Raw genomic sequence first — 55,807 nt, 5'->3', positions numbered from 1 at the left:
TCGGCGAGCGACGTACGCGGCCGGCGCGTCGGCGGGGACGCGGCGGAGGCGGCCGACAGGGATGGACTCCAGCTCTCCGGAGCGGATGAGCTGGTAACACGTGGTCCGCCCGATGCGGAGGCGGCGGGCGGCTTCTTCGACCGTGAGGAGAACCAGCGTCGGGTCGTCATCGGTGGGCGCCGCGAGGGTGCCGTACTCGCTCAAGGCTCACTCCTTCTTGTGCTGCGTTCGTGGGGGGATGCCGCCGCACAAACCGCGTTATCCGCAGAAAGCCCAGTGACTGCGGCTGAGCTGCGGTGATGCGGCGTGTGGGCGGCCAGGGGGCAGGGCTCGCAGAAACCCACGAAACTCCGCGAAAAAGTAGTGGGGCCGGTGGTCATCAGCCACCGGCCCCACCGGGTACGGCTACTCGCCCCGCTGCTCCTGTTCGGCTCGGGCCTTCGCCGTGCGACGCGCGCAGTCGTCGCAGCGCTTGGGCCATCCCTCCGCCGACACGACAACCGCGTGCGCGCCGGGGTGGTGGCACGCTCCGCACTCCACCATGAAAATCACCTCTTTTCCGTCACCTCTTAGCTCGCTCTGGCGGTGGAAAGGACAAGACCGGTCGGGCGGGAACCTCTAAGGACGCGGTCGTGTCGTGTTGGGCGTGATCCATGTAGACAGCGAAGTACTCGACAAGGTGGTCACGGCCGCCGGTGCCGTCGCCTTGGTGTTTATCGGCGGCTGGGAGAACGGCCGTCGCACCCGGAAGGCGGAGGAGCGCAAGGACGCCGCAGCCGACCGCGCCGCCCTCGAGGCACAGGCCAATGAGCTGGTGAAGGCAGTGCTCGAGCTCAAGGTCGCAGGGAACATGCACGATCAGCTCTTCGCGGGCCAGGGCGCCAAGGCCCGCCTCTTCGTGAGTGCGCTGAGCAGGGGAGCGTCAGCCGCCCTCGGCGGGCGTGGCGGGGCGACTTCGGGCCTTCCCGCCCTTTTCAGGGAAATGTGGCGGGCCGTGGACCGTTGGGAGCAGGACACCGCGGCATCAGCGGCACGACTGGAAACCCCCCTGAGCCGGCTCGGGACAGCTGCCGCACCCCTCATGAGGCACAGGGAGCCGGGGCTTGCCGCAGGGGCCGACGCGGTGTTCAAAGCAGCCACAGAGGAGCCCGGAAACGATGACCGGATGGCCCAGGCCCTGGAGAGCTTTCACGCGGCTCTGAGCCCTGTTCTGAACCCCCCCGCCCCCTCAGTCCCCCGGTGGGTCCTGTGGCGTCGTAGGCGAGCGGAGTAGCGTCTCGGTAGTCAGGCGTGAGGGGCCCGCCGCCCCGGGCGCGGGTTTGTGCGGAATAACGCGGGATAGTGCGACGGGGCCTCGTCGGACTGCACCGTGAGGTCCCGCCGCTGGTCAGCAGCTCTAGTGGGGCTTATTGCGATTTCGCGGTTTGTGCGAGCGGGACGCAGACGGGGACCGGCTCACCGGCCGCCGTGCCGCAGGGTTGGGTGTACCTGCAGCCGCGGCGCTGGCGGCCTGCCGCGCTTGCCCGTGCGGTCCGGCTGATAGGTCCGCAGGTATCCGTGGTCTTCCAGCAGGGCGAGGGCCGGTTCGAGGTCCGCGATGGTGGGGACCTCGGCGCGCGAGAGGACCGTGAACAGGTCGCGTCGGCTCACGTCGTCCCATCCGTTGTCCCTGAGCGCTTCCAGGACGCTACGGGCACGGGACAGGACGGGATCAGCGCCCATGACATCGAACACGGCGAGGGCATGGGCGGTGTAGTACTCCCCCAGCTCGATAGCCGCGCGCATGGTGGCCTCAGAGACCGGGTGGGCGTAGCCGTTGCCCAGATGCTCCGCGAGGTGCAGGAGCGCGGCCATGCGGGCGGTCGCTCCGGCGAGCTTTCCGGCCCAGTTCGAGATGTGACCAAGCTTGCCGCCCCGCGCTTTGAGCTGAGGCTCGACGTGCTCTTGGTATGCGATGAGTGCCGCGTCCGCCTCGGGGCTGAGCTGGATGACGGCCGGGTCGGTCCACTCCGCGAACGCCAGGGTAAGGCTGAGGACATTCGCGGTGTAGGTAGCGGCCGTCTGCTCCGGGACCGGGTCGGTGATGACCTTCCGCTCACCGACCGTGGAGGCGGGCAGGGAGTACAGGAAGCGGGCCAGCAGTCCGCGCCCGTCGAATCCCTTCACCTTGCCGATGTCCCGCAACACGTCCGGCTGGACGGCGAGGCCGATAGTCAGGGCCGGAGTGTCGATGTACTCGCGGCGGGTCTGTCGGTTGACCCTCAGCCGGTCTCCGGCGTGCCCCTTGAGGAACACATCCATGTTCGGGGCGCCGGAGTAGCGGCCGGCGATGATGTCGAAGATGCCTCCCTCGGCGCTCATCACCGACAGTCGGCCGCCCTGTTCCGCCATGAGTGAGGTGACCGTCTCCGGCGTGGAGTCGTCCGCCAACAGGACCGGTTCGGCCGGGACGGTGAGCGTGTCGGCGGTCTGCGCGAGACCGACGGCGGTGGCCACCATCTCGTCACGTTTGGACCCGTCGGCGGACGCGGCCTTGGCGGCGGCTTTGTCGGCCGCTTCCTTCGCGAGACGAGCGGTCAGCTCAGCCTCGACGATGACCGGCTTCATCGCGGCCTTGAGCTGCTTTTCCGCTTCGTACAGCGGGTCCGTCAGCAGGGCGAAGACAGCGGACTTGCGATTGGCCGGCGGGAGCGCCACCACGGTGTACAGGTTGGTGGGCTCACGCCAGTTGCCGCGCACATGGACGACGGACCGGCCGCCCGCGGCCGTGGCGAGCACGGCGAGGGCGATTGATCCGGCGAGGTCCACCGGGGTCTGCGTTTCCTCGGCGACGGCCGCCACGAAGTCATGCAGCCAAGCGGGAAGGACGCGGACGGGGAACGGCGGACGCTCGCGCCGACCGGTGAGGGGGATGGGGTCTTCCCACACGTCCGGCACCGTCTCACCCCCGACGGGCGGGGCTTCTAGGGTCGGCAGCCCAGCCCACAGATCGGGGCTGTCCACAGGCTGTGTGGTCATCCGACTGCCCTCCCTTCGACTGCTGATCGCTCCAAGGCGACGTCAAGGCCATTGGCGACCGCGCGGCGCGCGTACGCCTCGGGGACTCCGACGGAGACGGCGGCGGCCACGATCTCTTCCCCGAGGGCTTCCAGTCCGCACGGCCCGGGGCAGTTCACGTGCTGAGCCGCGGCGAACCGGGCAACCCCGAACGCCTGTGATCCGGCGCCCGATTCGAGTCGGGAGCGCACCTTGCCGAGGCCGCGATCCAGGCCGGTGCGGACGTAGCGCTCGGTGTGGCGGCATCCGGTGGCAACCGTCCGGTCCCAGGTGGCGCGCGCGGAGAGGGAAGAGACCACTTCCCCGGGGGCGGGGGTGGTCTCTTCCTTCGTGAACAGGGCGACGACGGACGTCGACATCCGGGCCATGATTCCCGTCCCCGGCCCCAGCCAACGGGCGTAGGCCATGCGCGACTTGATGTCTACGCCGGGCCGAACGGCGTTGTGCGAGTCCATGACGCCCCGGTAGATCCGGTGTTCGCCCCGGGTCGTCGGCACTGTCCGGGTGGCAGGCAGCGTCTCACGCGCCCAGTTCACGGCCGCCGCGTTGTCGAGGTCCACCACGGTCACCCCTGCGCCGCCGGGGTGGTAGCCGACGCAGACGGCCACACGCCATGCCGACGCCCATGCGGGGGAGCTGATCACCTTCGCGTCGGTCGTGGCGGCGGCCCAGGCGTGGCAGGGCGCTGGACACTGGCACGGACCGGCACTCTTCATGTTCGGCCGTCCGCCACAGGTGCCGCCCGCACATGCATGGCAGTTCCCGAACGGCACCTTGCCCTCGCGCAGGGGCAGCACGGGCACGCCTGCCGCTGCGAGGTCTAGCGCAGTTCGTAGGGCGTTCCCGTAGTCCAGGTGATTCCCGCCGCCGGGACGCCGGGTCTTACTTGCAGGTGTCATGCTGTAGGTCTCCTGTTCTGCTTCGTCGGGATTGGGAGACCGGGGGCGGCGGGCTGTCCTTGTCCGGGAGTGCCGCCGCCCTCGGGCGTAGCTAGCGGTTGTTGACCCAGCGGGCGTACTGCTGACGGACGTAGGCGCGCGGGTTACAGCCCTCGTCAGTCCCGTCCAGTGCCATCAGGTGGCAGGCCAGGTCGAACGCGTCGCCGGTGCTGGCCGTCCGGCCGGGGACGAGCCCGGCGGCCATGCGGTCGGCGAGGGCGGCCCGGCGCAGCCACCACTCACGCCCTCGCTCCTCGGCGGCGTCCAGCCAGTCCAGCTCGCGGCCCGCGTGGGGCGCGGTGGCGTACGCCTGGCTGGCGTTGGGCCAGTCCATGACGCTCCGCTCGGGAGTGCGCTTGTGCTCGGCGCGCAGGTACAGGCGCGTCCTGCTGCCGTCTCGGGCGGGGTAAACGTTCACGGGCCCGGCGTTGAACGCGCCGCTCAGGGCGGTGACGATGTGGTCGGTGTCGGCGGGGTCGCAGATGACCCGGATGTCGAACACTTAGGGCTCCTGTCAGCCGTGGAAGTGGTTGCGCTTGATGACGGCCTTGCGGATGTTCACCGTGATCCCGTCCCTCCGGCCGCTGCCGGTGAAGACCTGGACCGCGACGAGCCCGCCGAAGATGACGGCGGCGAGGATGACGAGCTGGGTGACCAGCGCGGTCAGCGCCGTGATGAACGTGGTGAGCAGCAGCAGCCCACCGGATACGGCGAGGAACCCGACACCCCCGAGGGCGACGTTGACCGCCGCGCGGGAGACGGGCGGCTTGGCCGCGACCGGCGCCGGATGGAGGGGGTTCACGGCGTAGCCGGTGACGACACGACCGTCTGGAAGGACGACGCTCGCCATGGACGGGACGCCACCGGACTGTACGGGCGCGAGCGGCGCCGTGTGCGAGGGCGTGAGCGGGACGGGGCGGTGCACTTCCAGGGTCGTCGTGTCGTACGCGGCCGGGTAGCGGGTGGGCTCGTTCACGTCGTCGTCTCCCGTCAGTTGCCGAGTGCGGACAGGGCCTCGGCGCCTGCCTGCACGAGGTTGTGGATGGGCTCGTAGGCGCCGGTCCCGGCGGTGAAGAAGCCGAATAGGAACAGCACGACGGCGGCGCCGCCGCCAGCCGAGCGGGTCCTGACGGCGAGGGCAGACGCAGCGCCGAAGAGCAGCACGGCGGAGATGTTGAGGATCACGGCAGAGAACTCGCTTTCGGGCGGGATGGGAGATGGATACGCTCAGCGGGCCCCTGGTGCTGGCAAAGCTTGGGGCGCATCGACCGGCGACCGCGCCCACCTAGCTCCTGCACGGAGCGGGGTCCGTCTCATGACGGGCGGTCGCCGGTCGCTTGTCTCGTCAGGCGCCGGCGCGGTAGGTGCGCGCCCAGCGGTTGTAGAGCCATCGGCCGACGCGGATGCGCTTGCCGGTCGCGCGGCAGCGGCGGCAATCCTTGCCGCGCTTCATGCGGCCCTTGCGGTCGGTCTTCATCTCGAAGCCCCAGCCATGGCACTTGCGGCAGTTACCGAACGGCGAGGCAGCGCACACCGCGACGTAACACAGAGTGGCATTGAACAGCAGGGCGATAGCGAGCAGGATGGGGGTCATGAGGGGCCCTCCGGGGCGGTTTCCAGGGGTATCCGCAGGTGGGCCGCTATCCGCTAGCGGCCTGATCAGGTGAGGTTTGGGGCGCTAGCGGGGCCGCTAACGTTAGCGGGGCTTGCCGCTATCGTTAGCGGCCCCAGAGCCTCAGCCCGCATCCCGGTTTCCGTCACGCTCCGCGATCGCAGTCGTGATGTGGGCGCGGGTGATGCCGCGCCGGTTGACGACCTTGCCGTCCACCCGACGGCCCACCTGCACCGTGCTGATCCCGTGCGGCTTCAGCGCGGCGGCCACCGCGTCGGGGTCCCATCCGCCGTAGACCTCGGGGCGCAGCTCGGCGAGCCGGGCGACGACGGTTTCCGACCACACCTTGGCCTCGGCGGACGGCACCACTGCGAGGATGTCGGCCAGCAGGTCATACGACGGGCCGGTGACGTCCTCCGGGGCCTCACCGAGCGCGTAGCCGGACAGGAGTCCGGCCTTCTCGCGGGCCTTGCGGGCGCGCGCAGCGATCGCCTCGGCGCCGGGGGCGTCGACGTAGACGGAGGAGACGATCCGGGCGTCGGCGCCCTCGCCGACGAAGTAGTGAATGCCCTTGTCACCCCAGGCGAACATGGTGGCGCGCACCCCGCGCTTGTACTGCGAGGTGCCCAGCACCATGTCGTTCTCGGTCTGGCCCATGACCTTGAGGCACCACCGGGCGGAAGCGTTCGCGCTGATGCCGGTGGGCAGCGACTTGGCGTCCGGGCGCTGGGTGGCCAGCAGGACCACGATGCCGGTCGCCGGTCCGCGCTTGACCAGGTCGGTGGCGATCTCCTCGAACTCCTTGCCGTGGTCGGGGTGCTCGAACAGCACCTGGCACTCGTCGACCCCGACCACGATCGGGTGCAGCCCCAGCGACCGCTTGTCCGCGAGGGCGCTGGTCACCTTGGACTCGGGGCAGATGTCCCGGGGCAGGGAGCGGATCACCTTCGTGCGGCGGCGCAGTTCCTCGCGCAGGGCGCGGAAGTCGGCGAGCGCGTAGGCGATCGACTCGTCGTCGTCGCCGGCGGCGTGCCGGTGGGAGACGGCGTTGCCGACCGGGTCCAGGTCGCCGGTGCCCTTCATGTCGTAGGTGTGCAGCTCCGCGCGCGGGTCGAGTGCGGCGATGAGCAGCAGCAGACGCAGGAGGAACGTCTTGCCCATGCGCGGGATGGCGCCGATGACGCCCGCGATGTACATGAGCGTGACCTCGACCCAGCGTCCGCGCTGGTCGGTGCCGTAGGCGACGGGCTTGAACAGGTCCACCGTCCCGGACTTGGCCAGCGGCCACACGGGCTTCTTGGCCTTGTTCATGTCCTGATCGCCCACCCACAGCACCAGGTGCCCGGTGTGCTCGTCTGGCACCGCTTCGGGCCACACGCAGCCCAGCGGGCGGCGCAGACCCGAGGCGAGCCGTTCGCGGCGCTCGATGATGTCCGTCACCGTCACGCCGTACGGCAGGTTGCCCTCGGCCCGCCAGCCGGGGCCGTCCCGGGTGATCGGGGCGGTGAACTCGAAGCCGTCCCGTCCCTTGGCCTGCGCCTGGCTGATGGCGGAGATACCGAGCGCACCGAGCGCGCGCAGGACGATGTCCGAGGTGAGCTTGGTCGCCTTGGGCAGTTCCACCGCCCGGTGGATGACCGGGGCGTCGGCCTTGCGGCCGGCGGCCCCGAGGGCGAGCACGACCGCGCTCACCGAGACCGCCTGCAGCCAGGCGGGGGCGAGCACGTAGATGGCGAGCGCCGTGGCGAGGCCGACGAACAGCGCGAGCACGGTCACGAGGGTGCGCAGCCGTACCCGGCCGTCACGCTGCCGGGAGAGCTTGAGGTATTCGGCAGCGTCTTCGCGACGCACGGCGGCGAGGCGGACCGGTTCGCCCTCGCGGTCGGCCACCCACCGCATCGTGCCCCCGACGAACCGGGCCGCGCCGGTCGGGGCCTGCAAGGTGAGCCGGGCGGCATACACCGGGGCGCGCAGGGCGTGGTAGCCGATCGTGTGGGCGTAGTGGCGGGCCACCCACGCCGACGCGGTCCGCAGCTCAGCCACAGACCGCAGCCAGATCGGGACGACCGGGCGGCGCCGGGCGGCGGCGAGCCGACCCAGGTAGCCGGGACCGGTCGCGGTCGGGGTCGGCTGGTCCACCATGACGGGGGCGGTCGGGTCGTCCACCTCCGGGCCGGTCGGGGTCGACTCACGGGCGGCGCGGGCCTTGTCCAGGTCGACCACATCGGCGCCGCCCTCGGCGGCCATCTCGGCTTCCAGCCTGTTGAACAGTTCGTCGTCGTCGGGATGCTTCACTGAGGGTCCCTTCCAGTGGGAGGAAAGGCGGGGTCCGGCCGACGCTGTGGAAGGTGAGCGGTCGGGCCTCGCCGGGTTCAACGGGGAGCGCGCCGGGAGAGCGGCGAGGCTCAAGCGGCGCGCTGTTCGAGGTAGGCGCAGGTCACGCACATGCCGAGCGAGGTGGGGACGACGTAACCGGCGTCCTGGCCGCACTCGGGACAGCGGCGGCGGGCGCGCATCATCGCTGCGTGCGCACGCCACCTGCCCGGCGTCATCGGTCGCACGGGAAGCGCCCGGTCGATCCGGTAGAGGTAGGCGGTCAGCGGCTCGCGCCGGCGACGCGGCCGGAGGATCTGTGCCGCCACGTCCTCACCGCCCGGCCGTAGCCCCTGACGGCGCAGTTGGCGGCGGGTGGCCAAGCCCTCGGGAGCGCAGCGCCACTGATAGGTGGGGATGCCGAACCGCTCGCCGTCCGGGTCGAAGCAGTCGGCGAGGGTCAGCCGCGTCACGCGGCCACCGCTCCGGCGCCACCGTCGGCACGCTCGGCAAGGAGCGTGTCCCGCAGCATCCGGGCGTTCGCCGGCGAGGTGCGCACCGTTCGGCGGATGCCCTCGGCAGTGATCTGCGCGTCCGGCCAATCCGCGGTTGCGGCGCGCGCCTCATCGAGCAACTGCGCCGCCGTGCGCTTCGGTCGGGGCGACCGGGCCACCTCGGGAACCCGGCCGGTCGCCCGACGGGGGCGAGGGGAGTCGGCCGACACCGCCCGAGGCGTGCTCGACCCGACCGGCGCCCGATCGACCTTCACCGGGTCGGCCGGAGCGGCGATGGCCGGGGCGGGCTTGAGCGGGAGAGTCGACTTGGCGAAGTCGACCGGCACCGGATCGGGGATCGGCAGTCGAGTCAGCACTACCGAGGGTGCCGGGGTCGATTCCGGCAGGTCAGCCGTAGACCGATTCCTCATGGTCTCGGTGGATTCCTCCGCATTCGCGATCCCGCCGAACATGGCGGACAGGGCGGCGTTCGCGCCGTCCGTGACCCGATCGCGCTGCACGTCCAGCAGCCTCGATCCAAGCGCCACGTCACCGACGCCGACCCTCCGCGCGAGCCGCCACGACTTGCGGTCCGACCGCTTCCGTACCCGCGTGTCGGGGTGGTTGGCGGCGCGGGCGCGGTGGTAGGCGAGGGCCTGGACGACGGCGGCGGCCTTGCGTTCGGCCTCGGCGTCGCGGCCATCGGTGTGGACGACGATGCGCCGCGCAAGGAACGCCATGCCCTCGGCGGACACGCACATGCCCATGGGGGTCACGGCGTAGATGACGGTACGGCCGGCGTCGGGGCCCGCCATCGCGGCCATGACCGAGGCGGCGGCCGGCAGTGCCCACAGCCCGACCCGGATCGGCCACGGGGAGGATTGCCCGAGCATCGTCAGTCCCAGCAGGACCAGACCGAGCACGGCGGTCGCGCCCTCACCGGCCGCCACCGCGCCCAGCGCGGTGCCCTTGCCGTAGGCGTGGCCGATGTTGCTGAACGTGCCGACACCGCCAGCCACACCGGTCAGCAGCATGGGCACGAACGCGGCCGTCAGTACCGTTTTCTGCGTCTTGGTCAACGGCTTGCGTCCGGTCATCACGCGGCCTCCCTTCCAGCCGTTCCGGGGCGCCCGGTGCGGCGGCCCGCCGTGGTGGTGTGGGTCAGCGCGGGGCCGTCGGCGATGCGCCATCCGCCGCCGCTGCGCTTGGCCTCGTACATGGCCTCATCCGCTCGCCGCAGCGCCAGCGACAGCGAGGGCGCCGGCAGGTCAGTGGTCATGCACGCGCCGATCGAGGCACCGACGGCGAGCGTCATCCCCTGGTAGGCGAACGGGGCAGTCACCTCGCCGTGCAGACCACCCAGCAGCCACGGCAGCGGCGCGGGGTCCGGAAGCGGCACGACGGCGGTGAACTCATCCCCGCCAAGCCGAGCGGCCACGCTGCCGCGCCGGTCGCTGAGCGCGTCGGTCAGGCTCGCGGCCGTGGCGCGGATGGCCGCATCTCCAGCCGCGTGCCCGAACACGTCGTTGAGGTGCTTGAACCCGTCCAGGTCCATCACGATCACGACGTGCGGGCCACGGGCCAGCGCGCGTTCCGCCCGCCGCTCGAACGCGGCCCGCGTCGGCAGACCCGACAGCGGGTCCCTGCGTGCGGCGGCCAGCCGGCGCCGCATCGCCACACCGTGCCAGGCCCACCCCGAGGCGAGCGGCGCCGCTGCGGCGAGCGCGGTCATGAAGTCGTTCATGCCGCTTCCCCCGTTCCCGGCCGGTGGCCGCTGGCGGCGCGCAGGAACGGCACCGTGTGGGTCAGCGCGTCGGCGTACAGGGCGTCCCAAGCGGCGATCTCGTCACCGGCCTCGCCCTGCTCCCGCAGGTCGGCGAGCACGTCACGGGCCGCGTCCTCACGGGCGGCGCGCTCGGAGTCCGTCTCCGGCTCCAGCGGCCCGCGGAACAGGTCGACGTCGAGGCCGAGCGCCAATTCCGCGAACTCGGTTTCGCTCACGGCCTCTTGGCCAGCGACAAAGGTGCGCATGCGCATGGTGGATCTCTCCTCTTCTGGAGCGTCGGGAAGGGCGCGGGGCGGTCGGCTGTCCTTGTCCGGGAGTGCGACCGCCCCGCGATGAACGGAGAGGAAGACCGGAAGCGGCGGGCTGTCCTTGTCCGGGAGTGCCGCAGCACCGGTGTTGGTGGCCGCCGCGAGTAGCGGCAAGCCAAGTGCCCCGGGCCGGATTCGATCCGGCGCCCTCGCGGCGTGATGCCGGGGCGAGGTGCCTCCTTCGGGAGCGTGCTCCCGTTTCAGGCGTATGGAGACGTGACCTTTCGGTCTAAGCCCTCCCGAGTGCAAAGGGTCGGGTGCGCCCTCGGCCCGCTCTGTCCCGGGCCCCTTGAGACCGCGTCCGGTGGGCGCGGCCCCCATTGGTCGTGCTTCGGCGCCACACACCTACTGCGTGGTGTGTATTACCTACCACTCACATTGGCAGAAGGATTCCGCGCCGTCAACCCGTCGCTTTCGGCTCGGAACCGCCGACCTGTCCCGTGCGGTGGTGATTCAACTGTCGCCATCCGGCGCCCGGTTCGGGAGCGAGTACTTGGGGGTGCACTCGTGCACTCCTAGGTGCGAACCCTCTGCACCCCGGGCCTGACCTGCGTAGAGTGACGATGAGTCAAGCTGGTACTACGGCCGCACTCTGGGGGTCCCATGGCAGATCGGAACGCCAGACTGGCCGCGCTCATGCAGGAAGGCGACTTCTCGCACAAGTCCCTTGCTCGCGTGGTGGTCGCCGCTGCCGCTCGGTCAGGCGAAGACATCACCTGCGATCACACGTACGTCTCGCGGTGGCTCAAGGGGGCGATCCCGCGCGGCAACATGCCGCAGTTCATCGCGGATGCCATCGGGCAGAAGGTGGGGCGCCGGCTCACCCTGGACGACATCGGCATGGGTGATGCGGCCGTGTCCTCCGTACAGCCTGACCTCGGGCTTGAGTTCGCGGACAGGCCCGAGGTGACGGCCAATACCGTCGCGGACCTCTGGCGTGCCGACCTTGCTGAGGCTGAGGTACTGGTCAGGGCGCAGCCGGATTCAGCCGCCTGGAACACGGCTTCACTGCGCTGGATCGTCGCCCCGCCGGACGGGGAGCTGACGCGCGCGGGCAACCGTGCGATCGGCACGGTGGACGTGGAGATGATTCGTTCCACCGCTGACGCGTTCAGCATGCTCGATGGCAAGTTCGGCGGTGGCCACGCCCGACGCGCGCTAATCCAGTACCTGCACACGGACGTCCGGCCGATGCTGGACGGGAAGTACTCCGACGCCGTGGGCAAACAGCTCTACTCGGCCGTGGCGGAAGCGCTCTTGCTCGCCGGGTGGATGTCGTACGACAGCGGCCTTCACGGCATCGCTCAGCGGTACTTCATCCAGGCACTGCGCATGACGCAAGCGGCAGGGGACCGGCTTCTTGGCGGCAGCATCCTTTCCGCGATGAGCCACCAGGCCACGTTCCTCGGGCGCTATCAGGACGCGGCCACCCTTGCTCGGGCGGCCTACACAGGACCGGCCGGCGTGCTGGGTCCCACGATGTCTGCACAGTTCCGCGCCATGGAGGCGCGGGCCTTGGCCCGTCTCGGTGACGAACGAGGATGCGACCTCGCCTTGGTAGAGGCAGAGCGCAAGCTCAGTCAGCGGACCCCGGACAGCGATCCGCCGTACATCGCGTATTTCGATGAAGTGGAACTTGCAGCCGAGATCGGCCATTGCTTCCGCGATTTGGGCCGGTCCGCAGAAGCGGCAGAACGGGGCGCGGGTTCAATCTTCGGCGACGGCCTGAACAACCGAAGTGACTTCTTTGCCACGATGGTGCAGGCTGAAGCCTATATCAACCAAGGTGAGATCGGGCGCGGCTGCGAAATCGCCAAGACTGCGCTACAACTCGGCGAGGGGTTGAAGTCGGCGCGCTGCGTTCAGTACGTTCGGGAATTCCGCGAACGCGTTTCACTCACGATGCGAGGTGCTGTGGAATTCCGTACCTTCGTGGAAGAAGCACGCACCTTCCGCCTGTGGCAGCAATGTGGGTTGACGCCCTAGAAGGGCGCCCAGTCTCGGCGTGATCCTCCTGACCGGAGAGTCGCCACCCGCTTCTCAACCTCGTCAGCGGCCCGAGGGTTCGCGCCCGCGTTCTGCGAGAGCCATGTGACCATCAGAAGCTCTCGCACACTCCGCAGTACGGCGTATCCGGCCCACTCACGCACGTCGAAACCGTAGCCGGCCACGAAATCCGCATACTCCGCTTCCGTATGCCAACCAAAGCTGTCGTAGTACATAGCTGTTTGCGTCAGGTCCCACTCGCGGGGGCCCGTGGCGAATCCATCCAGGTCAATCACATGCGGATAACCTGCCGCGTCACGCAGGACGTTACCCACGTTGAAGTCACCGTGCAGATGCCCCGACGGAAGCGAGAATTTGAGGCGTCCATACTCTGCCTCCAAATCCCTTGCCATCGAACGGAGGAATGCGCGGGTACTCTCCGGAATCGCGGCACGCTCCAAGCGACTTGCGACCTTTTCGAACGGCTGGAGTCGCGGCAGCGAAAAAGGCGGCGACTCCAGTTCGTGGAGTCGCCGCAGTAGCACGCCCATTTCCGCCGTACTCGCGTACGTGTCGCCGTCGGCGAGCCCTTCCCAGAAGGTGACGGGGTGATCTTCGATCACGATCGGCTGTTCGGCGTCCGTGACGAGACGAGCGGCCGGATACTCCTTGTCCGCGAGCCACCGGGCCACGGCCACTTCTCGCCGCACCGAGGCAAGGCGGTCGGCACCCCGCCCCACCCGTGAGATGACCCGGCCGCCATCGATACGGAACACGGCATGGTCCCCCAGCCGCAGGGTCTCGATGCCGTCCGGGTCGACGCCGGCGGCCGCGCACGCCCGTCGCAGGATGGCTTCTGCCGCGTCCGCGTCGAACTCGGTGCATTCCGTCGTCGTCATGCCCTCTGCGTCTCCCGTCCGACCGGCAGGGTGAGGACTTCCCGGCCTCGCCCTGCCCCCTTGCCAATCAGCCCTTGCCCTTCCATCTGCGCAATGGCGGAACGCACGGCGGTCCGAGACGCGCCGAACCGCTCGCACAGCTCTTTCTCGGTGGGGAAGCGGTCGCCGACCTTCACGCCCTCGCCGCGCAACAGATCGGTCACCCGCTCGACCAACGGCCGGCGGTCACCGGTCCCCGCCACGAACCACCCGGCACCCTGCACCGATTCGATCACGCCCTCAGCCTTGAGTGCGGCGAGCGCCCGCTCGATGGTGCTGCGGCTGACGCCGTACGCGCGCATCAGCGCCGCCTGCGAGGGCAGACCCTCTGCAATCTCACGTGCCTCAATCTTCTGGCGCAGTGCTTCAGCGACCTGCAAGTACGTACCTCGCGGACTGGCCTGCGGCACGTCCGTCCTCCCCTTCAATCGCTGACTTTCCTTACACCAGCTTCCCATGCTCAGGGATGTGAGGGACATAGCTCGGCGATCAACCCCCCATGTCACTATCCGGGCTATTCACGTTTCGCAGCGTTTGCATCATGTGTTCGACTTCCCGTGCTGCTGCCCAAGTCGGCCTATTCTCCTGTTCCGATCGCCCACCACTGAAAACCGACAGGTGCTCCCAGTCGATTCCGTATACGGCCTCCTCCGCCGTCTCGAAACCGTCAAAATGAGGAGCATCCGGGATGGCGCGGTAGTAGTCGATAATTTCTTTCATTTCCGCCGCAGAAGAAACCGGCCCCTCGTGCGGCTGCGACCAGTCATCAATGGCATCTTTGGCGTATTCATAGCGCACTGACTCAAGTGTCCCTAGGGCCTCTTCGACTTCCACCCCGGGAGCATAGTGCTCCACATTACGCAACACACGCTCAGCCTCATTGATCAGCGCCCAATCGCTGACGTCCGCCAAAGCCCACTCAATAGCAGAGGTAACGGCTTCAGCGAAGGCATGTCGACCTTCCGGCGTTTCATCCTCGGCGAGAATCTGCAGCAACGCGTTGTAATCCACTTCCCCGTTCGCTGCGTTCATTCTCTCCTTATTCTCGGCAACCGCTTCAAGTCCCATGCCGCGGATTACGGCAGAGCCAACATCTTGCCCCATCTCCAGATACACCCAAGCTCGTCGGGCAAAGTCGATTACTGGCGCACCTCGACGGCTACGAGCATCAAACGGTATGGCACGAAAGGCAGTAGTCGCAGCCGCCTCCAACTCGCGCTTGAGCTCTTTATACGTCAACAGCATGGGGCCATTACCGCGGGCTGGAAATTGCAACCACAGAGTCTCGAATTGCTCGTAATATCTGACGAGACCCATTAGTGAGATCAACTCTGCTATGTCGGATTGAATGAGGTTGACGAAGTAGTCGCGCACAGACGGATTATGGAAACCCACATAGATTTCCCCACGCTGCTGCGATGTTTTCAACATGGTGCCGTCTAGAATACTCAGCGTCTTCTTAAGGTCCCGCAGAGACTCCCCGTACATCCTCCAGATATCCTGCAAGTCCGTGAGTCGAATATTGGATAGGAATGAAAATATAACCTTCAACAATTTTACGTCGGTGTCGCTGAGCTGGTGCGTGACAATATGGTCCCAGAGTCGGTGGGGATCTTCCAGATTCGCAAGGATATCGCTGGGCGCTAGGTCGGGCTGGTCAGAAAGCAGCTCCGCCTCCGCAAGTGTTGCCGCCACGATTCGAGGATTGAAGTTGCGATGCTCGATGATGGGTCGGTAAACGTCCGGAGATGCAAACGAGGCCTTGACGCTCGCGGGCAACGGGGAATTGTAGACGTGATTGTAGAGAATGGATGCACGGCACTGAAAAGTGTAGTCCTCTAGATCAAGAATACACATTTGCGTGTCAAACGAATGCCTGTCAAGCCTCTCGTATCGCTGTTTTGCCTGAGCCAGAATGTATTCACGCGTGGTCAGAATGAACCTCTTGCTAGGATCGCGCGCCACCCTCTTCATGAGTGACAGCAGGCGGCCGTCCTCATTCTTTCCGAGCTTTTCATCAAGCGTTGTCTGACCCAGAAAATCATCATAGTAATAGACTTGCTTCACCTCATCGTCCCAAATCTGATTCGCTTCCTCTGCGTCTTCCGATATCTCAACCAGCTCATAGCCATCACTGAGGTACTGTGCGCACAAGATGTGGGCGAGGGTTGTCTTGCCGATCCCTGGTATGCCCGCAATCACGCAGACGCGCTTTGCCTCCAGAATCTCTAGCGCCCGCACGTAGCTTGGATTAACGGCGTAGGTGAGGAGCGTCTGTTCTAGCTCTCGAACCAGCGCTTGAGACCGAGTAACGATATTTTTGACGAGCAGCGAGTTCAGCACGGATGCACTCGTTAGCCATAGACGCAGATGCCTACGCACAACAAGTTCATGCTTGCGCAGCAAAGCATCTATCTCGTCCTTTCCGTAAATGTCGTCGGGAGATTTCACATAGGGCTGCAGGGCAGTGAAAAGTTTATCTTTGGCGCCCCTCGTGAGCGTTAGAGAGGTGGCCAACACGTACCTCGCAGGGTTAAGGCGCGCAACCTTGGCGGACTCAACCTTGGTGACATGCTCCACGAGTTTGGCGCGGGTAGACCTGTGCCAATGTTTGCACTGAACTATTAGCGATGAGCCGTCGGGGTAGGTATGACGTAGATCTACGCCACCGTCGGCACCCGAGGTGAAGATTTCGAGCCGGACCCCAAATTCTTCCTCGAACACGTCTTTGCAGACCGCTTCGAAGTCGAAGTCTGTCAGGCGGCTCAACTCGAACGTTTCCAACGGGTCCCCCTTCACAACGAGAGGTCCCAGTATCAGCCCGAAACCATCCGCACGTCTCCCGTTCAGCGCATCACGGCTGGTGACCACGCTGCCTGCCCAAGCAACTGGTGGCGTTGATCCGACGTTAGGGCGGTGACATGCAGCGCTGCCGGCCGTGGCGGCTGCTGCTGGAGGACTGGGGGTTGTTGGTGGCGACATACCCTGGATAGCCGTCACCTACCGGAGGGGGAACGTTGAAGGGGCTAACGGCCAGTGAGGCACGCGAGGGACGCCTATGACCGGCGGTGGGCAGCACACGAAGGACTTCCACTTCCCCGCCCTCGTCAACGGCCTCGACTTCCTGGTGAGCGCGGTGGACTCCCTGTCCGGTGACAACGGGCAGCCGGGGCCTCGAGACGTGAAGTACGCGGTGCTGCACCTTCAGGCTGCGGTCGAGACGTTGTTGAAGGCCCGGCTGGAGATGCACAGTCCCGAGCTCGTGTGGACAAAGGTAGGGGCGTTCGACCAGCGCAAGCACGAGGCCGGCGATTTCAGCAGTTGCAGCGTCAAGAAGGCCCTCGAACGCCTCCACGACACCGTCCAGATCGAGAGCACGATTGACCCGGAGGAGGACAGCCTCAAGCAGCTCGGCAACTTGCGCAACCGCATCATGCACTTCGGGTGGAAGGACACCGTCGTCGCCGTACAGGCGCGGACCATCCCCGTGCTCGATCTGTTGGTCAGCTTTGTTAACACCGACGTCCTGCCCCACGTCGATCAGCCCGCCGAGGCCTGGTCGGCTGAGCAGCAGATGGAACAGGTCCGGGCCGGCTTCAAGCACCTCACGGACTTCATCGCGCTCCGCATGCAGGGTGTGCGCGGCCAACTGGAGGGCTATGAGCATGCGACTGCGGCATGCCGGTCTTGCGGTCAGTTCGCCGTCGTGCTCGATGGCGGCGCTCACGACCTCGCCTGTCTCCTGTGCGGAAAGCAGTACGGGACAGGCGAAGAGGCGGCTTGGGAGTTCATCGGTGCCAGCAAGCACGTCAGCATCAAGGACGGAGGCGGTGACCTTGACGGCTGCGGCACTTGCGGCGCCTACGCCGTAATCAGAACGCCCTTGGCCTACTCCCCAGAAGAGGACACCTGGCTCTGCTTCGGCTGCGGATCGTCATTCGAGGGCGTCTGCGCCTTCTGCGGCCAGGCCACCGACCTCGCCCCTAGGATGGAGGACATGTGCAGCGACTGCTATGAGATCCGTCTCGACAATTTCTGAGGACCCGTGCCGAGCACACGCCATACGGGACTACCTCTAGCGTTGGTGAGGGCGCGAATCAGCACTGCGAACGGTAGCGTCCGCGACAGCCAGCAGTGCCGGATCGCGCACCGAGGGTCTCGGACAGCAGTGCCGCTCTTTGTCCTAGTCTTTGTCCAGTGCACCGATGGCCACCGTAGTTCACCGTCGTACGTGCACCCCGTCCAACCTGCCCCGTGAACCCCCACGGACGCCCCCGTACAGCCACGCGGACAGTTGGAAAGCGTGTTGGGGGCAACCCCTCACGAGTTCGAATCTCGTATCCTCCGCCAGTGCCTCACCGGGCACGATGTCGAAGGGCCCCGCTGTTCGCAGCGGGGCCCTTCGACATCGCCCGACCCGGTGCTGTCCGGTGCCGCGGTCGGGCGCTCGCTATCCACGGGCGGCCAGGCAGGCGAGCAGGCCCGCTCCGGTTCCCAGGACGACCAGTTGCACGACGCCCGGGACGCGCCATCCCAGAACAAGGAGACCAGCGCCCGTGACGCCCGCGCCGCCGACCAGGAACCACATGCCCCGCAACGCCTCCCGCGGCGCATCGGGCGGATTGGCGCTGTCGTAGGCGTCGGCCCAGCCGGTCATCCCGTAGCGGATCAACACCAGGTAGGCGATGACCAGAAGGTCGACGACGAGAAGCGCCAGGGCGACCCCCACCTGCCGGCCGACCGACGGTCCGTCCCCGGGCCCCGTGGCACCACCGGCCCGCCTGCCGGTGACATCTCCTGCTCGCATGCCGCCCAGCATGCCGACGGGCGAGGTGGAACGCATGAGTAAAGCTACTCAGTCGCACCGCTGACGGCTTCTGCGACGCCGACGAGCCGGTGCGGGGCCTCGGCGCCGGCCTTCGAGCTGTCTCCCGGACGTTCCTCGGCCTCCCAAGCTGAGCCGCTCACATCGTCGCGAGCACGTGCTCCTCCGGAAGGCGCCTTCGACAGTTGCGCGTGAACCGCAGCCACACGCAACCGTCCACGGCCGGGCTTCAGCCCGTCGCGGCGCGTTCCTTCGCCGGCGCCTGCCGGGGGGCCGAACCGTCCAGATGGACTACGACGCCGGCGTGGAAGCGGTGCACGGCGTCGTCGACGCTGCGGATGAAGCCGGACTCGGCGTTCCCCCGGCCGCTGCCCATGCTCTTGAACAGCGACAGGCGGAAGCCGGTGATGTCGGTGCCGCCGTTCTTCGGAAGCATGTCCGCCGGCTCCCGGCGGAGGCGTTCCAGCGTGCCTCGCGGCCCCCCGGCCTCGCCTTCGACGAGGGTTTCGATGTGGAGGTCCGCCGGTGCCTCGGCAAGGCGGCGGATGAGACGTTTGGCCCAGGTCAGCGGGTATCCCTGCTCGGGCGCGGGAATCTCGATGGAGGTGCGGAGCTTGGCGGTGCGCAGGTCGGCACTGATGGCCAGAATGCCGGGCGCGCCCTCGATCCGCAGCTCCGCCTGGAGTCTGCCGTCGAGACAGAGCTGATCGGCCAGGCGACTGCGGCGTGCTGTCGGGTCCGCTCCGCGCTTGGCGCGCTGTACGGGCAGTACCTTCTGGCCGAGTTCGCCACCGAGACTGAGGCAGATCTGCCGGATGAGCCGTTCCCAGCTCTCGACCACGTCCAGGGCACGCGGGTCGCCCTGGCACAGGATTTCGTTGTCGATGCCGTTGCGCACGGGCACCCAGGCCGCTCCCATGTTCTGGAAGCCGTGGCAGCCGGAGTTCTCATGCCGCAGGTAGTACAACAGCTCCTGCAGCAACCAGGCGTGTGCCTTGTCTCCGACGCCCTCGTGCCGGATCAGCATCTGGGCCTGGTGCGTGACTTCGGCCCAGGAGAGGTGCCAGAGGGCCACCTTGTGCTTGCGGCGGCCGTCGATCCTGACGTCGACGAGCGGGCTGCCTTCCAACGCGACGTCATTGGACAGCGTGATCACGGCCTCGTAGCCCCGGCGTGCGGCGATGTCCACGTATGCCTGCACCTGCTCGGGCTTGAGGCCGTTGCCGTTGGTCTTGGTCTCCACCAGCGCGGTCCACAGTTTGCCGGCCCGCTCCACCCGGATCACCCCGTCGGGGCGTCGCGGGGTGTCGCCGTGCGGCAGGGAGACCTCGGTGAAGGTCTCCATACGTCCCGACGGTGCTCCGAACGCCGCCGTGAGTCTGCGGCCGAACTCCGGCACCTGCGCCATCACCGACAGCAGCACCGACGTGGCGCGCGTCTCCCGGTCCCGGTCGCTCTTGAGCGCCGAGACCGGAAAGAGCCTGGCCTGCTTCCAGGAGTCGTTGTCCGCCAGTGACTTCCTGGCCACCCTGGGCACCGTGACCTTCTTCTTCGCCGTGCGTGGCCGCACCGCCTTCTTCGGCCCCGCCTCGTCGACGGACGGACGGGGAGCCGGAACCAGGCCCGGCGTCACCCGCGGTTCCTGCTCGACAGCCGGAGCCGGAAGCCCCGTGTCGGCCTGCTCGCTGCCGCCCGCGCCGTGCAGCGCTTCCTCTGCACCCACGTCGTCCGCGCCCGCGTCGTCGTCGATGTCGACACCGAAGTCCGTCGCCAGAGCGGCCAGGCCGGTGTCGTAGCCCTGTCCGACGGCACGGAACTTCCACTCCTCCCCACGCCGGTAGAGCTCACCGAAGATGATCGCGCCGACCGGTCCCGCGTCGTCGATGGCGAACCCGAGGAGGCTCTCGCCGACCCCGTCGGCCAATGTCACCTTCAGTTCTTCGAGCTCCCCGAAGCCGGCTCCCGCATAGCGGCTCGCCGCTACGACGATCCGGTCGATGCCGGACGGAACCGCGGTGAGGTCGAAGCTGATCCGGTCCTCGTCGCCGGTCTCCGTAGGGGTCTTCCCGAGCAGTTGCACACTCCCGTCAGCGGCAACGGGGTTGTTGTAGAAGTAGAAGTCGCCGTCGCTGCGCACCTTGCCGTTCGCGTCCAGCAGCAGCACGGACACGTCCGCATCGCCTTCACCGGTCGGGCTGACCCAGCTCAGACTCACGATCACCGAACCGGCGTTCTCGCTCAACGCCGCCAGCGCCACGTTCGAGCCCTTGACCATCTCGCGCATGAAGCCCCCCAGACCTCGCAACTCGGGCGCTTGGCCGCCCCACCCAGGCCACCCGCCCCGCACCGACGCCATGTGACGTACGGCATAGCGGAAGACTGTAGTGCCCGATGACGGGGCCGTGGCGGCGTCCGGCACAACCAGCGGCGGGAATCGAGGAGAGACCGCAGGGCGGCCCTCTGAAGCGCGTCATCGCGGCGTACGGCAACACACCTCGACGGCGCTCCAGGGCGCATCGCCCAGAACCTGGCGTCGCGGCTCCGCTGTCCCGCATTCCGCCCGGGTCGCCCGCGTTCGCGTCCGTCGGCCGTCCGGAGAAGCCCCTCCGCCGGCGCCCGGCCGGAGGCCGTCGCCTCTCAGCCGGCCGGCTGAGGACCCCAGCGCTCCGGTCCCGCTCCGCGCCAGTCGATCCACGGGGCCCCGGCCACGTCCGCCGGGTCGATGTCCAGCCCGGCTCGGCGGAGGAACTCCGCGACGTCGGCGGCGTTGTGGGCCAGGCCGAGGAACTCCCCGTCCACGCGTACGCGCCGGCCTCCGGAGGGTGCCGGTGGATGCACGGTCACGCGGATCGGTCCGGACGGCAGGCCTTCGTACACGTCCGGGACGTCGTCCGAGCCCGCGTTCCAGCGCGTCACCGGTGCGGCCGCTCGCGCACGGGCAGGTCCGCCCGGCCCAGCTCGCGAAGCTCCCACCATGCCGCGGGGTCCGGGCGCCGGTGCTGCCAGCAGGGATGGAAGAACGTCCGGGTCGACAGCCGGTGCAGACGCCGGCGCAGATCGGTGCGGCCGGGATGCTCGGCGAGCTGCCGGTACGTGGCGCTCCACTCCTTCTGAGCCTGCGCGAGGTCGTCGGGAAAGGTTCGCATGCCTGAATTCAATCACGTGTTCGATTTTTGAGGCCAGCGCAGCAGCCCCTTCCCTCCGGGGGGAGCGCCCGAGGCACCTACGCGCGCCTCGGGCGGTCGACGTCATCCCGCCGTCGGGTGCCCGGGTGACCCGGGCGGCCCCGGCCAGGGGCGATGCGCCGCCAGCTCCCGGACCCCGGCGGTCAGGGCGTCCGCCACCGCCCTCGGGGGTGTCTCGGGCGCTCCCCGGGTCTTCCACGGGCGCGAGGTCCGCGCGGCCAGCGGCAGTTCCACCTGGACGCCCCCCGCGCGGGTCAGGTTCACGGGGTTGCGCGGGTCGAGGCCGCGCAGCCCGGCCGGGATCAGCTCCAGGTCCGTCACGGTGTCGAAGGCGGGGGTGAGCAGGGCGAGCGGGCGTCCGAGGACCAGTGCCGCCTCGCGGTTGGCGCCGCCCAGGAAGATCGAGCGGGCGGCGCCGGGCCGCAGGTGGCCGTGCAGGGAGACGGCCAGGGACACATGGGAGAGGAACGTCCGCAGTGCCGCACCGGGTGCCGCGGACATCCGGTGCGAGGGGATGTGGACCGGGGAGCCGGTGGGCTGGGTGAAGACCAGCACGGTCGCTCCCGTGCGGGCCGCGGCCTCGTGGGCGAGTTCCGCCGTCCCGCCCTCCTTGGCGCCGTGCAGGGCCAGCAGCCCGATCTCCGACCGGACGGTCAGAGCGGCCTCGAACTCCACGCCCTCGACGACCACCCGCTCGACGTGCTCCATCGCGCCCTCTCCCCCGCGTCCGTCACCGCACCACCCGCACGGTCCTCGACACGGTCACCTGGTCCACCTCCGACACCCGCACCGTGACCCTCATGGTCCACGACCCGGCGATCGGCAGGGCGAAGGAGTCGGCCGCCCAGTAGCCGCCGCGGTCGGTGACCCTGGCGTCCAGGGGGCCGACGCGCTGGGCGGGCAGGACCATCGAAAGGCGGAGTTCGGGGACGGAGGACAGGCCGCCGTCGGGGCCGTAGACCACCACCTGGACGAAGTTCGTGCCGACCCGGCCGGGGTCGAGGGTGATCTGCACCTTGCCGTGGCCGCCGGGGGTGCCGACGTCGAACGGGATCGTGGTGACCGACGCGGTCGGAATGCCGACCGGCGCCGTCTCGGTCCGCGCCGCCTCGGCCTCCGCCCGGCCCGGCAGGGTGCTGGTCAGGAGAGTGGTCAGGACGAGCACCACGACGCCGGTGCCCAGTTCGGCCAGCACCGAACGGCGCAGGAGGCGCGGGTCGGGGGCCGGCGCGGTGTCCGGTCCGGGCTCCGGCCGGGGTTCGGCGGGGAGCGGCGGGCCGGTGGCCGGCACGGGCACACGGGCCATGCTCGCCGCCGGGGACGGACTCGCCAGGCGGGCGGTCCAGCTCCGGGAGCGGGTGGCGGCCGCGAGCAGCAGGGCCACCGCCGCCAGCTTGGCCAGCAGGACACGTCCGTACGCCGTCCCGGTGAGCGCCTCGACGGACCCCAGCCCCCGCCAGGACTGGTAGACACCGGTCACCGTCAGGACCACCACCGAGGCGAAGGCCAGGCGGGAGAAGCGGACGACGGTCCGCGCCACCGGCGACGGCGCCCCCTCGGGGGCCGGCTCCGCCGAGGGGTCCCGGCGCAGCGTCAGCAGCAGTGCCGCGAGGCCGCCCAGCCAGACCGCCATGGCCAGCACGTGCAGCACGGTGGAGGCGACGGCGGCGGGCACCTGCGGCCCCGCCGAGGCGTGTTCGGCCGCCGCCCAGGTCAGGGAGAGGGCCACGGCGCCGAGCGCGGCCGAGGCCGACAGGGCCCGGCGGGGGACGCGCCGCCGCAGGCTCCGGCGCAGCAGGACGCAGGCGGCGGCCAGGAGCAGCAGGGTGAGCCGGGTGAGCAGGAGCTCACCGGAGCGGCTGGTGGCCGTGCGGATGAGCGAGGACGGCGCGAACGCCCCCGCGGGGGAGGCGCCGTCCTCGTAGGGCGCCCGCAGCACGAAGAGCGCGGCGGTCGAGGCGAGCAGCACCCACCAGGCGGCCAGTGCCGGGCGGCGCAGCCGGTCCCGGCCGGGCGGGCGGCAGTACGCCACGAACACCACCGTGCCGAGCAGGAACGCCACGGACAGGTAGGCGAGGTAGCGGGCGATGTCGTAGAGGCTCGTCGTCGCCCGGTTCTCCGCGCGGTCCGGCGGCGGGGCCGCGGGTGCCGCCGTGCGCTTGCCCACCGAGAAGGTGAGGGCACCGGACACCGGATGGCTGTCCGCCGAGACCACCCGCCAGGTCACCGTGTAGGTACCGGTGGCGAGCCGGGCGGGCAGCGGGACGCGGGCCGTTTCGGAGTGGCCCGGGGCGTGGTCCGCCTCGCCGGTGCGCAGGCGGTGGTTCTTCGGGTCGTAGACACGGAACGACTCGGTGAGCAGGGCGACGGACTCGGTGAAGGTCAGCGTCACCCGGCTCGGGGCGGACTTCAGCACGGTGCCGTCGGCGGGGTCGCTCTCGCGCAGGGCCGCGTGGGCCGAGGCGGGGACCGCGGTGCCGAGCAGGAGCAGGAACAGGCCCGTGCCGAGCACGGTCAGCCGCCGCAGCCACCGGTGTGTGTCGCGCACCTCACTCCTCCGTCCACCGGCCCGGGCGGCCGCATGCGCTCCGGGCACGTCAGCCCTCCACATACGTACGCGGAGATCGGCCGCCGTGCTCAGCGCACCGGCCGCCCAGTGTGTCCGGACGGACGGTGCGCGTCCAAGGGGCGGGTCAGGACGGGTCGTCCGGGAACGCCGACGCTCGTTCCAGGAAGGCCAGCCGGGCGTGTTTCTCGGGCAGGCGGACATCGGGGACGTCGACCTCGGGCAGGACGACCGCGGGGCCCTGTTCGAAGCCCTGGCGCCGGAAGCGTTCGACCGCCCTGGTGTTGCGGACGTCCGGGTCGACCACGATCCGGCGGCGGCCGAGCCCCAGCAGGGCGTACGCCGTCACCCCGGTCAGCAGGGCCGAGGTCCAGCCGGGGCGCCGCCCGGCGGGGCCGGCGGGGGCGAGGAGCACATGGACGCCGATGTCGCCGGGGCGGACCTGGTAGACCTCGCCGACCCGGTCCGCGCCGGGCTCGTAGGTCTGCAGCAGGGCGGCCGGTTCACCGTCCCTGGTGACGAGGTGGGCGTGGTGGGTGTCGAGCGTCGCCATGTGGGTGTAGACGTCGGCCACCTGGGCGCGGGTCAGGCCGGTCATGCCCCAGAACACGGCGCGCTCCTCGCTCACCCAGGCGTGCACCAACCGGGCGTCGCCCACCGGGTCGAGGGGGCGGACGCGGACGGTGCCGTAGCCGTGGATGTGCCGTTCGAACAGGTCAGACATCGTTCTCCTGGGTGTCTTCCGGGGTGAGCTGGGCCCAGTCGGTGACGACGGGGGCGAGATCTCCCCCGAGCCACAGGGGGAGCTGGTCGCGGTGGTGCGGTGCGCCGGGTACGCCGTCGGCGCCGAAGGGCACCACCCAGCGGCTGTCCTCGCGGCGGGCGAGGTCCCAGACGTAGCGGGCGGCCGGGCCGCGGGCGGCGAGGTCGGTGAGTCCGGGGACGGCCGAGGTGCACAGCACGCAGTCGTGGTCGCCGGCCAGGCCCGGTTCGGGGTACGGCTCCTCCTCCGGCAGCGCCCTCCAGGGGGCCAGCCGGTGCGTGTCCCCCCAGGCGCCGGACGGTGCCGTGGCGGCGGTGCGCGTCAGGGCGTCCCGTACGACGGCGTCCCGGTCGACGCCGTACAGCTCACGCGCCGTCAGCAGGTGTTCGAGGGCGTGGCCGACGCGTGGGACGAGGGCCAGCCAGGGGAGCAGGACCTCGGGGTAGGCGGGCGGTTCGGTGAGGGCGGCGAACGCCGGGTGGGCGGCGAGCCCGCGGACGACCGCCGTGCGCACCGCGGCGTAGGCCGCGGCGCCGCCGCTGCCTGCGTCCATGCGGCGGTCCCAGGCCAGCAGCCGGTCGCGCAGGCGGGCCGCGTCGGGGGTGAGGCCGTCGAGGGCGGCGAGGCGGTCGAGGAGCGGTGCGGCGGAGGCGAGGTGGGTGTCGGTGTGGACGGTGTGCAGATCGGCGGCGGACCAGGTGGGACGCTCCTGGAGCAGGGCGCGGATGCGGTCGGCGCGGTGCGGCGGCGCGAACTCGACGCCGAGGGGGGCGGCCGGGCCGCGCTGGTTGGCCATCACGGCGATACCGTCGGCCGGGCGGGCGTACGGCGTCTCGTGCCAGCCGCGCCACTCGTGGCCCGGGCGCCAGGCGGGCACCACCCGGACCCGGTTGTCCGCCGCGCGCACGGGGACGCGGCCGGCGACCCGGTGCAGCAGACCGCCTTCGGTGTCGGCGGCCTGCACGACGTTGACCGGCTCGGCCCAGCCGTCGAGGGCACGGTCGACGTCGCCGACCCGGCGGGCCCGCAGGAGGGGGAGCAGGCAGCCGAATCCGAGGTCCTCCGTGACGCGGGGCGGGTAGCGCAGGGCGAGGGCGGTGGGCGGCTCGGTCGGGCCGGTCCCGTCGCCGGCGGCGTTCCGGCCGGGCGGCCGGGCGGCGGTGACGCCGGCGTCCAGGCCTTCCGGACCGCCGGCGATCACCGGGCCCCGCTCGGTCTCCAGCACCTCGATCCCGACCGGGGCCTGTCCGGCGACCTCCACGGTCTCCGTGTGCCGCAGTGCCCGGCGCCAGACGCCGTCGGGGCCGAGGGCCTCCACGCCCGTGCCGGTGCGCCGCAGCCACTCCCGGTAGACGTCCTGGTAGTCGGCCATGGCGTTGGTGACGGCCCAGGCCACGGAGCCGGTGTGGCCGAAGTGGGCGATGCCGGGAACGCCGGGGACGGCGAGGCCGACGACGTCGAACTCCGGGCAGGACAGGCGGATCTGCTGGTAGACGCCCGGATCCTCGATGAAGCGGTGCGGGTCACCGGCGACGATGGGCCGCCCGGTGACGGTGCGGTCGCCGGACAGCAGCCAGCCGTTGCTGCCGGCGGTGCCGGGACCGTCGGTGGCGAAGAGGCCGATCGAGTCGGGGCCGAGGTGCCGTATCGCCTCCTCGCGCCAGAGCTTGGCCGGGAAACCGGCGAACAGGATGTGCGTGGCGAGCCAGACCCCGAGCGGGGTCCAGGGCTCCCAGCGGCCGGGGGCGAGGCCGGACCGCGTGAACTCGGGTGCCCGCCGGGCCCCGTCCGCCAGGCCCTCGTTGACACCGTCGACGTACGCCCGCACCCAGTCCGCCGTCTCCGGGTCGCGGCTCTCCAGCGCGCCGAAGCAGCGCCTGGCGGTGTCGTCGAGGCGGGCGCGGCGGACGAACACGTCCCAGGAGAGGGCGGCCCCGCCCAGGAAGGAGGCCGAGGTGCCCCGGGCCCGGTGCCGCTCGACCTCGAGCTGCCAGGCGCGGTCCAGGGCGGTCACCCGGCCCTGGGCGCGGGCCAGGGCGCGGGCGTCGGCGGCCCGCAGATGGGGGATGCCCCAGGCATCGCGGTGGATCTCGCCGTTCGCCTCGGAGCACACCCGGAAGCACCTCTTCATTTTAGGTAAGCCTTGCCTAAGTTGTATGTCGGGAAGCGTACGCGACGCCCGGCGGCCCGGGGAGAGCGCCCCTGCGCGGCGTTCGCGGGCCCGGTCGGGCGGCGTCCACCCGGCCGGGAAGCCCCGTTGCCGGAGCCGTCGCTTGCGGCAGCCGTGCTCGCCATGGTCACCGCCGTCCCCCGGTGCACCCGGGAAGGCGGGCCGCGCCGGGCGGACCGCCGGGGGACGGCGCGGCCCGGCTGCGCCGGGCGGACCGCCGGGGCACCATCGACCCATGGACGCGAATGTGCACCTCGCCCAGGACCCCGAGGCCGACGCGCTGCTCGGGCGCAGCCCGCTCGCCGCGCTGACCGGGATGCTGCTGGACCAGCAGGTCCCGATGGAGTGGGCGTTCAAGGGCCCGGCGACCATCGCGGGCCGGATGGGCGCCCGGGACCTGGACGCCCACGAGATCGCGGCCATGGACCCGGAGGCGTTCGCCGCGCTGCTCTCGGAGAAGCCGGCGGTGCACCGCTACCCCGGCTCGATGGCCAAACGGATCCAGCAGCTCTGCCAGTACCTGGTCGAGCACCACGGCGGTGACGCCGAGGCCGTCTGGCGGGACGCCGGGGACGGGGCCGCGCTGCTGAAGCGGCTGCAGGACCTGCCCGGGTTCGGCAGGCAGAAGGCGCAGATCTTCCTGGCGCTGCTCGGCAAGCAGCTCGGCGTGCGGCCCACCGGCTGGCGGGAGGCGGCGGGGGCGTACGGGGAGGAGGGCTCCTTCCGGTCCGTTGCCGATATCACCGGGCCCGAGTCGCTGGCCAAGGTGCGGGCGCACAAGCAGGAGGCGAAGGCGGCGGCCAGAGCCGCCGCGGCGGCGAAGGGCGCGGGGAAGCAGAGCTCGAAGTAGACGTCGAAGCAGAGCTCGCAGCAGAGCTCCAAGCGGATCTCGAAGCAGTGCTCGCGGCAGTGCTCGCGGCGGATCCCGAGGTGGCCCTCAGCCGAATGGGCCCGCCCCGGTGGCGGGGCCGCCCGGGCCGATCCGAGCATGAACCCATGACAGAGGCACCCAGCGGCGGCCCCTCCTGGGACCGCGAGTACGACGACCGGAGCGTCCACGGGGGCCACGCCCCGCAGGGACACCACGAGCCCGAACCGCCCCTCGAAGGGCCCCTGCACGCCCTCTCCCGGGCCGCCTGGCAGGTCGTCCTCGGCACCGGAATCGCGTCGCTGGTCCTCGGCGTCGTGGTGCTCCTCTGGCCCGGCCCCTCCCTGATCGTCGCCGGGGTCCTGTTCGGGCTCTACCTCGTCATCAGCGGCATCTTCCAGCTCGCCGCGGCCTTCGGCACCCACCAGCGGACCTCCCTGCGCGTGCTCGCCTTCATCAGCGGCGCCCTGTCGATCCTGCTGGGCCTGTTCTGCTTCCGCGGGCCGATGCAGTCGTCCCTGCTGCTCGCCCTGTGGATCGGCATCGCCTGGCTGATCCGGGGCATCACCCAGACCCTGGCCGCGGCCTCCGACTCCACCATGCCCGCCCGGGGCTGGCAGATCCTGCTCGGCATCGTCACCTTCATCGCCGGGATCGTGCTGATCGACTCACCCTTCACCTCGGTCGCCGTACTGACCCTGGTCGCCGGCTGGTGGCTGGTGATCGTGGGCATCGTGGAGATCGTCACCGCGATCCGCGTACGGGGCATGGCCCGGCAGGTCCCGCGCACGGTGTGAGGCCGCCGGCGCGCCGACGGGTGTGTCCCGGGCGGGTACGCCGAACGGGCGTGTCCCGGGCGGTGCGAGATGGGCAGGGGTGACCGGGCGGTACGCCGAACGGGTGTGTCCCGGGCGGTACGCGATGCGCAGGGGTGACCGGGCGGGCACGGACCCGGTGCTAGCAGGACCACGCGCATCCCCCACGCAGCCGTACCAGGCCGCGCCTGCTGGTGCTGCTCCTGGCGGTGCGGGTGTCCGGCGCCCCCGTGCGGGCGAGGCGCCGCCCGCTCCACCGCGGGTACGCCGGGCCCGCAGTCCACAGCCTGTGCACGCCGCCGGTGGAGCGCGGACTCCCGCACCAGGTCCTCAGGGTCGCCTCCCGGCGCGTGACGGAGAGGACGCCGAACCCTTTCGAGCGAATCGGGGGCACGGTCCCCGTGACCGGCTCGGCGGACACCCGGGAGGCGTCGCTGGACACCGGGTGCGGCCCCTTAGGGGAGGAGGACCGGTTCGGGCTCGCCGGTGCCGCCGACCTCGGGCCGTCGTGGAGGAGATCCAGGACGGGGCCGGTGCCGCGGTGGCCGGCGCGGAGCCGCTCGGCCCCCGCGGGGAGCGCCTCGCCATCACGGCGCCACGGCCCCCTTCTCCGATACGACCGTGTATGGGCGCCTTCGCTCCGGCATTTTCCGGCGTCGCACTGCGGCGCCATGGCTGCGCCCGGAACGTCTGGACCGGTAGGCTTTCCGTGTGATCTTCAAGCGCATCGGAAACGGCCGGCCGTACCCCGACCACGGCCGGGAAAGCACCCGGCAGTGGGCGGACGTCGCGCCACGCCCGGTCCGCCTCGATCAGCTCGTGACCACCAAGCAGCAGCTCGATCTGGAGACCCTGCTGGCCGAGGACTCGACGTTCTACGGCGACCTCTTCGCGCATGTCGTGAAGTGGCAGGGCGACCTGTATCTGGAGGACGGCCTCCACCGAGCGGTGCGCGCCGCCCTCCAGCAGCGCCAGGTGCTGCACGCGCGCGTGCTCGAACTCGACTGACCCGCACGCCACGGACGTTGCCTCTTTCGGGTTCCGCAGAGGGCCATCTGCTGATCATCTAATAGGCATCGCTGCTCAGGCGCACTACGCTGCGCATATGAGCATGCTGACTCCCCCCGGCATGGGCGGCCAGTACCGGATCACGGGGGACAAATACCCTCGGATGCGTCCTCCCCGGCGGCGCGGACGGCTGGTGGCCGCCGTGGTGGCCTCCGTGGCCGCGCTCGGCCTGGTCGGCTGGGGCACCCTGCAGCTCATCGACGTCTTCACCGGCGGCGGCGAGAAGTCCGCGGCGGCCACCAAGGAGTGCCCCGTCGCGAAGGCCTCAGCCGCGCCGGCCAAGGCGCTGCCCGAGCCCCGCACGATCACCGTGAACGTCTACAACGCCACGACCCGCAGCGGCCTCGCCAAGGCCACCGCGGACGAGCTGAAGAAGCGCGGCTTCAAGATCGGCGAAGTGGGCAACGCATCCAAGGAGTTCGACAAGAAGGTCAAGGGCACCGGGGTGCTCCTCGGCCCGGCCTCCGCGCTGGACACCTCGCTGCCGGTGCTCGCCACCCAGCTCACCGGCGCCGAGCGCCGCACCGAGGCCGGCCGCAAGGGGGCCGGCCTCGACCTGATCATCGGCGACAGGTTCGGCAGCCTGACCCGGCGGGCGGCCGCCGACCAGGCCCTGGCCCGGCTGAACGAGCCGAAGCAGACGACCGCGGCGGCGGGCAAGGGCTGCTGAGCGGGGCCCGGCCACGGGCCCCGACCGCGGGATCGGGCCCCGACCGCTGGATCGGGCCCCGACCGCTGGATCGGGCCGCGGCCGCGGGGCCGGGCACGGCTCACCCGCGGCGACGGGGACCGCGCCGGCCGGTGCCGGCCCGATCCGCCGTACCGGCCCTACTCCGCCGCGCCGTACAGCCGGTCGCCCGCGTCCCCGAGGCCGGGGATGATGTAGCCGTGCTCGTTGAGGTGGTCGTCGACGGCCGCCGTGACGACCGTGACCGGGGTGCCCGCGAGCTCCCGCTCCATGACCTCGACGCCCTCCGGCGCGGCGAGCAGCACCACGGCCGTGACGTCGTCGGCGCCGCGCTTGATCAGCTCACGGATGGCCGCGACCAGCGTGCCGCCGGTGGCCAGCATCGGGTCCAGGACGTACACCTGCCGGCCCGAGAGGTCCTCCGGCATGCGCGAGGCGTACGTGGAGGCCTCCAGCGTCTCCTCGTTGCGGATCATGCCCAGGAAACCCACCTCGGCGGTCGGCAGCAGCCGGACCATGCCGTCGAGCATGCCGAGGCCGGCCCGCAGGATCGGGACGACCAGCGGGCGCGGCCGGGCGAGCTTGACGCCGGTCGTCCCGGCGACGGGCGTCCGGATGTCGACGGCCTCGGTGCGCACGTCCCGCGTGGCCTCGTAGGCGAGCAGGGTGACCAGTTCGTCGGCGAGCCGGCGGAAGGTCGCGGAGTCGGTGCGCTGGTCGCGCAGCGTGGTGAGCTTGTGAGCGACCAGGGGGTGGTCGACGACGTGGAGACGCATGCTCATAACAGTAACCGCGCTCGGCCGCACTTCGCGCTGGCATCAAACCGCCCGTCCGAGGGAAAGTGGGAGGGACGGACCCGGGGTGGTGTGACTGTGGCTGACCTGCCTGATCATGAGACCGACGCCGCCGTGGACGCCGGGAGCGCGACAGGCCCCCGGCTGCCCGAGACGGACGCCGAGCGCCGGCGCCGCCGCGCCCAGTTCCTGCGCGACCTGGCCGAGGCGCGGGCCCTGCGCGACCGCGTCCAGCCCCGGCGCGCCAAGGCGGCCCGGTTGCGCCACGCCATGCGGATGCGAACCTTCCGCTGGTAGGGGGATTCCGTCGTACGGTCGGGTGGGAAGAGACCCTTCGGAAGAAAGCCGGTGGGAAAGACCGGCGAACGCACCGGTGTTGCCGGGGCGGACGTGTGTGAGCGCCGGTGGGGCCGCGTACGATCCGCAGGTGGCGGCAGCGGACGCACACGTGGGCCGGTCACGGATCCACGATCAAAACTGCCGGACACAGGGAGCCGAAGACGTCCCCTGAGCGTCTTGTTTCTGCCACGATTCCGAGTGGACGGGGCCCGGAGCCCAGCTCCACCCGCCCAGAGACCTCCGCCGGGGGGACCCCCAACCGGCACGCCTATGACCAGTGGGAGAGTCACGGTGTACTTCGCCGCACTGCTCGCGCGCACCGAAGACGGGTGGGAAGCGAGCGACACAGAGCTCGACGATGTGGAGACCCTGTCGGATCTCGCCGACCTGGCCCGGGAAGCCTCTCCCGAAGAGGACACCGTGCTCGTCCTGATCGAGCAGGAGGACGCCTGGTTCGGTGTCGTCCGCGTGGACGGCGAGGACGATCCCCGCATCTACGTGTCGGACGCGGCCGCCGCCGCCCGCAGCGCCTACGGCGAGCTGCTGCTCACCGATGAGCTGCTGGGCCGGGAGCCGGGCGCGGACGACGGCCCCGACCTGGATTCCCTGGACCTCGACGGCACGGAGGACGGCGAGTCCGACGACGACGGGGACGACACGGACGGCACCGCCGCCGACGCCGTGCCGCACAGCCCGGTGGGCGACAGCGAGATCCTCGACGACCTGGGTATCGGCGAGAAGGAGCTGCGCACCCTGGAGGCCGAGGACGCGCTGGGCACGATCGCCGAGGCCCTGGGCGCCTCGGAGGTGCTGGAGACCGTCCGCTGAGCACCGAGGACACCACCGGCGCACCCGACCCGGTGCGCGACCCCTGGCGGTCCGCGATGCGGCTCGCCCTGGACGAGGCCCGGCTGGCGGCGGAGGGCGGCGACGTCCCCGTCGGCGCCGTCCTGCTGTCCCCGGACGGCTCGACGGTCCTGGCCGCCGGGCACAACGAGCGCGAGGCCACCGGCGACCCGACGGCGCACGCGGAGGTTCTCGCCCTCCGGCGCGCCGCCGCGAAGCTCGGGCAGTGGCGGCTGGCCGGCTGCACGCTGGTCGTCACGCTGGAGCCCTGCACGATGTGCGCGGGCGCCCTGGTCCAGTCCCGGGTGGACCGGGTCGTCTACGGCGCCCGGGACGAGAAGGCGGGAGCGGCCGGTTCGCTGTGGGACGTCGTGCGCGACCGGCGGCTCAACCACCGTCCCGAGGTCGTCGAGGGCGTGCTGGCCGAGGACTGCGCGCGGGTGCTCACGGAGTTCTTCCGGGACCGCTGAATTCCGATTTCAAACCTCGCCCCACCTTGCTGTAGGGTCTCCCTCGGTAGCGTGTCCGAGCGGCCGAAGGAGCTCGCCTCGAAAGCGAGTGTGGCGCAAGTCACCGAGGGTTCAAATCCCTCCGCTACCGCAGATGGAAGGGGCGTCCCGTTCGATGAACGGGACGCCCCTTCGGCTTCCGCCTCCGTGCCCGTCCCAGTCGGCCCCTCCACCCGGCCGGGAACTCCCCCCGCCCACCGCGGCCGCGCGGGGACCACGGATGAACGGGGAACGTGAGCGGCAGCCCACGAGCGCGCTGCCCCACCCGGACAGCCCGTGACCGGGCAGCGGTTCAGTCGCCGACCGACTGGGTGAAATGCTTCCAGGCGACGATCCTGGGCTTGCCCACGTAGCCGTTCACGTCCTCCACCGAGAGGATCAGCGCGAGGGGCTTGGACGTATCGAACCGCCGGGCGATCCTTCTGGCGTACTCCGGAGAGAAGACGGCAGGTGCGGCCAGAGTGGCAAGGCCGCCGCATCCCGCCATCATGATCAGCCTGCTGCCCGGCTCGAAGGGATTCCGGGCGAAGACCACCAGGGCGGAATCCTGCTTTGTTCCAGCCTCGGGATCCCTGGACCCCCCGAAGGACTCATCCCCTTCTCGGGCCACAATCCGGTAGTAGTCGCCGACCATCTGGAATTCATACGGTAAGTCCAGCCTGTTCGCGTATGTCTTCCACGTCTGGTTCATGTCGGGCCCACCGATGACGACTACGTTGTCCTCCGCTTGAGCGGCCATGCTGAAGGCGGACGACCTGACAGTCCCGATCGAATGGATCTTGAGTTCGCGGGCCAGGCTGAGGCGCAGGTTCATGGCCGCCAGCGCATCCGCCTCCCACAGCAACCTCCCTCCGCCGGGATCGCCGACCACGGCGGTCACGGGTGCATCACGATTGACCCGCCACAGGCGAGCGACAGGGCGACTGCTCCGGTAGTACGAGAGGAGATTGCGAGCCGTCCAGCCGATCAAGAAGGCCATGAACGAGGCAACCAGATTGATCGCGACATCGAGTGACATGACTCGCTCTTCCCCTGCTGCATCCTGCGCCCCGAAGCGAACGGCAATCCGGCTCAGTACCCGCCGGCAAGCATGACCGACAGGCACCGGGCTGAGAAGACCGCGGACGACGGGCGGCGGGTCGGTCGCAGGTGCCCTGGCCGGCGGCCGTACGGCCGCCGGGCGGCCTCGCCGGCCCAACCGGAGGTGTACGAGCGCCCCGGCGGTGCCGCCGTCGGGCCGTCACCGAGCAGTGGGGTCAGGCCCCTCCGCCACCGCGCCGGTCGAGCTCCGCCCACCGGCCCGGGCCACTCACCCAACTGTCCGCCCACCGGCCCGCGTTCCGGTCCGCCCGCGACTCGCACACAATCCCCTGGCCGGAACACATGACCGGGCGGATAAACTCACCGCCGACAACAGGGCAGCCAAGAGTCGCAGCAGGTGCAGGGGAGGCCGCGGTGGCGGTGAACGCCAAGAAGATCGCCGTGTACGTGCTCGCGGTCTTCGCGCTGTACGTGATCATCACCGACCCGGCCAAGGCGGCCGAGTACGTCCAGATAGGCTTCGAGGGCATATCGGACGCGGCCAAGGCCATCGGCGACTTCATGACCTGGGTCGCCAACGGAGCACAGAGCTGAGGTACACCCCATGATCCGTCACCTGGTCCTCTTCAGGCTCAACGAGGGCGTCGAGCGCGACGATCCGCGGGTCGTGGCGGGGGTGGAGGCCTTCAGGGCGCTCGGCGGCCTGATCGAGGAGCTGCGGTTCTGGGAGTGCGCCTGGAACATCAGCGACCGGCCCATCGCCTACGACTTCGCGATCAACTCGGCCGTCGAGGACCAGGACGCCCTGCGGCGCTACCTCGAGCACCCGGCCCACCAGGCGGGCGTCGCGCTGTGGCGGGAGTTCGCCACGTGGGTGATCGCCGACTACGAGTTCTGACCCCCGCGCACCGAAAGCCCCCCATGGCGACGATGGGGGGCTTTTCCGCGTCCGGGGGTCCCGAACTGGACGGCGTTCGAGCACAACACGACGTTATCGGGTGCTTGCACACAGTGCACATGTCTTGTGATGCTATGACCGCTTTTGACGGATGACTGACCGATGAAGAGGTGGCGTTGACCGTGTCGGCCAGTACTGCGCCGCCCCAGGGCGAGGTGCCCAGCCCCGCCCCTCCGGCCCCCGAGAAGCGCCGCGGCGCCGACACCCGCGCCCTGACCCAGGTGCTCTTCGCCGAGCTGAAGGACCTGACTCCGGGCACGCCGGAGCACGACCGGGTGCGCGGTGCGCTGATCGAGGCCAATCTCCCGCTCGTGCGCTACGCGGCCGCCCGCTTCCGCTCCCGCAACGAGCCGATGGAGGACGTGGTCCAGGTCGGAACCATCGGTCTGATCAACGCCATCGACCGCTTCGACCCCGACCGGGGGGTGCAGTTCCCGACCTTCGCGATGCCGACCGTGGTCGGCGAGATCAAGCGCTACTTCCGGGACAACGTCCGCACGGTCCACGTACCGCGCCGGCTGCACGAGCTGTGGGTCCAGGTCAACAGCGCGACCGAGGACCTCACCACGGCCTTCGGGCGCTCCCCGACGACCGCCGAGATCGCCGAGCGGCTCAGGATCAGCGAGGAGGAGGTGCTCTCCTGCATCGAGGCGGGACGCTCGTACCACGCCACCTCCCTCGAGGCCGCGCAGGAGGGCGACGGACTGCCCGGCCTGCTGGACCGCATCGGCTACGAGGACCCCGCCCTGGACGGCGTGGAACACCGCGACCTGGTGCGCCACCTCCTGGTCCAACTCCCCGAACGGGAACAGCGGATCCTGCTGCTGCGCTACTACAGCAATCTCACCCAGTCGCAGATCAGCGCGGAACTCGGGGTGTCCCAGATGCACGTATCCCGGCTACTCGCGCGCAGCTTCCAGCGGCTGCGATCCGCGAATCGCATCGAGGCATAACCGGCGCACGGGAGCACACTCCGGAAAACGCCAGCCCACGGCGGTTCGAAAGCGGGATCGATCACTGACCGTCGAGAGCGAATCGCCCACCATGGCGGTTCCCGACAGTTGTGCGCCGAAAGGCCGTCAGACCCCTTCTTTCCAGGGCCGATTCACGGCTGGCATGTCGACATGTCACTACAGCGTGTTGCCGACATGTGACATTCTGCCGGAAGAGCGTTTGCCGGAGCTCCGGTTCCGGTATTCAGGTGAAGGCTGCGTTGCTCGAAAAGGCGGCGCCGCCGCGACCGTCCCGCGACCCAAAGGGGGTGGCATGTCCGCAGACCAGGGCAGCTCGAAGGTCCTCACGCCCACGAGCGAGGCAGCGCCCAAGGAGCTCCACGCTCTCGACGTCCTCGACGGCATCGAGGGCGTCACGGCCCTCGAAGCCGTGCCGGCCCAGGCCGACCCGGCCGCCGCCCCTGTCCCGGCCCCGCCGGTCGCGGCGGACATCGACACCCGGACCCTGTCCCGGTCCCTCTTCCTGCGGCTCGCCGCACTCGACGAGAGCAGCCCCGAGCGGGCCTACGTCCGGGACACCCTGATCGAGCTCAACCTCCCCCTCGTGCGCTACGCGGCGGCCCGCTTCCGCTCCCGCAACGAGCCGATGGAGGACATCGTCCAGGTCGGCACCATCGGCCTGATCAAGGCGATCGACCGCTTCGACTGCGAACGGGGCGTGGAGTTCCCGACGTTCGCGATGCCGACGGTCGTGGGTGAGATCAAGCGCTTCTTCCGCGACACCTCCTGGTCGGTGCGCGTCCCGCGCCGGCTCCAGGAGCTGCGCCTGGCCCTCACCAAGGCCAGCGACGAGCTGTCCCAAAAGCTGGACCGCTCCCCGACAGTCACGGAGCTGGCCGCCGCGCTCGGCGTCTCCGAGGAGGACGTGGTCGACGGCCTCGCGGTCGGCAACGCCTACACCGCCTCCTCGCTCGACTCCCCGGCCCCCGAGGACGACGGCGGCGAGGGCTCCCTCGCCGACCGCCTCGGCTACGAGGACAGCGCGCTGGAGGGCGTGGAGTACCGGGAGTCCCTGAAGCCGCTGCTGGCCAAGCTCCCGCCCCGGGAGCGCCGGATCATCATGCTGCGCTTCTTCGCCAACATGACCCAGTCGCAGATCGGCGAGGAGGTCGGCATCTCCCAGATGCACGTCTCCCGGCTGCTGACCCGGACCCTGGCCCAGCTCCGCGAGGGCCTCATCTCGGACTGACCGGCCCGCGGGCACACGGACAGGGCCGCCGAGGCGCCATCGCGGCAGCGTCGGCGGCCGTCGTGTGTCCGGGCGGCCGGGTGTCCTACATGAGCGCGAGCCAGGCGACGGCGGCGACGACGACCACGGCCGCCACGATGCCGATGATCAGACCGACCCGGGGCCCGGAAGAGGCCGGCTGCTCCTGCCGCCGCCCCTGGGGGCCCTCGTCGACGAACGCGCGGAACATCTGGGTGCTGCCTGCGGGGTCGTAATTGCCCTGGGGGCCCTGGGTGTTAGCCATGGCCCGAGACACTAGCGAATCCGCCGGTGCGACCCAAGTGGGGGTCCACCGGGACAGACGGGGTGCGGACGGCCACTCCGACCAGCGCATTTACGATCGCAATACGTGCCTTTGCCAAGCTTTTGCATCGGCGTACCCCTGATTGTTTGCCTTCAGCAACCAACCTCCTCTATGGTTGCCCCAAGCAACGAATACGGGAGGTGTGATGGCCGAGCAGGCGCAGTACGAGGAGCTGGTACGTCAGTTCAGCGCCTTCGGAGCCGTGAAGCGGGACCTGGGACGCATCCTGCCGTCCGAGTGCCCGGCCGGCTCCGCCGCCGTGCTGACCCTGCTCGGCAGCCACGGCGACATGCGCATGAGCAAGCTCGCGGAGCTGCTCTCCGTGGACATGTCGGTCACCAGCCGCCATGTGGCGCACGTCGCCGCCCGCGGCTGGATCGAGCGGCACCCGGACCCCGCGGACAAGCGTTCGCGCATCCTGCGCCTGACACCCGACGGCCTGGAGCAACTGGACGAACTGTCCCGGCGGACCACACACCTGCTGGCCGAGCGACTCGCCGACTGGACCGACGACGAGGTCGGCCGGCTCATCGAGCTGATGGCGCGCCTGCGCGCGTCCTTCGGCGACTGCCGCTCGGTCCCGGCCCGGAGCCCCGCGCCCGTAGTCGAATGAGACCACCCGTACACCCGCAAGCACGTAAGAAAAGGAAGCCCATGGCAACGACCACACCAGCCGGTGTGCGGGCTCACGCCAAGCACGGGGGAGGCACGGGTCACGCCCCGATGACCCACCGGCAGATCATGGAGGCCCTGTCCGGGCTCCTGCTCGGCATGTTCGTGGCGATCCTGTCGTCCACGATCGTCTCCAACGCCCTGCCGGAGATCATCGGCGACCTCGGCGGCGGTCAGTCCGCCTACACCTGGGTCGTCACGGCCGCCCTGCTGTCCATGACCGCGGCCACTCCCCTGTGGGGCAAGCTCGCCGACCTGTACAGCAAGAAGGCGCTCGTCCAGATAGCCCTGGTCGTCTACGTCATCGGCTCGATGGCCGCCGGCCTGTCGCAGAACCCCGGCATGCTGATCGCCTGCCGTGTGGTGCAGGGCATCGGCGTCGGCGGTCTGTCGGCCCTGGCCCAGATCGTCATGGCCACGATGATCTCCCCGCGTGAGCGGGGCCGCTACTCCGGTTACCTCGGTGCCACCTTCGCCGTCGCCACCGTCGGCGGCCCGCTGCTCGGCGGTGTCATCACCGACACCTCCTGGCTGGGCTGGCGCTGGTGCTTCTACGTCGGTGTCCCGTTCGCCGTCATCGCGCTGATCGTGCTGCAGAAGACCCTGCACCTCCCCGTGGTCAAGCGCGAGGTCAAGGTCGACTGGGGCGGCGCGTTCTTCATCTCCGCCGCCGTCTCCCTGCTGCTGATCTGGGTCACCTTCGCCGGTGACAAGTACGACTGGGTGTCCTGGCAGACCTACGCGATGGTCGGCGGTTCGGTCGTGCTCGGCGCGCTCTTCGTCCTCGTCGAGGCGAAGGCGAGCGAGCCGATCATCCCGCTGCGCCTGTTCCGCAACCGGACCATCACGCTGGCCTCGCTCGCCTCGCTGTTCGTCGGTGTCGCGATGTTCACCGGCACCGTGTTCTTCAGCCAGTACTTCCAGCTCGCCCGCGACAAGTCCCCGACGATGTCGGGCGTGCTGACCATCCCGATGATCGGTGGCCTGTTCATCTCCTCCACGGTCTCGGGCCAGTTCATCACCCGCACCGGCCGCTGGAAGGGCTGGCTGGTCAGCGGTGGCGTCCTGGTGACGGCCGGCCTGGCCCTGCTGGGCGGCATCCGGTACGACACCGACTACTGGAAGATGGCCATCTTCATGGCCCTGCTGGGTCTCGGCATCGGCATGATGATGCAGAACCTGGTCCTCGCCACGCAGAACCAGGTGGCGCCCTCGGACCTCGGTTCGGCCAGCTCCACGGTCACCTTCTTCCGCTCCCTCGGCGGTGCGGTCGGCGTCTCCGCCCTCGGCGCGGTGATGGCCCGCCGGATCACCCACTACGTCACGGACGGCATCGGGGGACTCAGCCCCAAGTACCAGGCGGCCATGGCCGGCTCGGGGTCCACCGACACCATCCCGGACATGGACAAGCTGCCGCTGCCCATCCGGACGCTGCTGGAGAGCGCCTACGGGCACGGCATCGCCGACGTCTTCTCCATCGCGGCCGCCCTCGCCGCCGTCGCCTTCCTGATCACACTGTTCATCAAGGAGGTCCCGCTGAAGACCAAGGGCGCGCTGGCCCAGGCCGAGGACGCCGAGTCGCCCGCCCTGGACCCGGCCACCGCCCCGGTCGTCGCCGAGGCGCAGGCGGTCCCGGCCGCGGTCGACGCGGCCACCGGGACCGGGGGCACCGCGCCGGCGGCCGCCGCGCAGCGGACGACCGCGGTCGCCACCGTCGCGGAGCCCGGCACGGGCGGCGGCACCCCGGTGCACGGATTCGTCCGCGGCGCCGAGAGCGCCCCGGTCCCGCAGGCCGCCGTCACGCTGATCTCGCTGTCCGGCCGCCAGCTCGGCCGCTCGGTCGCCCAGGCCGACGGGTCCTACGCGGTGGACGCGCCGGGCGCCGGCTCGTACGTCCTGATCGCCTCCGCCGACGGCTTCCAGCCCCAGGCCTCCACGATCGTGGTGGGCGAGGAGCCGCTGTCCTACGACATCCTGCTCAGCGGCACCAGCGGGCTGACCGGTGTGGTCCGCTCGGCCGGGAGCACAATGCCGGTCAAGGACGCGATGGTGATCGTCACCGACGTGCGCGGCGACCTGCTGGCCACGGCCGCCACCGGTGATCAGGGCGACTTCGCCTTCACCGACCTGGTGCCCGGCACGGTGACCGTCGCGGTCAACGCGAGCGGCTTCCGGCCGCGCGCGCTGCCGGTCGAGGTCGCCGCGGCCGGGGTGACCCGGGTCGAGGTCGACCTGGACGCCGGCGCCCGGCTGCAGGGTGTCGTGCGGGCCCCGCACGGTCCGCTGGCCGACGCCCGCGTGACCCTGGTCGACCAGGCGGGCAACGTGCTGGGCACGGCCACCACCGGTACGGACGGGGCGTACGCCTTCACCGACCTGGACGGCGGCGACTACACCGTCATCGCGACGGGCTACCCGCCGGTGGCGACGGCCCTGTCGGTGAACGGCACCGGAGTCGACGGCCACGACATCGAACTCGCCCACCCCGGCGAGTAGTTCGAGCCCCGGCCCGTGACGGCGCGCGCCTTGAGCGGAGACGCGCCCGTCACGGGCCGGTTCCACACGACCGGATCATCAGGCTTTCAGGGAGAAAACGGGATGGGACTGTCCGCGAGGATCCGTACCCGGGACGGATGGGCCGTGTCGCACGCGGTCGTCACGATGACCGACACGACCGGGGCGCAGGTGCTGCGGGCCGAGGCGGACACCGAGGGTGCCGTACGGGACGTCACCGAGCTGGCGCCGGGGGCTTACACGGTGATCGTGACCGCCGTGGGCTACGCGCCCGCCGCCTCCAGCGCCATCGTGACCGCGAGCGGGCGGGCCGAGGTCGGCACCGTCACGCTGGCCCGGCAGGGCGGCACCGAGCTGCCGCCGCCCGGCCCGTGGACCATCGACCCGGCGCACTCCTCCGTCGCCGCCGTCGCCCAGCACCTGGGGATCTCCAGTGTGCACGGCCGGTTCACCCGGTTCGGCGGGACCATCGAGATCGCCCCGGACGACGTCACCAAGTCCCGTGTCGAGGCGGTGATCCGGGCCGCGTCCGTCGACACCGGCAACGCCATGCGGGACACGCACCTGCGGTCCGCGGACTTCCTCGACGTCGAGCGGCACCCGGAGATCGGCTACCGCTCGACGGGCGTGACGGTGGCCGGCCCGGACCGCTGGACCGTGCGGGGCGAGCTGTCGATGCACGGCGTGGTGCGGCCGGTCGACCTGGACCTGGCCTACCTCGGCACCGGTGCCGACCCGTGGGGCGGCACCCGCGCCGCCTTCCGGGCGACCACCGAACTGCACCGCGAAGACTTCGCGATGAACTACAACCAGGTCCTCCAGGCGGGCATCGCCGCCATCGGCACGACCCTCAGGGTCGAGCTGGACATCCAGGCGGTCCAGGGCGAGGCACTGCCCGCCGCCTGACGGGTCTGCGGGAACGACGACGGCCCGCCGCCACTGCGCGTGGCGGCGGGCCGTCGTCGTTCCCGCCGGCTCAGTTGTCGGTGGCGCCCACGATGCGCCGGGCCAGGTCCCGCAGTTTGACGTTCTCCCGCTGGGACGCGCGCACCAGGCTCTCGAAGGCCGCCGCCGCGTCGATGTCGAGGCGCTCCATGAGGACTCCGGTGGCCTGGCCGATCAGATCCCTGGTGTGCATGGCCTCGGTGAGCTGCTCCTGCACCGTCACCGAGTTCAGGGCCAGGCTGACGTGCGCCGTGAAGAGGCGGCCGAGGCGGGCGGTGGTGTCGTCGAAGGCGCACGGCTCGCCGGAGTAGGCGGTGAGCACGGTGAGCCGGCGCCGGTCGGCGCGCAGCCGCAGCGACAGCACCGAGCGCAGCCCCAGGTCCGACAGCGGCCCCGGCTCGGTCCCGGCGTCGCCGTCGCCCTCGGGCAGCCGCGCCACCGGCGAGGTCCACAGCCGTTCCCAGTGCGCCAGCTCGGGAGCCTCGGCGTCCCGCACGATGTCGTCGGTCCAGGCGACCGTCCGGCGTCCCTCCGCCCGGTCGATCTCCAGCACGCCGGCGTGCTCGGCGCCGGGCAGCAGTTCCACGGCCAGCTGCACGGCGGTGCGCAGCGTGGCCTGCGCGGTGGTGGTCTCGTGCAGCCGCCGAGCCGCCAGCGTGAGCGCCTCCGCCAGCTCCAGGCCGGCCGGAGAACGGGTCACGTCGAAAAAGTCAGGGGAAACCACCACGAACCTCTCGGGTGTCACGGCCATACGGCCATGCTCAGGAGAGCTCCGCAGCACATTCCCGACTGCGAGCACACGACAGGTGCACTTTAGCTGCTCCGTTGCGGTGAAGTGACGCCCGGACGACCCAGCGCCCGACGGGGCCGGGCCGACAGCGCCCCGCTCGCCCGAAGGACCGTCCCGCGGTCCCCGGGCGGACGCACCACGACGGCCACCGCACCTCGCCGCGTTGCCGGATCGCCCGAATACGCCCGGCACGAGGGCTCCCTCCGCCTCGCGGCGCACCGCATCCGGCGCCGTGCGCCCATCCGCCGGGGATCACGGGGCAGCCCTTAGGCTGCGTCCATGGCACCGAACATCGCGACGAACACCCGCGTATCGCGGGCCGAACTGCTGGACTTCGTACGCCCCAGGCACCGTGCCGTCCTGCTCACCCGCCGTGCCGACGGCAACCCCCAGGGCTCCCCGCTCACCTGCGGGGTGGACGACTCGGGCCGGATCGTGGCCTCCACCTACCCCGAGCGCGCCAAGACCCGCAACGCCAAGCGGGACGCCCGGGTCAGCCTGATCGTCCTCAGCGACGAGTGGAACGGGCCCTGGGTCCAGATCGACGGCACGGCGGAGGTCATCGACACCCCCGACTCGGTCGAGCCCCTGGTCGAGTACTACCGCAACATCGCCGGGGAGCACCCGGACTGGGACGAGTACCGCGAGGCGATGCGCAAGCAGGGCAAGTCCATCATCCGGGTGACGCCGGACCGGTGGGGCCCGGTGGCCACCGGCGGGTTCCCGGCGCGACTGGCGGAAGGCGACTAGGCCCCGACCTCACGCGGATTGACACCCCCAGGACCGCACGGGGGCACATGCCGGCCGGTGCTCCGGCGCGGCTCCCGCCTGGCCCGGCCGGAGGCGGTCAGCCCCTGGCGGCCATCGCCTCGATGCCGGCGATCAGCAGGTCGAGGGCGAAGCCGAAGTCCCGGTCCATCATCTCGTCGACCGCGCCGCCGCCCCGTGCCGCCATCGGTTCCCGGGACTCGCGGGACGCCTCGGCGGTCCCGGGGTCCTCGGCGACCGGACTCATGGTCTGGCGGTAGTACTCGTCCGCGGTCAGCCCGGTGTCCGCCGCCCGGGCGAGGAAGTGGGCCTCGACCGTGCCGTAGCCGTACACGAACCGCAGGACGGCCGAGATGGCGCCGGTGACGCCGTGCGCGGGCAGCCCGGCCCGTCGGACGACCCGCTGGACGACGCGCGAGAACTCCAGCGCGTTGGGGCCGATGTTGAGGTGGCGCCCGGCCAGTGGCGACAGCCAGGCGTGGCGCACCAGCAGCGCCCGGTACTCCCCGGCCAGCGCCCGCAACTGGTCCTGCCAGTCGGCGCCCTCGTCCTCCGGGTCCGGCAGCCGGAGTTCGCCGTGCGCGGCGTCGAGGGCGAGTTCGAGGAGGTCGTCCTTGGTGTCGACGTACCAGTACAGGGACATCGCGGTGACGTTCAGTTCGGCGGCCAGCCGCCGCATGGAGAACCTCGCCATGCCCTCGGCGTCCAGCAGCCGCAGGCTGACCGCGGTGATCCGCTCCCGGTCCAGGCCCGAGGGCTGGCCGCCGCGTCCGCCGCGCGGTGTCCTCGGCTCCAGCCAGACACTGCCCCGCGCCGACCCGTCACCGGTCCTGGCCACCGACGCACCTCTCTCGAACTCCGGTCACCGCCCCGGACGTGGGGCGCGCGGCCGTGTCGGTACGGGGCTCCGCCGCCTGGGCGCGGCCGACCGCACACCGCCCGCAGCGGCACGCATACCCCGGGCCGCGAGCTCTTAGGCGGTCGGTGCCGGAGCCGCCCCGACCGGGGGAGACGGACGTGCCGTACACCGCACGGCCGGGGCCCCGCGGTGTACGGCGGTGGCCACCGGCCGTGTCTCGTCAGCCGCCCTCGGTCAGCCGCTCTCGGTCAGGTCGTAGAAGGTGGCCGAACCGACCGTCACCTTCTTGAAGTTGCTCTCCACCCACGAGCTGATCTCGGAGGCCGAACCGCTGTCGCCACCCATGCCACCGCGCATGCCGCCGCCGGCGATGAAGTAGTGGATCCTCCCTTCGGCCACGTACTCCTTGAACTGGGCCAGGGTCGGGGACGGGTCGGTGCCGTTGAAGCCGCCGATCGCCATCACCGGTTCGCCGGTGGCGAGCTGGTAGCTCGCGGCGTTCTGGGAGCCGACCGAGGCGGCGACCCAGGTGTACTCGTCCGCGTCCGTCTCCAGCAGCTTCCTGGCCGCCGAGCCGACCTGCGCGCCGTCCAGCAGACCGCCGGCGCCACCGCCGCCGCCCGCACGGCCGCCCTCGCCCCTGGCACCGCCGCCCGGGACACCGTTCCCGTTCTGCGGCCCCTGGCCCTGGGCGCTGCCGTTCCGGCCGGGCATGCCCCCGCCGGGAAGGCCCTGGCCCTGTCCCTGACCCTGGCCCTGGCCCTGGCCCGGCTGGGTTTGGCCCGGCTGGGTTCCGTTCCCATTGGGCCGGCCCTGCTGCCCCGGCCCGCCCGGCAGGCCCTGCTGCCCTTGCTGGTTCTGCTGCCCCTGACCCGGCATCCCGCCGCGGAAGCCGCCCGGCATGCCACCGCCGCCGGGGCGGCCGCCGCCGAAGCCCATCCTGCTCGCGCCCGCCGGACCGGCCGTGGGGATGGAACCGGTGTGCGCCGAGTTCACCGTGCTGAGCGTGTACGCGGCCGGCCCGGCCAGCGCGGCCACCAGGCCCACCGCCGCCGCGCCGAGGGCCAGGCGCCGGGGGACGCGCCCGGCGAAGACGAGCCCGAACGCGGCCGCGAGGCCGCCGACCAGCACCAGCCACCGCAGCCAGGGCAGGTGGTCGGGGGTGCGGTTGAGCAGGACGTAGCCCCAGGCGGCCGCGGCCACCGTGGCGGCGGCGAGCGTGATCGACGCCCAGGTCTCCCGGCGCCGCTCCCACAGCAGCCCGGCGCCCATGCCGGTGACGGCCGCGACGTACGGGGCGAGGGCCACCGTGTAGTACTGGTGGAAGATGCCCGCCATGTAGCTGAAGACCACCATGGTCATGATCAGCGAACCGCCCCACACCAGGAACGAGGCGCGCGTGACCGACGCACGCCGGGCCCGGCGGGTCGCCCACAGGCCGGCGGCCAGCAGGATCAGCGCGGCCGGGATCAGCCAGGAGATCTGGCCGCCGATCTCGGAGTTGAACATCCGGTCCCAGCCGGTCTCGCCCCAGCGACCGGAGCCGCCCGCCCTGCCGCCACCGCCACCGCCGACACTGCCGGTCTCGTCGCCGCTGATCCGGCCGAGCCCGTTGTAGCCGAAGGTCAGCTCGAGGAAGCTGTTGTTCTGCGAACCGCCGATGTAGGGACGGGAGGAGGCCGGCCACAGCTCGACGATCGCGACCCACCAGCCGCCCGCCACCACGAGCGCCACGGTCGCCAGGGCCAGTTGTGCCAGCCGCTTCCGCAGCCGGACCGGGCCGCAGACGGCGTAGACGACCGCCAGCGGCGGCAGGATCAGGAACGCCTGCAGGGTCTTGGCGAGGAAGGCGAAGCCGATCGCGACGCCCGCCCACACCAGCCACCTGGTCCGCCCGTCCTCCACCGCGCGGACGACGAAGTAGCAGGCCAGCGACGTCAGCAGGGCCAGCAGCGCGTCCGGGTTGTTGAACCGGAACATCAGCGCGGCGACCGGGGTGAGCGCGAGCACCGCGCCCGCGATCAGGCCGGCGGCGGGACTGAACCGGCGCCGCACACCGGCGTACACGACCGCCACCGTGCCGACGCCCATGAGCACCTGGGGTGTGAGGACCGCCCACGAGTTCAGGCCGAAGATCCGCACCGACAGCTCCATCGGCCACAGGAAGGCCGAGGGCTTGTCGACGGTGATGGCGTTGCCCCCGTCCAGCGAGCCGAAGAAGAACGCCTTCCAGGAGGTGCTGCCCGCCTGGACGGCCGCCGAGTAGAAGGAGTTGGCGTAGCCGGAGGCGCTCAGGTCGTACAGGTAGGTGACGAGGGTGAGGACGAGCAGGCCGAGGAGGGCCGGCCGCGCCCAGCGCGGGTCCTCGGGGCGGCCGCGCCACATCCGGGACACGAAGGGCCGGCGGGGCTCGGCGGCCTCCGGGGCCGGCGGGGGAGCCGTGGGGGGCGGACCCCAGACACCGGGTTCGCCCTGCTGGGCGGGCTGGTCGAAGTGCGTGGTCATCGGGTGTCCCCCGGGTCGGTGTCGTGAGGGCGCACGGGCCACAGCGGCACGGTGCGGTCCCTCCGGTTGCCGTCCGCGGCCTCATCGGCGCGGACCTGGACGGTGGTCTGGTGCGGGTCGTACGCCGGGGGCGGCAGCGGGCGGCGCGGGAGCGGCCCCTCCGGCCCGTACGCCGCGGGCGTGGCGCAGGCCTGCGCGGACGCGGTGCCGTACGACGGCGTGGTGCCGTACGACGGCGTGGTGGCGTACGACGGTGCGGTGGCGTACGACGGTGCGGTGGCGTACGTCGGTGCGGACGTCGCGGCGGGGGCCTGCCCGGACGGGGTATGTCCGGACCAGGTGTGCGCGGACGGGGTGTGCGCGGACGGGGTGTGCGCGGCTGCCACGGTGGAGGGTCGGGTGTCCTCGGGCCGGTCCGGGAACACCCAGGCCCGGAAGAGCAGGAAGCGCAGCAAGGTCGCCGCGAGGTTGGCGGCGACGAGCACCGCCAGTTCGGTGGAGTGCGCCGGGCTGCCGTCGGCAGCGTTCAGGGCGGCCAGGGAGCCGCTGGTCAGGGCGAGTCCGACACCGAAGACGACCAGGCCCTGCGCCTGGTGCCGGACCGCGCCGCCGCGGCCCCGCACCCCGAAGGTCAGCCGGCGGTTGGCGGCCGTGTTGGCCACCGCCGAGACCAGCAGCGCGAGCGCGTTGGCGATCTGCGAGCCGGAGAACTGCCGGAAGACGCTGTACAGAAGCAGGTAGAACAACGTGGACAGGCCGCCGACCACGCAGAAGCCGACGAGCTGGCGGGCCAGGCCGCGGGGCACGTCCTGGATCTCGCGGTCGCGCGGGTCGTCCCCGAACGGCCGGGTGAGCCGGTCCAGCGGCAGCGAACCGGTGGCCAGCGCCCGGCCGACGCGCCACACGCCCTTGAGGTCGTCGGTCGCCGTCCGCACGATGTGCACGGTCGAGTCGGGGTCGTCGACCCAGTCGACCGGCACCTCGTGGATCCGCAGTCCGGCCCGCTCGGCGAGCACCAGCATCTCGGTGTCGAAGAACCAGCCGGTGTCCTCCACCAGCGGCAGCAGCACCTGCGCCACGTCCCGCCGGATGGCCTTGAAGCCGCACTGCGCGTCCGAGAAGCGGGCCTGCAGCGAGCCGCGCAGGATCAGGTTGTAGGTCCGGCTGATGAACTCGCGCTTGGGACCCCGCACGACGCGCGAGCTACGGGCGAGCCGGGAGCCGATCGCCAGGTCGGAGTGGCCCGAGATCAGCGGTGCCACCAGCGGCAGCAGGGCGTTGAGGTCCGTGGACAGATCGACGTCCATGTACGCGAGGACCGGTGCGTCGGACGCGGACCACACCGCCCGCAGGGCCCGGCCGCGGCCCTTCTGCTCCAGCCGGAACGCGGTGACCTCGGCGAGCGAGTCCGCCAGCCGGGCCGCCACCCGCGGGGTGCCGTCCGTGGAGGCGTTGTCCGCGATGGTGACCCGGAAGGCGTACGGGAAGGTGCGCGCGAGGTGGTCGTGCAGTCTGCGCACGCACGGCTCGAGGTCCTTCTCCTCGTTGTAGACGGGGATCACTACGTCCAGGACAGGCGTACCGGCGTTTCCGGCCGGGAGGTGCTCCCGCGCCGGCAGGGTGCCGGGAGAAGAGTCGGTTCGCATGACACCGACTCTCCTCAGGCGCCCTGTCGCACCCGTGTGGTGGCGCTGTGCTGTACCTGTGAGTGGGGTTCCCGGTCCGAACCGCTGTCCGGGCGCACCTCGGTGGGACCGAACGCGGGCAGGTGCACGGTGAACACCGTCCGCCCCGGCACGCTGTCCACGGTCACGGCGCCGCCGTGCGCGGCCGCGACGGCCTGCACGATGGCGAGCCCCAGACCGGTGGACCCGGTGGCCCGTGAACGGGCGGAGTCCCCGCGGGCGAACCGCTCGAAGACGTGCGGCAGCAGCGCGGGCGGGATGCCCGGCCCGTCGTCCTCGACGTCGACGCACATCCACGCCCCGCGCCGACGCACGCGCGCCGTCACGGTCGTCCCCGGCGGTGTGTGGTTGCGGGCGTTGCCCAGCAGGTTGACCAGTACCTGCTGCAGACGGGCCGCGTCCGCGGACACCGGGGCCGGTGCGTCGGGCAGGTCGAGTCGCCAGTTGTGGTCCAGGCCGGCCGCGCGGGCGTCGCTGACGGTGTCGACGACGAGCGGCACGAGATCGGTCTGCTCGAACTGCAGCGGCCGTCCGGCGTCGAGCCGGGCGAGCAGGAGGAGGTCCTCGACGAGGAAGGTCATCCGCCCCGCCTCGGACTCGATGCGGCCGAGGGCGTGCCGGGTGTCGGGTCCGACCTGTTCGCGTCCGCGCCGAGTGAGTTCGGCGTAGCCGCGGATGGAGGCGAGCGGCGTGCGCAGTTCGTGGCTGGCGTCGGCGACGAACTGCCGTACCCGGGTCTCGCTCTGCTGCCGGGCGTGCAGCGCGCCGTGCACGTGGTCGAGCAGTCGGTTGAGCGCCGCACCCACCTGGCCGACCTCGGTGTGCGGGTCGCACTCCGACTCCGGGACCCGCTCGCTCAGGTTCACCTCGCCGGTGTGCAGGCGCAGTTCGGAGACCCGGGTGGCGGTGGCGGCGACCCTGCGCAGGGGGCGGGTGGCGACGCCGACGAGCGCGTAGCCGGCGATGACGGCGGCCACGAGACCGGCCGCGGTGACGCTGACCTCGACGAGGATCAGCGTGTCGATCGTGTTGTCGACCGAGGCCGTCGGTACGGCGACGTAGTAGGCGCCGTTGTCACCGGTGCGGTACTCGACCCGGTACTCCCCCAGGCCGGGGAGACTGGCGGTGTGCTGTTCCCCGTCCTCGCGCGGAACGGTCTGGAGAGCGGCGGTCTGCGCCTTGGTCAGTGACTTCGGCTTCATCTCGAAGTCACTGGGTGACTGCCAGCCGCGCGCGGCATCCGTGATCACACCGTTCACCACGGCGGCGGCGATGTTGCCCTGCGCCTGCGGGCCATTGGTGACGAAGTCGGTGAGGACCGGGGGATGGGCCCTGGGCTTGCGCCCGCCCGGCGCCAGGGCGCCCCTGGCCTTCTCGCCCGGCGGGCCGAAGGAGCCGGACGCGCGCGCGGCGACCTCGTGGAGCTGGCCGTTGAGCTGGTCGTACAGGTGCGAGCGCAGCGCCAGCGTGGTGACGGTGCCGATCACCGAGCACACCACGGCGATCAGCACCACCGACGCGACGACGAGCCGGGTCCGCAGGGTGCGCGGCTGCCCCGCCCGTTTCCGCGGACGCGGCCGTCGTCGTCCGCTCATGACACGGCGGGCTTGATCAGGTAGCCGGCCCCGCGCCGGGTGTGGATCATCGGTTCCCGGCCGGCGTCGATCTTCCTGCGCAGATAGGAGATGTACAGTTCGACGACGTTCGCCTGCCCGCCGAAGTCGTACGACCACACGCGGTCCAGGATCTGCGCCTTGCTGAGGACGCGCCGCGGATTGCGCATGAGGAAGCGCAGCAGTTCGAACTCGGTCGCGGTCAGGTGGATGTTGTCCCCGCCCCGCGACACCTCGTGGCTGTCCTCGTCCAGGGTCAGGTCACCGACGACGAGCATGGAGTCGGACCTCCGGTCGGCGGCTCCGGAGCGCCGGATCAGCCCGCGCAGCCGGGCCACCACCTCCTCCAGGCTGAACGGCTTGGTGACGTAGTCGTCGCCGCCCGCGGTGAGCCCGGCGATCCGGTCCTCGACCGCGTCCCTGGCGGTCAGGAAGAGCACGGACACGTCGGGCAGTTCGCGCCGCAGCCGCTGGAGGACGGTCAGGCCGTCCATGTCCGGCAGCATCATGTCCAGGACGACGGCGTCGGGACGGAACTCGCGGGCCGTCCGGACGGCGCCCTGCCCGTCGCCCGCGCTCCTGATCTGCCAGCCCTCGTAGCGAAGGGCCATGCTCAGCAGTTCGGTGATCGACAGCTCGTCGTCCACCACAAGCACGCGGACGGGGCTCCCGTCCGGCCTCAGCAGTTCGGTGCGCCCCTGGGGCGAGGTCGTGGTCATGGCGGACACCCTTTCGGGGTCCTCTGAGAAGACGCTTTTCCCAGTCTGTGATTTACCTGAGAAACACACAGGCGGCTCTCAGGCGGCACCTGGGAACCGCCCCCGCCCCGGCCGCCGTGTCAGAACAGCCCTTCGGGTTTGGTGTCGAACGCCCTTGTGGGCAGGCGGATTTCCCCGGTTCCCGAGGACCGGGGCGCCACCTCCCACCCGGTCATCAGCCGCGTGTCGAGGACGACGGCCCCGAGTCGGCCGCCGACCGCCAGATGCAGATCGGGCCCGGCCGCCGCGACCAGCTCACCGCTCACGGCTCCGCCCGGCACCAGCTCCACCACGTCCGCCCCGGCGGCCGCTGCCGCCGGGGCGAGAAGCCCGAACCGCTCCATGTGGTCCACCACCCGGCAGGGCTCCCGGCCCAGCGACTCCGGCCACTCGCCGAGCGCGCCGGCCCGGGCATGCAACTCCTCGACCTCAAAGGCCCGTTCGGCCGCGGTGCCGGGCAGCGCGGCCCGCACGGACCGCTTGTCGGCGTACGGGATCCGGTCCGGCACCCGCAGCGCCGCCCGCAGCAGTTCCTCCGTCCGCCGGGCGGCCATCAGCGGACCGGTACCCAGCCAGCTGAAACAGACGGCTCCCTGTTCCAGCAGCCGCGCCGGACCGCGCTCGACGGCGGTGATCCCGACCTTGACCATGCCGGGCCCGAACCAGGCCAGGTACACCCGGTAGGGGCGCGGATCGTCGGCGAGGGTGTCGGCGGCCACCGAGTGCGCCCGGTCCAGCCGCGCGCACTCCTCGCACCGGGCCCCCTTGCTCCGCCCCGGCACCCCGGCCGCCACCGGACACGGGTTCCCCCGGGCCCCCACACACCGCCGCACGGCCCCCTCCGGCACCGCGAAGGCCACCCTCTTCCCCCAGGACAGCGCACTGCGCCGCCCCCCGTCCCACACCAGCACGGGCCCGTCCGCCGCCCACCGCAGCCCCGAACACTTCCACACGCGTCCCATCACCGGTGAGGGTAGAGGGGACCGCTGACAGTGCCCTGGGAGCACGGCACGCCGGACGCCGCCGACCCCGTGCCGACGGCCGGTTCACCCGGCGCCGGACGCCACCGTCGCTCCGGCCCCCGCCTCGCCGGCACCACGGCCACCGCGTTCGGACGCCTCCGCCCGCGTCCCGCCGCCCGCGGGGCTCTCCGCGCCATCCGGACCCGTGGGTTGCGGGCACGACCAGGCCGGCGAAGTCCCGACGACGCGGTCGAGCGCGGTCGGCCGTGCGCCTCCGCGCCATCAGCAGTGCCGTACCGCCGCACCCTGCGGCGGATCGACGAAGTACGGGACGCCGATCGGGCCGGGGAACCTCACCCGGATGTTCGCCCTGCGGGCCCGGCGCGCCCGGCTCCGGGTGATCACGCTCCGGCACACCCGGCACACCCGCGGCTCGCTCCCGATGGAGCTCAAGGTGCACCCGAGAGCCGCACAGCGGATCCTGCGGCACTCGCGGATCGCCATGACGATGGAGGTCTACGCCGAAGCCAGCGAGGAAGAGGTGCGGGCCGCGCTCGGCAAGCTCTCCGATGCCATGGGCGGCGCCGGCTGACGCCGTTGCTGTACTCCGCTGCTGTACGACCCCGAAACGCAGAAGGCCCCGGATCTCTCCGGGGCCTTCAACCTGTGTGCACTCGGCAGGATTCGAACCTGCAACCTTCTGATCCGTAGTCAGATGCTCTATCCGTTAAGCTACGAGTGCTTGTTCTTTTGTTTTCGTCCTCCGCTCCCGGCCCTTCCGGCCCGCTCGCGGCGACAGGAAGAACATTACATGACTGCCGCCGTCATGTGAAATCCGATTCGCATACCCCTTGTGACCTGCGGAAACGCGAATCGGGGCGGGTGGAGCCGACAACGCCGAAGCCCCGGTCCTGGGACCGGGGCTTCGGGATGAGCGCGGAGGCGGAGGGATTTGAACCCTCGATGGGCTTTAAGACCCAAACCGCATTAGCAGTGCGGCGCCATAGACCGGACTAGGCGACGCCTCCAGCACAACCACTCACGCGAGCGCGCGACTGGTGCGTGCAGATGATGACACAGTCGAGCGTGCTGTCACCAATCGACCTCCACGGTACTAGGCACCGGGGCCGCAGGGCAAAGGGCTTCGACCGGCGGTGCGGCGCCCGGCGGTGCGGCACCGCAACGTCCGGCGGCCGTGCGCGTTGATCAGGGCATGGTCTCTGTCATGTCGGTCGTCCCGCGGGGCGTCCTGGTGTCGGCACTCGCCGCCCTCTCGATCCCGTCCCTGTCCGCCCTCGCCGCCACACCGGCCACGGCAGCCCCCGCGGCACCGGCCGTCCCCGCCGCGCACCACGCGCCCGCTCCGCCCGGCGCGGACCTCATGCCCCCGCCGGCGCGTCCCGGGGACGAGACCGGTGATCACCTCATCGTCGTCGTACGGCACGCGGGCCGCGGGCTGGACGGTACGTACGAGGTGTCCTGCCATCCCACGGCCGGGAACCACCCGGACGCGGCGGGAGCCTGCCGGACGCTCGACGCGAACACGCAGTGGGGTCGGGACACCTTCGCCCCGGTCGCCCCCGACAGCATCTGCACCATGATCTACGGCGGCCCGGCCACCGCCCGGGTCACCGGGACCTGGGCCGGACGACCGGTCGACGCCGTGTACGACCGGGGCAACGGATGCGAGATCGCCCGGTGGGACCGGATGGTGCCGCTGCTGCCGAGGCTCGGTTCGCCCGCGGCGGCTGTCCCGGCTCGACCGTCGCTCGCGTAGCGCCGTCGCCCGCCCGGCGCCGCCGCTCGCGTAAAGGTCCCGCGAAGGTCTCGCGGAGCCGGGACGAGGGCCGAAACGGGTGCGGGACGCGGCCGGCCCTACGACGGACGCATGCGGTCACATGTTCGCCGTCACTTCGTCGTGCGACCTCCCTCTCATCCGGCGTCGCGAGCGCAACCCGTGCCCTTAGACTCCCTCGCGTGACACCCTGCGGGCCGGTTGGCAAGATGGCCCGGGGGGTAGGCAAGGTGCGGTAACAAGGAGGAAGCGTCTCGTGAGCAGCAGGCCATCCCGAGGCGCTGCTCGCCTCGCAGCCATACTCGACGCGCTGCCCGATGCGTTGGTCCTGGTCAACGCCAACGGAACCGTCGTCAACGCCAACACCATCGCCCTGGAGGCCTTCGAGACGCCGGGCACCGCGCTCGTCGGGCGCGGTCTGCTCGATCTGCTGCCGCAGTTCGACTCCCGGCTCATCCCCGGCTCCATGCGGCGCCCCGATCACATGGATCCGCGCGGACGGACCAAGCCGACCCGCATGATCGCGCGGCGGACCGACGGGACCGAGTTCCCGGTCGAGGTCACGAGCGCGAATCTGGAGAACGGGCAGCAGGCGTACGACGGTTACGGCTACACCGGTGACGAGCTGCTGATGCTCGTGGTGCGGGACCTGTCGGGAACCGTGGACACCGAGGCCGAGCTGGCCCGTTCCCAGCGGCAGACCGAGATGATCCTGCGGGCGGCTTCGGAGGGCGTCGTCGGTACCGACACCGACGGGCGGATCGTGCTGGTCAATCCGGCCGCCGCCCAGATACTGGGGTACCGGGCCGGTGAGCTGGGCGGCAAGGAGCTGCACACCCTCGTGCTGCACTCCCGCGCCGACGGCTCGCCCTTCCCGTACGGGGAGTCCCCGCTCGCCGACACCCTGCGCTCCGGACGCAAGCACCGGGTGCGCGGGCAGGTGCTGTGGTCCAAGGGCGGGGACCGGGTCGCGGTCGATCTGACCACCGCGCCCGTGCGCGACGGCGACCAGCTCGTCGGCGCCGTGATGACCTTCACCGACCGCCGCCCGTACGACGATCTCGCCGACGAGAAGTCCGCCCTGGAGAAGGCGCACGCCGACGAGTTGGAGCGGCTCTCCGAGGAGCACGCCTCCGACCTGACCGCGCTGCGTCAGGCGCACGTCGCCGAGCTCGAGAAGCTGCGCGAGCAGCACGAGGAGGAACTGGCGGCCGGCGAGGAGCGGTACGCCGCCCTCGGCGAGCGGGAGAAGGACCGCTACGAGGCGCTCGCCGGGCGGCACGAGCAACTCCTCACGCTGCTGGGCCGGTCGCTGCGCGGCCCGCTGGACGAACTGCGCCGCGAGCTGGCCGCTCTGGCCGCGGACGACGCCGGCCAGCTGTGGCCCGAGGCCAACCAGGTGCTGCACCACCTGTCCGCCGGGTACTCGCGCATCACCGCGCTGATCGACAACGTGCTGGGCTACCAGCACCTCGACGCCGGCAGCGAGGACATCACCCGGACGAAGGTGATGCTCGACGCCGTCGTCGCGGCCGGTGTGGACGGGGCCGTCGAGCTGATCGGGCCCGGCCGGGTGCAGTTCGCCGTGCACGCGCCGCCCATCGAGGCCGAGGTGGACGCGCAGCGGCTCGCCACCGCGCTCGCGCATCTGGTGGCGGACGTGGCCGGTGTCGACGCCACCGGCAACGCGCCCGTCTCGGCGGGCGGGTACATGGACAACACGGTCGTGGTCGCGGCCGCCCAGCGCGGCGAGGTCGCGCGGATCGAGGTGCGCGGGCCGTACGGCGGGGGAGACCCGGTGCACGAGCCGATCGTGCGCGGGATCGTCCGGGCGCACGGCGGAGTGCTGCAGACGCACGAGGTGCCGGGCATGAGCGGCAGCGCGTACGTGCTCGAGGTGCCGCTCGGCGGCGGGGCTGGGGCGGTCGCCCCCCAGGTCCCGGACGCCGGGGAGGCCGCCGTGCCGGAAGGCGCCGGACCGGGCGCCGGTGGCGGTCGGCGCCGGGCCCGCCGGGCCTCGACGGACGCCTTCCTGGAGAGCGACGCCGCCGGTGCGTCCGGTGAGCCCGCCGACGGCGGGCCCGAGTCGCCCTCGCCGACGGGGCGGCGCCGCAGGCGTGCGGCGGCCGCCGTCGAGGCGGCGGCACCGGTCGTGGCCGAGGCCCAGGACGGCGGGACCGGACGCCGACGCGGCCGGGCAGCCGAGCCGGACGCCGGTGGCGAGGGCGTGAGCGAGGGTGCCGTGATGACGGCGGCCGAGCATGCGGCGGGTACCGCCGCCGCGGGCAACGGACTCGGCGGCGCCGTGCCGCCGCAGGGCGTGCCCGTGCCCACGGGCCGCCGTGCCCGGCGTGACCCGGACGCACCGCAGGCCGCCCTGCCGCCCGCGCTGCCCGCGGCCGGCGCCGAGCGGAACGGGACCGGTGCGGCCGACGACGCGCGGCCGACCGGTCGGCGCCGACGGGCGCTGGCCGCTGCACAGGAGCGGGCGGCGGCGCAGGAGTCCGGTGCCCGTACGGTCTTCGCCCT

The 55,807-nt window shown here is 71.1% G+C and carries 52 protein-coding genes, 3 tRNA genes and 2 pseudogenes (1 of these 57 cut by a window edge); 22 read left to right on the top strand and 35 right to left on the bottom strand.

Features of this window, described 5'->3' with window-relative positions:
* On the bottom strand, positions 1 to 204 hold the 5' portion of the coding sequence (locus MXD57_RS25810; RefSeq protein WP_250404421.1) for an excisionase family DNA-binding protein. Its footprint begins 24 nt before the window's first position; 204 of the gene's 228 nt are visible here — the first part of the coding sequence; it begins with the start codon at positions 202 to 204; its stop codon lies beyond the left edge, outside the window.
* A 442-nt stretch (positions 205 to 646) separates the two neighbouring features.
* Between MXD57_RS25810 and MXD57_RS25805 the strand changes: the two genes are divergently transcribed.
* Positions 647 to 1,273, top strand: coding sequence for a hypothetical protein (locus MXD57_RS25805; RefSeq protein WP_250404420.1), 627 nt, complete (start codon positions 647 to 649; stop codon positions 1,271 to 1,273).
* Between the two features lie 182 nt (positions 1,274 to 1,455).
* Here MXD57_RS25805 and MXD57_RS25800 read toward each other — a convergent pair whose 3' ends face one another.
* The 11 genes from MXD57_RS25800 to MXD57_RS25750 all read right to left on the bottom strand — a co-directional run bounded on the left by MXD57_RS25800 (position 1,456) and on the right by MXD57_RS25750 (position 10,445).
* Entirely contained in the window at positions 1,456 to 3,003 is a 1,548-nt protein-coding gene (locus MXD57_RS25800) for a YfjI family protein (RefSeq protein ID WP_250404430.1), read from the bottom strand.
* Between the two features lie 11 nt (positions 3,004 to 3,014).
* Entirely contained in the window at positions 3,015 to 3,956 is a 942-nt protein-coding gene (locus tag MXD57_RS25795) for a bifunctional DNA primase/polymerase (RefSeq protein ID WP_250404419.1), read from the bottom strand.
* Between the two features lie 91 nt (positions 3,957 to 4,047).
* A complete protein-coding gene (locus MXD57_RS25790; protein WP_250404418.1) occupies positions 4,048 to 4,497 on the bottom strand; it encodes a hypothetical protein in 450 nt (149 codons plus the stop codon).
* Between the two features lie 12 nt (positions 4,498 to 4,509).
* Positions 4,510 to 4,971: a hypothetical protein gene (locus tag MXD57_RS25785; RefSeq protein WP_250404417.1), complete on the bottom strand. Its 462-nt coding sequence runs from the start codon at positions 4,969 to 4,971 to the stop codon at positions 4,510 to 4,512.
* A gap of 14 nt (positions 4,972 to 4,985) precedes the next feature.
* Positions 4,986 to 5,180, bottom strand: coding sequence for a hypothetical protein (locus tag MXD57_RS25780; protein ID WP_250404416.1), 195 nt, complete (start codon positions 5,178 to 5,180; stop codon positions 4,986 to 4,988).
* Positions 5,181 to 5,340: 160 nt separating this feature from the next.
* Positions 5,341 to 5,589 (bottom strand): hypothetical protein, encoded by a 249-nt coding sequence (locus MXD57_RS25775; RefSeq protein ID WP_250404415.1) that lies wholly within the window; start codon positions 5,587 to 5,589, stop codon positions 5,341 to 5,343.
* 141 nt (positions 5,590 to 5,730) lie between these two features.
* Complete coding sequence (locus MXD57_RS25770) at positions 5,731 to 7,902, bottom strand: cell division protein FtsK (protein ID WP_250404414.1); 2,172 nt, start codon at positions 7,900 to 7,902, stop codon at positions 5,731 to 5,733.
* A 110-nt stretch (positions 7,903 to 8,012) separates the two neighbouring features.
* Positions 8,013 to 8,393, bottom strand: coding sequence for an RRQRL motif-containing zinc-binding protein (locus MXD57_RS25765; protein ID WP_250404413.1), 381 nt, complete (start codon positions 8,391 to 8,393; stop codon positions 8,013 to 8,015).
* Positions 8,390 to 9,511: a conjugal transfer protein gene (locus MXD57_RS25760; protein WP_250404412.1), complete on the bottom strand. Its 1,122-nt coding sequence runs from the start codon at positions 9,509 to 9,511 to the stop codon at positions 8,390 to 8,392. The genes MXD57_RS25765 and MXD57_RS25760 overlap by 4 nt, the downstream gene beginning before the upstream one ends.
* Positions 9,511 to 10,146: a GGDEF domain-containing protein gene (locus MXD57_RS25755; RefSeq protein ID WP_250404411.1), complete on the bottom strand. Its 636-nt coding sequence runs from the start codon at positions 10,144 to 10,146 to the stop codon at positions 9,511 to 9,513. Before MXD57_RS25755 ends, MXD57_RS25760 begins: the two co-directional genes overlap by 1 nt.
* Positions 10,147 to 10,154: 8 nt before the next feature.
* Positions 10,155 to 10,445 carry a hypothetical protein gene (locus MXD57_RS25750; protein WP_250404429.1) on the bottom strand — a complete coding sequence of 97 codons (291 nt, stop codon included), beginning with the start codon at positions 10,443 to 10,445 and terminating at the stop codon, positions 10,155 to 10,157.
* 666 nt (positions 10,446 to 11,111) lie between these two features.
* On the opposite strand from MXD57_RS25750, the gene MXD57_RS25745 reads away from it, so the two are divergent.
* The gene (locus MXD57_RS25745) at positions 11,112 to 12,494 is read left to right on the top strand and encodes a hypothetical protein (protein ID WP_250404410.1); all 1,383 of its coding nucleotides are present in this window, start codon (positions 11,112 to 11,114) and stop codon (positions 12,492 to 12,494) included.
* On the opposite strand, the gene MXD57_RS25740 is transcribed toward MXD57_RS25745, so the two are convergent.
* From MXD57_RS25740 to MXD57_RS25730, 3 genes are all read right to left on the bottom strand, one after another.
* Entirely contained in the window at positions 12,491 to 13,393 is a 903-nt protein-coding gene (locus MXD57_RS25740) for a phosphotransferase enzyme family protein (RefSeq protein ID WP_250404409.1), read from the bottom strand. The genes MXD57_RS25745 and MXD57_RS25740 overlap by 4 nt on opposite strands.
* Positions 13,390 to 13,842, bottom strand: a complete 453-nt coding sequence (locus MXD57_RS25735; protein ID WP_250404408.1) for a GntR family transcriptional regulator — start codon at positions 13,840 to 13,842, stop codon at positions 13,390 to 13,392. Before MXD57_RS25735 ends, MXD57_RS25740 begins: the two co-directional genes overlap by 4 nt.
* 79 nt (positions 13,843 to 13,921) lie before the next feature.
* Positions 13,922 to 16,216 carry an ATP-binding protein gene (locus MXD57_RS25730; protein ID WP_250404407.1) on the bottom strand — a complete coding sequence of 765 codons (2,295 nt, stop codon included), beginning with the start codon at positions 16,214 to 16,216 and terminating at the stop codon, positions 13,922 to 13,924.
* Positions 16,217 to 16,490: 274 nt separating this feature from the next.
* Between MXD57_RS25730 and MXD57_RS25720 the strand changes: the two genes are divergently transcribed.
* Positions 16,491 to 17,471 carry a hypothetical protein gene (locus MXD57_RS25720; protein ID WP_250404406.1) on the top strand — a complete coding sequence of 327 codons (981 nt, stop codon included), beginning with the start codon at positions 16,491 to 16,493 and terminating at the stop codon, positions 17,469 to 17,471.
* 411 nt (positions 17,472 to 17,882) lie between these two features.
* On the opposite strand, the gene MXD57_RS25715 is transcribed toward MXD57_RS25720, so the two are convergent.
* The 8 genes from MXD57_RS25715 to MXD57_RS25680 form a co-directional block, all read right to left on the bottom strand.
* The gene (locus tag MXD57_RS25715) at positions 17,883 to 18,239 is read right to left on the bottom strand and encodes a DUF6234 family protein (RefSeq protein WP_250404405.1); all 357 of its coding nucleotides are present in this window, start codon (positions 18,237 to 18,239) and stop codon (positions 17,883 to 17,885) included.
* 247 nt (positions 18,240 to 18,486) lie between these two features.
* The gene (locus tag MXD57_RS25710) at positions 18,487 to 20,541 is read right to left on the bottom strand and encodes a TerD family protein (RefSeq protein WP_250404404.1); all 2,055 of its coding nucleotides are present in this window, start codon (positions 20,539 to 20,541) and stop codon (positions 18,487 to 18,489) included.
* 353 nt (positions 20,542 to 20,894) lie between these two features.
* Positions 20,895 to 21,173, bottom strand: coding sequence for a hypothetical protein (locus MXD57_RS25705; RefSeq protein WP_308290919.1), 279 nt, complete (start codon positions 21,171 to 21,173; stop codon positions 20,895 to 20,897).
* A complete protein-coding gene (locus MXD57_RS25700) occupies positions 21,170 to 21,403 on the bottom strand; it encodes a hypothetical protein (RefSeq protein ID WP_250404403.1) in 234 nt (77 codons plus the stop codon). The genes MXD57_RS25705 and MXD57_RS25700 overlap by 4 nt, the downstream gene beginning before the upstream one ends.
* 102 nt (positions 21,404 to 21,505) lie before the next feature.
* Positions 21,506 to 22,150: a poly-gamma-glutamate hydrolase family protein gene (locus MXD57_RS25695; RefSeq protein ID WP_250404402.1), complete on the bottom strand. Its 645-nt coding sequence runs from the start codon at positions 22,148 to 22,150 to the stop codon at positions 21,506 to 21,508.
* A gap of 22 nt (positions 22,151 to 22,172) precedes the next feature.
* A complete protein-coding gene (locus MXD57_RS25690) occupies positions 22,173 to 24,053 on the bottom strand; it encodes a copper resistance CopC/CopD family protein (protein ID WP_250404401.1) in 1,881 nt (626 codons plus the stop codon).
* Positions 24,054 to 24,135: 82 nt separating this feature from the next.
* Positions 24,136 to 24,732: a GNAT family N-acetyltransferase gene (locus MXD57_RS25685; protein ID WP_250404400.1), complete on the bottom strand. Its 597-nt coding sequence runs from the start codon at positions 24,730 to 24,732 to the stop codon at positions 24,136 to 24,138.
* Positions 24,725 to 26,902, bottom strand: a complete 2,178-nt coding sequence (locus MXD57_RS25680) for a penicillin acylase family protein (protein WP_250404399.1) — start codon at positions 26,900 to 26,902, stop codon at positions 24,725 to 24,727. The genes MXD57_RS25685 and MXD57_RS25680 overlap by 8 nt, the downstream gene beginning before the upstream one ends.
* Positions 26,903 to 27,176: 274 nt before the next feature.
* On the opposite strand from MXD57_RS25680, the gene MXD57_RS25675 reads away from it, so the two are divergent.
* From MXD57_RS25675 to MXD57_RS25660, 4 genes are all read left to right on the top strand, one after another.
* Entirely contained in the window at positions 27,177 to 27,791 is a 615-nt protein-coding gene (locus MXD57_RS25675) for an HhH-GPD-type base excision DNA repair protein (protein ID WP_250404398.1), read from the top strand.
* A gap of 146 nt (positions 27,792 to 27,937) precedes the next feature.
* A complete protein-coding gene (locus MXD57_RS25670; protein ID WP_250404397.1) occupies positions 27,938 to 28,606 on the top strand; it encodes an HdeD family acid-resistance protein in 669 nt (222 codons plus the stop codon).
* A gap of 729 nt (positions 28,607 to 29,335) precedes the next feature.
* The gene (locus MXD57_RS25665) at positions 29,336 to 29,632 is read left to right on the top strand and encodes a type II toxin-antitoxin system VapB family antitoxin (protein ID WP_004943146.1); all 297 of its coding nucleotides are present in this window, start codon (positions 29,336 to 29,338) and stop codon (positions 29,630 to 29,632) included.
* 97 nt (positions 29,633 to 29,729) lie between these two features.
* Positions 29,730 to 30,362, top strand: coding sequence for a LytR C-terminal domain-containing protein (locus MXD57_RS25660; protein ID WP_250404396.1), 633 nt, complete (start codon positions 29,730 to 29,732; stop codon positions 30,360 to 30,362).
* Between the two features lie 158 nt (positions 30,363 to 30,520).
* Here MXD57_RS25660 and upp read toward each other — a convergent pair whose 3' ends face one another.
* Positions 30,521 to 31,156, bottom strand: a complete 636-nt coding sequence (gene upp / locus MXD57_RS25655; RefSeq protein ID WP_250404395.1) for a uracil phosphoribosyltransferase — start codon at positions 31,154 to 31,156, stop codon at positions 30,521 to 30,523.
* Positions 31,157 to 31,252: 96 nt separating this feature from the next.
* Between upp and MXD57_RS25650 the strand changes: the two genes are divergently transcribed.
* The 4 genes from MXD57_RS25650 (at position 31,253) to MXD57_RS25635 (ending at position 32,959) form a co-directional block, all read left to right on the top strand.
* Positions 31,253 to 31,471: a hypothetical protein gene (locus MXD57_RS25650; protein WP_284506085.1), complete on the top strand. Its 219-nt coding sequence runs from the start codon at positions 31,253 to 31,255 to the stop codon at positions 31,469 to 31,471.
* A 333-nt stretch (positions 31,472 to 31,804) separates the two neighbouring features.
* Positions 31,805 to 32,341 carry a tRNA adenosine deaminase-associated protein gene (locus MXD57_RS25645; RefSeq protein ID WP_250404426.1) on the top strand — a complete coding sequence of 179 codons (537 nt, stop codon included), beginning with the start codon at positions 31,805 to 31,807 and terminating at the stop codon, positions 32,339 to 32,341.
* 56 nt (positions 32,342 to 32,397) lie between these two features.
* Complete coding sequence (gene tadA / locus MXD57_RS25640) at positions 32,398 to 32,829, top strand: tRNA adenosine(34) deaminase TadA (protein WP_250404425.1); 432 nt, start codon at positions 32,398 to 32,400, stop codon at positions 32,827 to 32,829.
* A 45-nt stretch (positions 32,830 to 32,874) separates the two neighbouring features.
* Positions 32,875 to 32,959 (top strand) — tRNA-Ser (locus tag MXD57_RS25635).
* Positions 32,960 to 33,160: 201 nt separating this feature from the next.
* On the opposite strand, the gene MXD57_RS25630 is transcribed toward MXD57_RS25635, so the two are convergent.
* A complete protein-coding gene (locus MXD57_RS25630) occupies positions 33,161 to 33,886 on the bottom strand; it encodes a hypothetical protein (RefSeq protein WP_250404394.1) in 726 nt (241 codons plus the stop codon).
* A 437-nt stretch (positions 33,887 to 34,323) separates the two neighbouring features.
* Here MXD57_RS25630 and MXD57_RS25625 point away from each other — a divergent pair, with 437 nt between their 5' ends.
* From MXD57_RS25625 to MXD57_RS25610, 4 genes are all read left to right on the top strand, one after another.
* Complete coding sequence (locus MXD57_RS25625; protein WP_250404393.1) at positions 34,324 to 34,503, top strand: hypothetical protein; 180 nt, start codon at positions 34,324 to 34,326, stop codon at positions 34,501 to 34,503.
* A 10-nt stretch (positions 34,504 to 34,513) separates the two neighbouring features.
* Positions 34,514 to 34,807 carry a Dabb family protein gene (locus MXD57_RS25620; RefSeq protein ID WP_250404392.1) on the top strand — a complete coding sequence of 98 codons (294 nt, stop codon included), beginning with the start codon at positions 34,514 to 34,516 and terminating at the stop codon, positions 34,805 to 34,807.
* Positions 34,808 to 34,983: 176 nt separating this feature from the next.
* Positions 34,984 to 35,820, top strand: a complete 837-nt coding sequence (locus tag MXD57_RS25615; RefSeq protein ID WP_250404424.1) for an RNA polymerase sigma factor SigF — start codon at positions 34,984 to 34,986, stop codon at positions 35,818 to 35,820.
* A 313-nt stretch (positions 35,821 to 36,133) separates the two neighbouring features.
* The gene (locus MXD57_RS25610) at positions 36,134 to 37,069 is read left to right on the top strand and encodes an RNA polymerase sigma factor SigF (RefSeq protein WP_250404391.1); all 936 of its coding nucleotides are present in this window, start codon (positions 36,134 to 36,136) and stop codon (positions 37,067 to 37,069) included.
* Between the two features lie 85 nt (positions 37,070 to 37,154).
* Here MXD57_RS25610 and MXD57_RS25605 read toward each other — a convergent pair whose 3' ends face one another.
* Positions 37,155 to 37,352 carry a hypothetical protein gene (locus MXD57_RS25605; RefSeq protein ID WP_250404390.1) on the bottom strand — a complete coding sequence of 66 codons (198 nt, stop codon included), beginning with the start codon at positions 37,350 to 37,352 and terminating at the stop codon, positions 37,155 to 37,157.
* Positions 37,353 to 37,557: 205 nt separating this feature from the next.
* On the opposite strand from MXD57_RS25605, the pseudogene MXD57_RS25600 reads away from it, so the two are divergent.
* The 3 genes and pseudogenes from MXD57_RS25600 (at position 37,558) to MXD57_RS25590 (ending at position 41,504) form a co-directional block, all read left to right on the top strand.
* A pseudogene (locus tag MXD57_RS25600) lies at positions 37,558 to 38,053 on the top strand (MarR family winged helix-turn-helix transcriptional regulator).
* 13 nt (positions 38,054 to 38,066) lie between these two features.
* The gene (locus tag MXD57_RS25595) at positions 38,067 to 40,580 is read left to right on the top strand and encodes an MFS transporter (protein WP_250404388.1); all 2,514 of its coding nucleotides are present in this window, start codon (positions 38,067 to 38,069) and stop codon (positions 40,578 to 40,580) included.
* A 102-nt stretch (positions 40,581 to 40,682) separates the two neighbouring features.
* Entirely contained in the window at positions 40,683 to 41,504 is an 822-nt protein-coding gene (locus tag MXD57_RS25590) for a YceI family protein (RefSeq protein WP_250404387.1), read from the top strand.
* 70 nt (positions 41,505 to 41,574) lie between these two features.
* Here MXD57_RS25590 and MXD57_RS25585 read toward each other — a convergent pair whose 3' ends face one another.
* Positions 41,575 to 42,243, bottom strand: coding sequence for an ANTAR domain-containing protein (locus tag MXD57_RS25585; protein WP_250404386.1), 669 nt, complete (start codon positions 42,241 to 42,243; stop codon positions 41,575 to 41,577).
* A gap of 369 nt (positions 42,244 to 42,612) precedes the next feature.
* On the opposite strand from MXD57_RS25585, the gene MXD57_RS25580 reads away from it, so the two are divergent.
* Positions 42,613 to 43,083 carry a PPOX class F420-dependent oxidoreductase gene (locus MXD57_RS25580; RefSeq protein WP_250404385.1) on the top strand — a complete coding sequence of 157 codons (471 nt, stop codon included), beginning with the start codon at positions 42,613 to 42,615 and terminating at the stop codon, positions 43,081 to 43,083.
* A gap of 97 nt (positions 43,084 to 43,180) precedes the next feature.
* Here the strand turns inward: MXD57_RS25580 and MXD57_RS25575 are convergent, their stop codons facing one another.
* The 6 genes from MXD57_RS25575 to MXD57_RS25550 all read right to left on the bottom strand — a co-directional run bounded on the left by MXD57_RS25575 (position 43,181) and on the right by MXD57_RS25550 (position 51,483).
* On the bottom strand, positions 43,181 to 43,939 hold the full coding sequence (locus MXD57_RS25575) for a TetR/AcrR family transcriptional regulator (RefSeq protein ID WP_250404384.1): 759 nt from the start codon (positions 43,937 to 43,939) through the stop codon (positions 43,181 to 43,183).
* A gap of 255 nt (positions 43,940 to 44,194) precedes the next feature.
* A complete protein-coding gene (locus MXD57_RS25570) occupies positions 44,195 to 46,465 on the bottom strand; it encodes a glycosyltransferase family 39 protein (RefSeq protein ID WP_250404383.1) in 2,271 nt (756 codons plus the stop codon).
* Complete coding sequence (locus tag MXD57_RS25565; RefSeq protein ID WP_250404382.1) at positions 46,462 to 48,111, bottom strand: glycosyltransferase; 1,650 nt, start codon at positions 48,109 to 48,111, stop codon at positions 46,462 to 46,464. Before MXD57_RS25565 ends, MXD57_RS25570 begins: the two co-directional genes overlap by 4 nt.
* Before the next feature lie 14 nt (positions 48,112 to 48,125).
* Entirely contained in the window at positions 48,126 to 49,745 is a 1,620-nt protein-coding gene (locus tag MXD57_RS25560; protein WP_250404381.1) for a HAMP domain-containing sensor histidine kinase, read from the bottom strand.
* A complete protein-coding gene (locus MXD57_RS25555) occupies positions 49,742 to 50,482 on the bottom strand; it encodes a response regulator transcription factor (RefSeq protein WP_250404380.1) in 741 nt (246 codons plus the stop codon). The genes MXD57_RS25560 and MXD57_RS25555 overlap by 4 nt, the downstream gene beginning before the upstream one ends.
* Before the next feature lie 119 nt (positions 50,483 to 50,601).
* The gene (locus MXD57_RS25550; RefSeq protein WP_250404379.1) at positions 50,602 to 51,483 is read right to left on the bottom strand and encodes a DUF2797 domain-containing protein; all 882 of its coding nucleotides are present in this window, start codon (positions 51,481 to 51,483) and stop codon (positions 50,602 to 50,604) included.
* Positions 51,484 to 51,799: 316 nt separating this feature from the next.
* On the opposite strand from MXD57_RS25550, the pseudogene MXD57_RS25545 reads away from it, so the two are divergent.
* Positions 51,800 to 52,075: pseudogene (locus tag MXD57_RS25545) on the top strand (site-specific integrase); the annotation flags it as partial.
* 77 nt (positions 52,076 to 52,152) lie between these two features.
* On the opposite strand, the gene MXD57_RS25540 reads toward MXD57_RS25545, so the two are convergent.
* Together MXD57_RS25540 and MXD57_RS25535 are read right to left on the bottom strand one after the other, a co-directional pair.
* Positions 52,153 to 52,225 (bottom strand) — tRNA-Arg (locus MXD57_RS25540).
* Positions 52,226 to 52,420: 195 nt separating this feature from the next.
* Positions 52,421 to 52,511: transfer RNA gene (locus MXD57_RS25535), tRNA-Ser, on the bottom strand.
* 197 nt (positions 52,512 to 52,708) lie between these two features.
* Here MXD57_RS25535 and MXD57_RS25530 point away from each other — a divergent pair.
* Together MXD57_RS25530 and MXD57_RS25525 are read left to right on the top strand one after the other, a co-directional pair.
* Positions 52,709 to 53,260, top strand: coding sequence for an SSI family serine proteinase inhibitor (locus tag MXD57_RS25530; RefSeq protein WP_250404378.1), 552 nt, complete (start codon positions 52,709 to 52,711; stop codon positions 53,258 to 53,260).
* Between the two features lie 274 nt (positions 53,261 to 53,534).
* Positions 53,535 to 55,807: PAS domain-containing protein (locus MXD57_RS25525; protein WP_250404377.1), on the top strand; the 2,273-nt coding region annotated here is incomplete at its 3' end.

Source organism: Streptomyces cellostaticus (assembly GCF_023630175.1).
In the GTDB taxonomy this organism is placed as follows: Bacteria; Actinomycetota; Actinomycetes; order Streptomycetales; family Streptomycetaceae; genus Streptomyces; species Streptomyces cellostaticus_A.
Note: the sequence above shows the minus strand (reverse complement) of the source record. Positions and strands in the feature narration are given on the sequence as shown.

What these genes read in the sequence shown, in the direction of transcription:
- MXD57_RS25795 (WP_250404419.1), bottom strand. Translation starts at nt 3,956, where the DNA reads ATGACACCTGCAAGTAAGACCCGGCGTCCCGGCGGCGGGAATCACCTG.
- MXD57_RS25775 (WP_250404415.1), bottom strand. Translation starts at nt 5,589, where the DNA reads ATGACCCCCATCCTGCTCGCTATCGCCCTGCTGTTCAATGCCACTCTG.
- MXD57_RS25760 (WP_250404412.1), bottom strand. Translation starts at nt 9,511, where the DNA reads ATGACCGGACGCAAGCCGTTGACCAAGACGCAGAAAACGGTACTGACG.
- MXD57_RS25755 (WP_250404411.1), bottom strand. Translation starts at nt 10,146, where the DNA reads ATGACCGCGCTCGCCGCAGCGGCGCCGCTCGCCTCGGGGTGGGCCTGG.
- MXD57_RS25750 (WP_250404429.1), bottom strand. Translation starts at nt 10,445, where the DNA reads ATGCGCACCTTTGTCGCTGGCCAAGAGGCCGTGAGCGAAACCGAGTTC.
- MXD57_RS25745 (WP_250404410.1), top strand. Translation starts at nt 11,112, where the DNA reads ATGGCAGATCGGAACGCCAGACTGGCCGCGCTCATGCAGGAAGGCGAC.
- MXD57_RS25740 (WP_250404409.1), bottom strand. Translation starts at nt 13,393, where the DNA reads ATGACGACGACGGAATGCACCGAGTTCGACGCGGACGCGGCAGAAGCC.
- MXD57_RS25720 (WP_250404406.1), top strand. Translation starts at nt 16,491, where the DNA reads ATGACCGGCGGTGGGCAGCACACGAAGGACTTCCACTTCCCCGCCCTC.
- MXD57_RS25715 (WP_250404405.1), bottom strand. Translation starts at nt 18,239, where the DNA reads ATGCGAGCAGGAGATGTCACCGGCAGGCGGGCCGGTGGTGCCACGGGG.
- MXD57_RS25710 (WP_250404404.1), bottom strand. Translation starts at nt 20,541, where the DNA reads ATGCGCGAGATGGTCAAGGGCTCGAACGTGGCGCTGGCGGCGTTGAGC.
- MXD57_RS25700 (WP_250404403.1), bottom strand. Translation starts at nt 21,403, where the DNA reads ATGCGAACCTTTCCCGACGACCTCGCGCAGGCTCAGAAGGAGTGGAGC.
- MXD57_RS25695 (WP_250404402.1), bottom strand. Translation starts at nt 22,150, where the DNA reads ATGGAGCACGTCGAGCGGGTGGTCGTCGAGGGCGTGGAGTTCGAGGCC.
- MXD57_RS25690 (WP_250404401.1), bottom strand. Translation starts at nt 24,053, where the DNA reads ATGTGGAGGGCTGACGTGCCCGGAGCGCATGCGGCCGCCCGGGCCGGT.
- MXD57_RS25685 (WP_250404400.1), bottom strand. Translation starts at nt 24,732, where the DNA reads ATGTCTGACCTGTTCGAACGGCACATCCACGGCTACGGCACCGTCCGC.
- MXD57_RS25680 (WP_250404399.1), bottom strand. Translation starts at nt 26,902, where the DNA reads ATGAAGAGGTGCTTCCGGGTGTGCTCCGAGGCGAACGGCGAGATCCAC.
- MXD57_RS25675 (WP_250404398.1), top strand. Translation starts at nt 27,177, where the DNA reads ATGGACGCGAATGTGCACCTCGCCCAGGACCCCGAGGCCGACGCGCTG.
- MXD57_RS25670 (WP_250404397.1), top strand. Translation starts at nt 27,938, where the DNA reads ATGACAGAGGCACCCAGCGGCGGCCCCTCCTGGGACCGCGAGTACGAC.
- MXD57_RS25660 (WP_250404396.1), top strand. Translation starts at nt 29,730, where the DNA reads ATGAGCATGCTGACTCCCCCCGGCATGGGCGGCCAGTACCGGATCACG.
- upp (WP_250404395.1), bottom strand. Translation starts at nt 31,156, where the DNA reads ATGCGTCTCCACGTCGTCGACCACCCCCTGGTCGCTCACAAGCTCACC.
- tadA (WP_250404425.1), top strand. Translation starts at nt 32,398, where the DNA reads ATGCGGCTCGCCCTGGACGAGGCCCGGCTGGCGGCGGAGGGCGGCGAC.
- MXD57_RS25630 (WP_250404394.1), bottom strand. Translation starts at nt 33,886, where the DNA reads ATGTCACTCGATGTCGCGATCAATCTGGTTGCCTCGTTCATGGCCTTC.
- MXD57_RS25620 (WP_250404392.1), top strand. Translation starts at nt 34,514, where the DNA reads ATGATCCGTCACCTGGTCCTCTTCAGGCTCAACGAGGGCGTCGAGCGC.
- MXD57_RS25610 (WP_250404391.1), top strand. Translation starts at nt 36,134, where the DNA reads ATGTCCGCAGACCAGGGCAGCTCGAAGGTCCTCACGCCCACGAGCGAG.
- MXD57_RS25605 (WP_250404390.1), bottom strand. Translation starts at nt 37,352, where the DNA reads ATGGCTAACACCCAGGGCCCCCAGGGCAATTACGACCCCGCAGGCAGC.
- MXD57_RS25595 (WP_250404388.1), top strand. Translation starts at nt 38,067, where the DNA reads ATGGCAACGACCACACCAGCCGGTGTGCGGGCTCACGCCAAGCACGGG.
- MXD57_RS25590 (WP_250404387.1), top strand. Translation starts at nt 40,683, where the DNA reads ATGGGACTGTCCGCGAGGATCCGTACCCGGGACGGATGGGCCGTGTCG.
- MXD57_RS25580 (WP_250404385.1), top strand. Translation starts at nt 42,613, where the DNA reads ATGGCACCGAACATCGCGACGAACACCCGCGTATCGCGGGCCGAACTG.
- MXD57_RS25570 (WP_250404383.1), bottom strand. Translation starts at nt 46,465, where the DNA reads ATGACCACGCACTTCGACCAGCCCGCCCAGCAGGGCGAACCCGGTGTC.
- MXD57_RS25565 (WP_250404382.1), bottom strand. Translation starts at nt 48,111, where the DNA reads ATGCGAACCGACTCTTCTCCCGGCACCCTGCCGGCGCGGGAGCACCTC.
- MXD57_RS25560 (WP_250404381.1), bottom strand. Translation starts at nt 49,745, where the DNA reads ATGAGCGGACGACGACGGCCGCGTCCGCGGAAACGGGCGGGGCAGCCG.
- MXD57_RS25555 (WP_250404380.1), bottom strand. Translation starts at nt 50,482, where the DNA reads ATGACCACGACCTCGCCCCAGGGGCGCACCGAACTGCTGAGGCCGGAC.
- MXD57_RS25550 (WP_250404379.1), bottom strand. Translation starts at nt 51,483, where the DNA reads ATGGGACGCGTGTGGAAGTGTTCGGGGCTGCGGTGGGCGGCGGACGGG.
- MXD57_RS25530 (WP_250404378.1), top strand. Translation starts at nt 52,709, where the DNA reads ATGTCGGTCGTCCCGCGGGGCGTCCTGGTGTCGGCACTCGCCGCCCTC.